The 57,671-nt window shown below is 43.7% G+C and carries 54 protein-coding genes and 2 tRNA genes (2 of these 56 cut by a window edge); 20 read left to right on the top strand and 36 right to left on the bottom strand.

What is annotated here, in order from left to right; translation table 11 throughout:
* On the top strand, positions 1-400 hold the 3' portion of the coding sequence (locus AYW75_RS09720) for an HAD-IIB family hydrolase (RefSeq protein WP_067098787.1). 422 nt of this gene lie to the left of the window's left edge; 400 of the gene's 822 nt are visible here — the last part of the coding sequence; its start codon lies beyond the left edge, outside the window; the stop codon is at positions 398-400.
* 112 nt (positions 401-512) lie between these two features.
* Entirely contained in the window at positions 513-674 is a 162-nt protein-coding gene (locus AYW75_RS18795; RefSeq protein ID WP_156489070.1) for a hypothetical protein, read from the top strand.
* A 47-nt stretch (positions 675-721) separates the two neighbouring features.
* On the opposite strand, the gene AYW75_RS09715 is transcribed toward AYW75_RS18795, so the two are convergent.
* Positions 722-2,212, bottom strand: a complete 1,491-nt coding sequence (locus tag AYW75_RS09715; RefSeq protein WP_067098784.1) for a TyrR/PhhR family helix-turn-helix DNA-binding protein — start codon at positions 2,210-2,212, stop codon at positions 722-724.
* 147 nt (positions 2,213-2,359) lie between these two features.
* Here AYW75_RS09715 and AYW75_RS09710 point away from each other — a divergent pair, with 147 nt between their 5' ends.
* The gene (locus tag AYW75_RS09710; RefSeq protein WP_067098782.1) at positions 2,360-3,313 is read left to right on the top strand and encodes a LysR family transcriptional regulator; all 954 of its coding nucleotides are present in this window, start codon (positions 2,360-2,362) and stop codon (positions 3,311-3,313) included.
* A 67-nt stretch (positions 3,314-3,380) separates the two neighbouring features.
* Here AYW75_RS09710 and can read toward each other — a convergent pair whose 3' ends face one another.
* The 5 genes from can to AYW75_RS09685 form a co-directional block, all read right to left on the bottom strand.
* Positions 3,381-4,016, bottom strand: a complete 636-nt coding sequence (gene can, locus AYW75_RS09705) for a carbonate dehydratase (protein ID WP_067098779.1) — start codon at positions 4,014-4,016, stop codon at positions 3,381-3,383.
* Positions 4,006-4,860, bottom strand: a complete 855-nt coding sequence (locus tag AYW75_RS09700; protein WP_067098776.1) for a putative RNA methyltransferase — start codon at positions 4,858-4,860, stop codon at positions 4,006-4,008. Before AYW75_RS09700 ends, can begins: the two co-directional genes overlap by 11 nt.
* A 112-nt stretch (positions 4,861-4,972) precedes the next feature.
* Positions 4,973-6,988 carry a putative bifunctional diguanylate cyclase/phosphodiesterase gene (locus AYW75_RS09695; RefSeq protein ID WP_067098775.1) on the bottom strand — a complete coding sequence of 672 codons (2,016 nt, stop codon included), beginning with the start codon at positions 6,986-6,988 and terminating at the stop codon, positions 4,973-4,975.
* A 63-nt stretch (positions 6,989-7,051) separates the two neighbouring features.
* Entirely contained in the window at positions 7,052-7,843 is a 792-nt protein-coding gene (locus tag AYW75_RS09690; protein WP_197478932.1) for a DUF1853 family protein, read from the bottom strand.
* Between the two features lie 65 nt (positions 7,844-7,908).
* Positions 7,909-8,256 (bottom strand): YqcC family protein, encoded by a 348-nt coding sequence (locus AYW75_RS09685; protein ID WP_067098772.1) that lies wholly within the window; start codon positions 8,254-8,256, stop codon positions 7,909-7,911.
* A 70-nt stretch (positions 8,257-8,326) separates the two neighbouring features.
* On the opposite strand from AYW75_RS09685, the gene AYW75_RS09680 reads away from it, so the two are divergent.
* Complete coding sequence (locus AYW75_RS09680) at positions 8,327-9,391, top strand: DUF3549 family protein (RefSeq protein WP_067098771.1); 1,065 nt, start codon at positions 8,327-8,329, stop codon at positions 9,389-9,391.
* 44 nt (positions 9,392-9,435) lie between these two features.
* Here the strand turns inward: AYW75_RS09680 and AYW75_RS09675 are convergent, their stop codons facing one another.
* The 3 genes from AYW75_RS09675 to rlmKL all read right to left on the bottom strand — a co-directional run bounded on the left by AYW75_RS09675 (position 9,436) and on the right by rlmKL (position 12,933).
* Positions 9,436-9,696, bottom strand: coding sequence for a formyltetrahydrofolate deformylase (locus AYW75_RS09675; protein WP_067038689.1), 261 nt, complete (start codon positions 9,694-9,696; stop codon positions 9,436-9,438).
* Between the two features lie 121 nt (positions 9,697-9,817).
* A complete protein-coding gene (gene purU / locus AYW75_RS09670; protein ID WP_067098768.1) occupies positions 9,818-10,675 on the bottom strand; it encodes a formyltetrahydrofolate deformylase in 858 nt (285 codons plus the stop codon).
* Between the two features lie 89 nt (positions 10,676-10,764).
* Positions 10,765-12,933: a bifunctional 23S rRNA (guanine(2069)-N(7))-methyltransferase RlmK/23S rRNA (guanine(2445)-N(2))-methyltransferase RlmL gene (rlmKL, locus tag AYW75_RS09665; protein WP_067098766.1), complete on the bottom strand. Its 2,169-nt coding sequence runs from the start codon at positions 12,931-12,933 to the stop codon at positions 10,765-10,767.
* Positions 12,934-13,057: 124 nt separating this feature from the next.
* On the opposite strand from rlmKL, the gene rmf reads away from it, so the two are divergent.
* Positions 13,058-13,276, top strand: a complete 219-nt coding sequence (gene rmf, locus AYW75_RS09660) for a ribosome modulation factor (RefSeq protein WP_067098763.1) — start codon at positions 13,058-13,060, stop codon at positions 13,274-13,276.
* 40 nt (positions 13,277-13,316) lie between these two features.
* On the opposite strand, the gene AYW75_RS09655 is transcribed toward rmf, so the two are convergent.
* On the bottom strand, positions 13,317-14,357 hold the full coding sequence (locus AYW75_RS09655; RefSeq protein ID WP_067098761.1) for a quinone-dependent dihydroorotate dehydrogenase: 1,041 nt from the start codon (positions 14,355-14,357) through the stop codon (positions 13,317-13,319).
* Between the two features lie 33 nt (positions 14,358-14,390).
* The gene (locus tag AYW75_RS09650; protein ID WP_067098758.1) at positions 14,391-14,612 is read right to left on the bottom strand and encodes a DUF2835 domain-containing protein; all 222 of its coding nucleotides are present in this window, start codon (positions 14,610-14,612) and stop codon (positions 14,391-14,393) included.
* Positions 14,613-14,750: 138 nt separating this feature from the next.
* On the opposite strand from AYW75_RS09650, the gene AYW75_RS09645 reads away from it, so the two are divergent.
* From AYW75_RS09645 to AYW75_RS09615, 7 genes are read left to right on the top strand one after another with little or no spacing between them, the layout of a single operon-like run.
* A complete protein-coding gene (locus AYW75_RS09645; protein ID WP_067098755.1) occupies positions 14,751-15,716 on the top strand; it encodes an AAA family ATPase in 966 nt (321 codons plus the stop codon).
* Between the two features lie 3 nt (positions 15,717-15,719).
* Positions 15,720-16,619, top strand: a complete 900-nt coding sequence (locus AYW75_RS09640) for a DUF58 domain-containing protein (protein WP_067098752.1) — start codon at positions 15,720-15,722, stop codon at positions 16,617-16,619.
* Complete coding sequence (locus AYW75_RS09635; RefSeq protein WP_067098750.1) at positions 16,619-17,086, top strand: DUF4381 domain-containing protein; 468 nt, start codon at positions 16,619-16,621, stop codon at positions 17,084-17,086. Before AYW75_RS09640 ends, AYW75_RS09635 begins: the two co-directional genes overlap by 1 nt.
* Positions 17,079-18,077, top strand: a complete 999-nt coding sequence (locus AYW75_RS09630; RefSeq protein ID WP_067098748.1) for a vWA domain-containing protein — start codon at positions 17,079-17,081, stop codon at positions 18,075-18,077. Before AYW75_RS09635 ends, AYW75_RS09630 begins: the two co-directional genes overlap by 8 nt.
* Positions 18,074-19,783, top strand: coding sequence for a VWA domain-containing protein (locus AYW75_RS09625; protein ID WP_067098744.1), 1,710 nt, complete (start codon positions 18,074-18,076; stop codon positions 19,781-19,783). Before AYW75_RS09630 ends, AYW75_RS09625 begins: the two co-directional genes overlap by 4 nt.
* 29 nt (positions 19,784-19,812) lie before the next feature.
* On the top strand, positions 19,813-21,612 hold the full coding sequence (locus AYW75_RS09620; RefSeq protein WP_197478931.1) for a BatD family protein: 1,800 nt from the start codon (positions 19,813-19,815) through the stop codon (positions 21,610-21,612).
* Between the two features lie 17 nt (positions 21,613-21,629).
* Positions 21,630-22,553, top strand: coding sequence for a Dyp-type peroxidase (locus AYW75_RS09615; protein WP_067098740.1), 924 nt, complete (start codon positions 21,630-21,632; stop codon positions 22,551-22,553).
* Between the two features lie 79 nt (positions 22,554-22,632).
* On the opposite strand, the gene AYW75_RS09610 is transcribed toward AYW75_RS09615, so the two are convergent.
* From AYW75_RS09610 to AYW75_RS09575, 8 genes are all read right to left on the bottom strand, one after another.
* Positions 22,633-24,465 (bottom strand): SurA N-terminal domain-containing protein, encoded by a 1,833-nt coding sequence (locus AYW75_RS09610; protein WP_067098737.1) that lies wholly within the window; start codon positions 24,463-24,465, stop codon positions 22,633-22,635.
* Positions 24,466-24,542: 77 nt separating this feature from the next.
* A tRNA-Asp gene (locus tag AYW75_RS09605) sits at positions 24,543-24,619 on the bottom strand.
* A 7-nt stretch (positions 24,620-24,626) separates the two neighbouring features.
* Positions 24,627-24,899, bottom strand: coding sequence for an HU family DNA-binding protein (locus AYW75_RS09600; protein ID WP_067038717.1), 273 nt, complete (start codon positions 24,897-24,899; stop codon positions 24,627-24,629).
* A gap of 120 nt (positions 24,900-25,019) precedes the next feature.
* Positions 25,020-27,413: an endopeptidase La gene (lon, locus tag AYW75_RS09595; RefSeq protein WP_067098734.1), complete on the bottom strand. Its 2,394-nt coding sequence runs from the start codon at positions 27,411-27,413 to the stop codon at positions 25,020-25,022.
* Positions 27,414-27,593: 180 nt separating this feature from the next.
* A complete protein-coding gene (gene clpX / locus AYW75_RS09590; RefSeq protein WP_067098731.1) occupies positions 27,594-28,877 on the bottom strand; it encodes an ATP-dependent Clp protease ATP-binding subunit ClpX in 1,284 nt (427 codons plus the stop codon).
* A 15-nt stretch (positions 28,878-28,892) separates the two neighbouring features.
* The gene (gene clpP / locus AYW75_RS09585) at positions 28,893-29,525 is read right to left on the bottom strand and encodes an ATP-dependent Clp endopeptidase proteolytic subunit ClpP (protein ID WP_067098728.1); all 633 of its coding nucleotides are present in this window, start codon (positions 29,523-29,525) and stop codon (positions 28,893-28,895) included.
* 72 nt (positions 29,526-29,597) lie between these two features.
* Positions 29,598-30,932, bottom strand: coding sequence for a trigger factor (gene tig / locus AYW75_RS09580; RefSeq protein ID WP_067098726.1), 1,335 nt, complete (start codon positions 30,930-30,932; stop codon positions 29,598-29,600).
* A gap of 112 nt (positions 30,933-31,044) precedes the next feature.
* Positions 31,045-31,121, bottom strand: a tRNA-Arg gene (locus tag AYW75_RS09575).
* Between the two features lie 344 nt (positions 31,122-31,465).
* Here AYW75_RS09575 and AYW75_RS09570 point away from each other — a divergent pair.
* Together AYW75_RS09570 and AYW75_RS09565 are read left to right on the top strand one after the other, a co-directional pair.
* Positions 31,466-32,317, top strand: a complete 852-nt coding sequence (locus AYW75_RS09570; RefSeq protein ID WP_067098723.1) for a YihY family inner membrane protein — start codon at positions 31,466-31,468, stop codon at positions 32,315-32,317.
* A gap of 36 nt (positions 32,318-32,353) precedes the next feature.
* Positions 32,354-32,902, top strand: coding sequence for a hypoxanthine-guanine phosphoribosyltransferase (locus tag AYW75_RS09565; RefSeq protein WP_067098720.1), 549 nt, complete (start codon positions 32,354-32,356; stop codon positions 32,900-32,902).
* Positions 32,903-32,982: 80 nt separating this feature from the next.
* Here the strand turns inward: AYW75_RS09565 and sthA are convergent, their stop codons facing one another.
* From sthA to AYW75_RS09520, 9 genes are all read right to left on the bottom strand, one after another.
* The gene (gene sthA, locus AYW75_RS09560) at positions 32,983-34,377 is read right to left on the bottom strand and encodes a Si-specific NAD(P)(+) transhydrogenase (RefSeq protein ID WP_067098717.1); all 1,395 of its coding nucleotides are present in this window, start codon (positions 34,375-34,377) and stop codon (positions 32,983-32,985) included.
* Positions 34,378-34,395: 18 nt separating this feature from the next.
* Entirely contained in the window at positions 34,396-34,629 is a 234-nt protein-coding gene (gene nqrM, locus AYW75_RS09555; RefSeq protein WP_067098715.1) for a (Na+)-NQR maturation NqrM, read from the bottom strand.
* A 19-nt stretch (positions 34,630-34,648) separates the two neighbouring features.
* Positions 34,649-35,665, bottom strand: a complete 1,017-nt coding sequence (locus AYW75_RS09550; RefSeq protein ID WP_067098909.1) for an FAD:protein FMN transferase — start codon at positions 35,663-35,665, stop codon at positions 34,649-34,651.
* Positions 35,666-35,736: 71 nt separating this feature from the next.
* Positions 35,737-36,960, bottom strand: a complete 1,224-nt coding sequence (gene nqrF / locus AYW75_RS09545) for an NADH:ubiquinone reductase (Na(+)-transporting) subunit F (RefSeq protein ID WP_067098713.1) — start codon at positions 36,958-36,960, stop codon at positions 35,737-35,739.
* Positions 36,961-37,002: 42 nt separating this feature from the next.
* Positions 37,003-37,611, bottom strand: a complete 609-nt coding sequence (gene nqrE, locus AYW75_RS09540; RefSeq protein WP_067038739.1) for an NADH:ubiquinone reductase (Na(+)-transporting) subunit E — start codon at positions 37,609-37,611, stop codon at positions 37,003-37,005.
* A complete protein-coding gene (locus AYW75_RS09535) occupies positions 37,612-38,274 on the bottom strand; it encodes an NADH:ubiquinone reductase (Na(+)-transporting) subunit D (protein ID WP_067038741.1) in 663 nt (220 codons plus the stop codon).
* Between the two features lie 2 nt (positions 38,275-38,276).
* Positions 38,277-39,074, bottom strand: coding sequence for a Na(+)-translocating NADH-quinone reductase subunit C (locus AYW75_RS09530; protein ID WP_067098710.1), 798 nt, complete (start codon positions 39,072-39,074; stop codon positions 38,277-38,279).
* The gene (locus AYW75_RS09525) at positions 39,067-40,263 is read right to left on the bottom strand and encodes an NADH:ubiquinone reductase (Na(+)-transporting) subunit B (protein WP_067098708.1); all 1,197 of its coding nucleotides are present in this window, start codon (positions 40,261-40,263) and stop codon (positions 39,067-39,069) included. Before AYW75_RS09525 ends, AYW75_RS09530 begins: the two co-directional genes overlap by 8 nt.
* A 3-nt stretch (positions 40,264-40,266) precedes the next feature.
* Positions 40,267-41,604 carry a Na(+)-translocating NADH-quinone reductase subunit A gene (locus AYW75_RS09520; protein ID WP_067098906.1) on the bottom strand — a complete coding sequence of 446 codons (1,338 nt, stop codon included), beginning with the start codon at positions 41,602-41,604 and terminating at the stop codon, positions 40,267-40,269.
* Positions 41,605-42,211: 607 nt separating this feature from the next.
* Between AYW75_RS09520 and mfd the strand changes: the two genes are divergently transcribed.
* Both mfd and AYW75_RS09510 read left to right on the top strand, forming a co-directional pair.
* Positions 42,212-45,616 (top strand): transcription-repair coupling factor, encoded by a 3,405-nt coding sequence (gene mfd, locus AYW75_RS09515; RefSeq protein WP_067098706.1) that lies wholly within the window; start codon positions 42,212-42,214, stop codon positions 45,614-45,616.
* Positions 45,613-46,308 (top strand): hypothetical protein, encoded by a 696-nt coding sequence (locus AYW75_RS09510; protein WP_067098703.1) that lies wholly within the window; start codon positions 45,613-45,615, stop codon positions 46,306-46,308. The genes mfd and AYW75_RS09510 overlap by 4 nt, the downstream gene beginning before the upstream one ends.
* 85 nt (positions 46,309-46,393) lie before the next feature.
* Here the strand turns inward: AYW75_RS09510 and sohB are convergent, their stop codons facing one another.
* On the bottom strand, positions 46,394-47,422 hold the full coding sequence (gene sohB / locus AYW75_RS09505; protein WP_067098700.1) for a protease SohB: 1,029 nt from the start codon (positions 47,420-47,422) through the stop codon (positions 46,394-46,396).
* Positions 47,423-47,604: 182 nt separating this feature from the next.
* Here sohB and nhaB point away from each other — a divergent pair, with 182 nt between their 5' ends.
* Positions 47,605-49,110 carry a sodium/proton antiporter NhaB gene (gene nhaB, locus AYW75_RS09500; protein WP_067098697.1) on the top strand — a complete coding sequence of 502 codons (1,506 nt, stop codon included), beginning with the start codon at positions 47,605-47,607 and terminating at the stop codon, positions 49,108-49,110.
* Between the two features lie 68 nt (positions 49,111-49,178).
* Here the strand turns inward: nhaB and dnaQ are convergent, their stop codons facing one another.
* From dnaQ to AYW75_RS09485, 3 genes are read right to left on the bottom strand one after another with little or no spacing between them, the layout of a single operon-like run.
* Positions 49,179-49,910, bottom strand: a complete 732-nt coding sequence (dnaQ, locus tag AYW75_RS09495; RefSeq protein ID WP_067098695.1) for a DNA polymerase III subunit epsilon — start codon at positions 49,908-49,910, stop codon at positions 49,179-49,181.
* A complete protein-coding gene (gene rnhA / locus AYW75_RS09490) occupies positions 49,907-50,350 on the bottom strand; it encodes a ribonuclease HI (RefSeq protein WP_067098692.1) in 444 nt (147 codons plus the stop codon). The genes dnaQ and rnhA overlap by 4 nt, the downstream gene beginning before the upstream one ends.
* Positions 50,351-50,354: 4 nt before the next feature.
* Positions 50,355-51,092, bottom strand: a complete 738-nt coding sequence (locus tag AYW75_RS09485; protein WP_067098689.1) for a class I SAM-dependent methyltransferase — start codon at positions 51,090-51,092, stop codon at positions 50,355-50,357.
* 84 nt (positions 51,093-51,176) lie between these two features.
* Between AYW75_RS09485 and gloB the strand changes: the two genes are divergently transcribed.
* Positions 51,177-51,956: a hydroxyacylglutathione hydrolase gene (gene gloB / locus AYW75_RS09480; protein ID WP_067098686.1), complete on the top strand. Its 780-nt coding sequence runs from the start codon at positions 51,177-51,179 to the stop codon at positions 51,954-51,956.
* A gap of 58 nt (positions 51,957-52,014) precedes the next feature.
* The gene (locus tag AYW75_RS09475) at positions 52,015-53,664 is read left to right on the top strand and encodes a lytic transglycosylase (protein WP_067098683.1); all 1,650 of its coding nucleotides are present in this window, start codon (positions 52,015-52,017) and stop codon (positions 53,662-53,664) included.
* 73 nt (positions 53,665-53,737) lie between these two features.
* Here AYW75_RS09475 and ppnP read toward each other — a convergent pair whose 3' ends face one another.
* The 4 genes from ppnP to AYW75_RS09455 form a co-directional block, all read right to left on the bottom strand.
* Positions 53,738-54,022 (bottom strand): pyrimidine/purine nucleoside phosphorylase, encoded by a 285-nt coding sequence (ppnP, locus tag AYW75_RS09470; RefSeq protein WP_067098903.1) that lies wholly within the window; start codon positions 54,020-54,022, stop codon positions 53,738-53,740.
* 62 nt (positions 54,023-54,084) lie between these two features.
* Positions 54,085-54,981: a transcriptional regulator GcvA gene (gene gcvA, locus AYW75_RS09465; protein WP_331709520.1), complete on the bottom strand. Its 897-nt coding sequence runs from the start codon at positions 54,979-54,981 to the stop codon at positions 54,085-54,087.
* Positions 54,982-55,040: 59 nt separating this feature from the next.
* The gene (locus AYW75_RS09460) at positions 55,041-56,375 is read right to left on the bottom strand and encodes a DEAD/DEAH box helicase (protein WP_331709519.1); all 1,335 of its coding nucleotides are present in this window, start codon (positions 56,373-56,375) and stop codon (positions 55,041-55,043) included.
* Positions 56,376-56,443: 68 nt separating this feature from the next.
* Positions 56,444-56,992, bottom strand: coding sequence for a DUF1285 domain-containing protein (locus tag AYW75_RS09455; RefSeq protein WP_067098678.1), 549 nt, complete (start codon positions 56,990-56,992; stop codon positions 56,444-56,446).
* Positions 56,993-57,148: 156 nt separating this feature from the next.
* Here AYW75_RS09455 and AYW75_RS09450 point away from each other — a divergent pair, with 156 nt between their 5' ends.
* A protein-coding gene (locus AYW75_RS09450; RefSeq protein ID WP_067098675.1) for a methylenetetrahydrofolate reductase crosses the window boundary here: on the top strand, positions 57,149-57,671 show its 5' portion. Its footprint extends 437 nt past the window's final position; the window shows 523 of its 960 coding nt (coding positions 1-523); it begins with the start codon at positions 57,149-57,151; its stop codon lies beyond the right edge, outside the window.

The raw sequence follows: 57,671 nt of genomic DNA, 5'->3' as shown, positions 1-57,671 counted from the left end.
CAGTATTGATAACATGCCTAACAACGCTCGTATCATCAATATCAGTGCGTTAGGCCACCCTGATATGCTGAGTTCGATTGTGGAAAACTGTCAGGGACAAGAGCATTTAGTCGCCTACAGTGGCGGTGGCATCTATCATTCAGAAACGCATTGGATCGACATTCACCATAGCAGCACATGTAAAGGTTCCGCTATTGAACAACTAAAGCAGGAACTTAATGCGACAAATTTGATCGTATTTGGTGATGGAGACAATGACTTAACCATGTTCAAGATCGCAGATGAAGCCTATGCAACTGACAATGCGCCAAATTACATTAAGGCTCAAGCATCAGGCACGGTTGGACATCATGATGAAGATGGCGTAGCGTTGTTCTTAAATAAACGCTTTGGTTTATAATTGCCGATAGTGATAAAGTGTCTCTCTGTTACGAAATTGCAACAAAAGACGCTTTACGGATTATCACTATTGGCTCATAGTAGAATCATAATTAAACAAGTGGAGAGAGATTATGTTTGAATTTGCCTTATTTTTCGCGGCCATTGCTGGAGCGTTTTGGATGGCACATTCCTTGGTCAAGCAAGTTTCCCGTCCAACAATGAAAGCTCAGCCGATCAAAATTGAGACTGAGAAGAAAGCGCATCCACGTCGCCAAAATCGCTTTCCAGATTAATCTATGTATTTCATTTATAAAAGGCCATGATTTGTGGCCTTTTTCATTTACACAATGTCATATTCTTTTAGTTTATTAGCAATTGAGCTGTGACTGACATTTAGGAATTTCGCTAATTTTCGCGTACTTGGATATTGCGGATACAGTTTACGTAAAACCTGCGCCTCATACGCTTTAACCGTTTTATCCAATGATCCTTCTATCAACTCAATTGGCATTGTTTGGTTCAGTTCTAAAGGCAAATCCTTTGACTCTATAATATTGCTTTTAGCCACTTGTCTCGCTTGATACAAACACGATTCCAATTCTTTTAAATTACCTGGCCAATTGTGCATTTTTAACGTCGCAAGCGCATTCTTACTAATCCCCATAAAGGGTTCATTGTAGCGTTCACAGGCCTCCTCCAATATATCCATTGCGAGACCCAATAAATCTTCTTTTCGATCTCTCAGCGGTGGTACTGATATTTGAAACTCACTCAACCTGAAATACAGCTCATCCCTAAGATGATCCTGTTGGCGCAAAGCTTCATTGGACAGTTGAGAAAGGCCAATCACACGACTAGGCGCTTCATCTTGATATAAACGGCTTGGCTGCTCTTGTAACCACTGAATTAATTGAACTTGGCATGCGTCGGTAAGAAGCTCTATATCGCTAAATGCAATCCATCCTCCTCGATAAAGCACTTCATCAAGGATAGCTGGAGTAACTTTCGCCGACGTAATAAAGGATAGCCTAGCCTCATGCTCTAAGTATTGCTCTTGCCAATATTGGAAAACTGCTTCGAGCAAGCGCTTTTTGCCAACAGCAAACTCTCCCGTTAGCAGCATAGAGCTGTCCGTTGCGATATACGCCTTAGTGAATCCTAAACAGCGCTTCATCGCTGAGCTTTTAGTCAATTCAGGCTTCAGAAAACCTTGCAATGCATGCTGCACATTCGGAGCTTTGCGCAGGCTTGAAGCTTGTCGCCCCAAACGCTGAGCCGAATGAATATGGATGACGCCACCCGCACACACTCGCTGCGCATTCTCATTAGTCACATAAAAAGGCTGCATTTCTAATAGCGTAAGCTGTCCATTTAAACGGAGTCGCTTAGTTACCCCGCCTTGAAGATGCACCCAGTCCAAACGCTCAAAGGCAACACTGCCAATATAATGACTAAGGGGTTGTTGCAACAGCTCATTTAGGGGAACGCCTAAATCCTGTGCGGCTTGGCTTGTTGCCATGGTCACGTGACCTTTTATGTCAACCGCAACAACACCATCAGGAAGCGCTTCTAAGAGAGTATGAATAGCATTTTGCTCTTGCTCTGAAGGCGTATAATGAACAGTCTTAACATCTGACACACCGCGGAGTCGACGAATACCAGCAAGTAGTTGCGTTAAGAACTGAAATTCAATGTCATCAAAACCAACATATAAACATCCAGAACGACTGTCTATTTCAATGCGACGCATATCAATATGATAGGGCACCAATAAGTCTAAAATTTCTCGCACCATACCGATTCGGTCTTCACACCGCACTTCTAAACGCATTGTTGCCTCACTCGCATTCTATATTGTGGTAAAGATAACATACCACAGCGATATACGACCTTAGTCATATGAAACCACTCCACAAGTTCTATTCATACCGAAAATACAGTATCATGCGTGGCCATTATTAGTCGAAATGGTCTCCTTATGCAGCTCGATAAAATCGACCTCAATCTCCTGAGATATCTTGATTCTCTCTTACGTGAGCAAAACGTCACTCACGCAGCCAATCAGCTTGGCATCACACAGCCCGCCATGAGTAATGGACTCCGCCGTCTAAGAGACTTGTTTCACGATCCTCTTCTTGTCCGTACTAGTGACGGCATGATGCCAACCGCGCTGGCGATCCAACTTCAGCCGCGCGTACGCAGCATTTTACAATCGGTTGATGAAGTGTTGCATTTAGGCCATAACTTTGATGCCGAGTCGAGCACTCGTGTATTCCGCATCATGGCAAGTGACTATGCCGAAGCAACCTTGATACCGCCATTGATGCAAAAGCTTCAAAAAGAAGCCCCACACGTCATCATGGATGTCATGAATCCAAGTGATGTGAGCTTCCATGACGTTGAAAAAGGAAAAGTAGATTTAGTCATCAACCGTTTCGATACATTGCCTCAATCATTTCACCAAAAATCCGTCTGGGTTGACCGATTTTCGTGTTTGGTTCCTAACGATGGTCGCTACGGTGACGAACTGAGCCTCGAAGACTATCTGGACGCGCAACATGTTTGGGTAAGCAAAACTGGTTTCGGTGTGGGTGTCGGCATCCAGCCTGAAGAAGTTCAAAAGCTAGGCTGGGTTGATTCTACACTCGCAGAATTAGGCCATAAACGTAACATCCGCTTGTTTACGCGTAGCTATAATGTAGCCATGCGTTCTACTAAACAGCTTGGGCTTGTCGCCACCCTACCCTCATTGGCCACAAGACTGTTGCATGACAGTCCGACTGTAAAAGTCGTACCGCCGCCTTTTGACATCCCACCTGTGGAACTCAAAATGCTGTGGAGCCCTCTACTGCAACATGATCCTGGCCATATCTGGCTACGCTCAACGATTGCAGGTTGCGCCCGTACCATTGCTGAAAATGCGGATCTTTAAAAAATCCAAAAAAATAGCCGCTTACAATAAGCGGCTATTCATATACTCTAAGATTCTGAAAAACAGTTTAAGGCACAGTGTTTAAAGCCTCTACCGCTTCCGCCTCACTTGCTACCGTTACATGCAAGTCAGTAATGTGTCCGTTATTAATACTGTAGCACCAGCCATGAACCGTCAGGTCTTGGCCTCGTTTCCAAGCGTTTAAAACAATGCTGGTCTGACAAACATTCGCAACTTGCTCGATAACATTCAACTCACACATACGGTCAAACTTCACTTTATCATCAATGATCGCATCCACTTCCGCTTTATTTAGTCGGTAGACATCTTTGATATGACGGAGCCAGTTATCAATTAAACCGTACTCTTTCGTTTCCATTGCCGCTTTAATACCACCACAACCGTAATGACCGACCACCATGATGTGTTTTACTTGTAAAACATCCACAGCGTACTGGATAACAGACAAACAATTTAAGTCTGTATGCACTACCACATTCGCAATATTGCGATGAACAAACACTTCGCCTGGCAATAAGTCGACAATCTGATTCGCCGGCACGCGGCTATCAGCACAACCAATCCATAGATAATCAGGTTTTTGCTGCTCTGATAATTTATTAAAAAACGTCGGATCTTCAGCCGTTACTTTTGTGGCCCATTCACGATTTTTATCAAAAAGAACACCCAATTTACTCGACATTATTTTTTCCTTGCTTTTGATACCAGCGCAACTTGATGTCCGCTGTTAGATCAATCATTTGAAGCGCTAATGCGGCTTGACGCCCTTCATATGGCGCTTTGTGTATATGAGGGGTCATACTTAATAATTGCCCTATTTGTTCTGCATCCGTCAGCGTAAAAGAGAACCGATGGTTTAACTCGTGCTTTAACTCGAAGCCATCCAAACCTTCAGCAAATGTTGCGTGGTAAGGCTTAATTTCTGGGTAAAGTATTTTTCTAAGCTCAATCAAGTGATCCGAACCCGACTCCACCAACAGCAGCCACCCTTGCTGTTTAAGAACTCTTGCAAACTCTGAAACAACAGGAAAACCAAATGCACACATCACCCAATCAAAACGACCTTCAGCAACAGGAATATGGGCATTGCTGCCAACTATCCAATCGATCTGTTTATCTCTTTTACTGGCATCTGTAATAGCCCATTTCGAAATATCCAAACCGGTTGCATCTAATTGAGTTTGCTCGCGCAAGTGTTTAGATAAAAGGCGCAAGTAATGACCTTCACCACAGCCTGCATCAAAGACCGATAACTCCGACACTTGTTTAGGGTGCAGGGGCAAGCTATCCAGAATCGCATGGATAACAGGATCATAATGACCGTTAGCCAAGAATTCGCGGCGTGACGCGACCATCTCTTTACTGTCACCTGGGTCTTTAGAATGCTTTTTTTGCACAGGAAGAAGGTTCACGTAGCCTGTTTTGGCAATGTCATAAGCATGTCCTTTTGGACAAACCAAAGTGCGTTCATTACGCTCTAAAGGCAGCTGATCTAAAGGGCAGCATAAATGTTCGAGGTGGGACACTCGGACTCCAAATTTCGATGGGGATCAACAGATTAAGAATGGATTGAATACTAACAAAAAGCGAATAAAATTGATGTGCTAGATTGCCAAAATATGACTTTTTCACGTTACCTTATAGGGTTTCAGGATCAATAAAAGCCTCTAAATCGGGGCCGCGATTATTTAAGTACTCGACAAAGTCTGTACTCGACATTGGTTTAGCAAACAAAAAACCCTGCACTTCTTGGCATTGATAATTCGTTAGCAAATTCATCTGCGATCGACTCTCAACACCTTCTGCAACTACTTTCAGATTCAGGCTTTGCGCCATAGCAATGGTTGCTTTTACAATCGCATCATCATCACTGTCTACACCTAAATCCTGAATAAAAGAGCGGTCAATTTTGAGAGATTGGATAGGGAATTTCTTTAGGTAGGCAAGAGACGAATACCCGGTTCCGAAATCGTCAATCGACAGCATAATGCCCATTTCTCGGAATGCATGAAGCTTTTTGATGGTTTCATGGGCATCTGACATCAACATACTTTCGGTTAGCTCTAACTCAAGGTATTTAGGGTCAATCTTTGTCTCAGTTAAAATGTCTTGTACAATATCGACTAAATCATGTTGCAAAAACTGACGACCCGATAAATTAACCGAAACATTTATAGGTGGAAGCCCTAAAGATTGCCACTCTTGTATATGCTGGCAGGCACGTCTTATGACCCACTCTCCAAGAGGCAATATTAGACCACTTTCTTCCGCAACTGGAATAAATTGATCCGGCGGTATCATACCCCACTCTGGATGATGCCAACGTAGCAACGCCTCAGCCCCTACTGTGCATTCATCCGTAGAGCGTACTTTAGGTTGATAATATAACTCAAACTGACCTTCTTCGATTGCTTTACGTAAGCCGCCGCCCAAGGTGAGATAAGCGCTGTAACACTCAGTCATGCTTTCATCAAATATACGATAACCATTGTGCGTATTCGATTTTGAACGATACATAGCTGCATCAGCATTTTTTAACAAAGAGTCAATGTCTTCCCCATGCTCGGGGTAACAAGCAATTCCGATACTTGCTGTAATCACCATTTCCATTTCTGAAACAGGATAGGTTTGCTCTCCAGTAGCATGAATATCAACAGCAATATCCAACAACTCCTGAGTATCGCGAATGTGCTCTAGCACAACCACAAACTCATCACCACCTAAGCGGTAAAGACAAGATCTTGACGGTATCGTGTTCTTAATTCGATTAGCGACTTGCTGAAGCAGTTGATCGCCAACCCGATGTCCAAACGTATCGTTAACAACTTTGAAACCATCTAAGTCTAAAAACATTAAACCAAATCGGCGATTCCGTTTAATAGCGTTGATTTTAGCTTTCTCTAACTGCTGATAAAGCAAATGCCGATTAGGTAAATGGGTTAACTCGTCGTAGTTTTGCCACTTAAATAGCTCAACCTCAAGATCTCGAACTTCTTGGATATCCTGTGCAAACAGATCCACATTGCCACTATCTGGATTCACATGTGCTTCAAGTTTAAACCAACGTACACCATCTGACGTCGAAAGCCTTAACTCTTGTTGTACAACTTGGTCAAACTTAACACGTTGAATGAAATAACTCGCAGCACCACTGACTGCAAACAGGTCTTTAATATGTTGAACGGTGTGGAACAAGCTCTCTGCTCGGCGACTAAGAAATAGTCTCTCACCATCACAGGAAAAGGTCATAAGGATAAGAGAGTTAAGACTTTCAGGTAAGTTTTTACGGCCGTAGTAGCGCGGCAAATGGTTCGACACTTCAGCGGGGCATATACATGCCTCCACAGAAAAGCCGTGGTGATTCACCCCTAGTGAAATAACACTAGCGGTACAGCGATAAAGCATATTACTCACATCACGAATTAACCAGTGAAAGCATAGCAAAGTGCTTTTATCAGATTGACTCAAAAATTGGGTTAGATCATCCTTTAGTTCGCGATCAATATACGTTAAACCATCGCGACTTACACCAAGGGCTTCCCCAAACCGTTTTTTTGCAGTGGGGTTGCTCCATGACACAGTTCCTTGTTCTAAATCTATCACCCAAGCGGCCTTTTTGGGGCTTGGCACCAAGAACTCTACAGCGTCTGTCATGTCTCAATTTTATGTACGAATTAAGCTACAATTTATGCCTCATTAAGATTGATTTTTCAAGTATTACCACTCATCTGGGCAAACAAATAGCCAGAAAACACTAGTTTTACTCGTATCCGATTTTCTAATACACGAAAACAAGACTGGCCTTGGGTCATCCTCAAATCGAATGGCCAACTCTTTTTTCAGCGTTTTATTCATCTGTTTTTTATCAGATTTTATTGAGTTAGGCGTAATCCAATAAGGTTTCTGCGCCTCCCTCAGATCATAAAGAAAGTGCTCTAATACTAGAATTCGATTGAGCCTTACCCAACCGCCATTGTATTTTTGGTATTCAAAAAATGCCTTAGCATCAATATTTAAGTCGTAAAAATGGCGACCAAAAATCATCAAATTTGGTGTTACAGCAGTGTCATTTGAGAAGGATTTCAACCAAGACTGTCCTTCTTCAACATTCAACACCTTAAGCTGATGATCACGAGCATGTGTTTGTTTTCTTACTAAACTGTCATGTTTATTTGGGCCAATCCAACAATGAGGGTTTAAATCATTTCTTTCCAGATAAAACTTCAAGGCTATTTCAAATTGAAATATCATTTCTGCTCTATTCTTAATCAGCAGATCAACTTCCCCATAGGTTTTACCCGCTATATGAATTTGCTCATGTTCAGCCAATACTTGAACATCTGCAAAATGCTGAACTGCAAATGAGAACAACTGCTCAAAGTAAGTACCCAAAAAATGTGACTTGGCTTGCGCCATCCACTGCACCAATGGCTCAGGCTGATCAGACAAAAGCTTCAAATTGCTTCGCCAGCCTTTAATAAGAAAACCTGCAAGCGGATAATCCAACACAAAACTTTCCCGCTCCTCTAGCAACCACTCTAGATCCGCGAGCAATTGATCAGCAGCATGCAACGTCATTCTTGGGCACTTCGGCTTAAAAATCGATCTATCGCGTCACTCACCAACATTAAGTGCTTAACATGGCTTACCTCTAGCCCTCTAAAAGCTTCTTCGACCATTGGCGAAATATGGCAACGGCCTGGTAAAGGCTGTTGAAATTCAATCATTTCTTTAAATCGCTCGATTAATACATAACGCAGCCACTGTTCGAAGCTCATCGTATCAATGCAAAAAGGCTGCACTGAGGCTAATGCTTCTGTACTAGGCGGTTTGGTTTGCCAAACGTGAGCCTGCTGCATGGCCATTTGCAATTCTAATACCAAATCGGCTAATTCTGTGTAACGTTGAATCGATTGGGACAACTGATTTTTCTCCTAAAAAACGGTATGATTCGAGCTTTGAGTCACTTAAGTTTGGGCACACATCACAGCTATGCAAAATATTGAATCTCTAAGCGATCTTTTCAGTGCCGTTGGGTGCAAGGCGACATTTTACGATGTTGGTCGACATATTACTAAAATCACGCCGCAACAGGTTATTCAGTTCGATACAAAGCAGCAAGTTTATCCGTACGCATTCCGTAAACAAGCTTGGCTTGCTTGCGTGTTAACGGAAAAACAAAAACCGCTAAAAGACGGGGAAGTTGTCTGGTTTCTAAAATTACCTCTCGACGAATCGGGCTGCTTGAACTTGGGAACACGTGATCTATTTATCAAAACCATCGTTGATAAAATCATGCATAAAGGGACTGAACAAGGTGTTCAAGAAGCCCTTGAAGACAACCCTTACGCATTTCAACCAGATCAAGATCGACTCGCTAGCTTCCACGCCATGCTCGCACGAGACTTAAAGCAGCCTACATCCCACTATTTAGATGACGTGCTTTCCTATTTAAAAAGCGAGCAATTAGACGACCCTGAAACGTGGAGCCATTTAGGGTTACAAGGGTTAGCTGATTTGGCGGCAAGAGCAGAAGAGCTAAATCTGAAAGCTCTGCAGATCAAAGCAATTCAAAGTGCCCCCAATGAAGTACGCTTCCCACTTTGCCATGCAATGGAACATTATGTTCAAGGTGCTGACACAGTGAAAGCAGTGTGTGAAGAAATGATGGAACACTCGATCACTGCAAGCGATGCTGCTCATTTAATTCGCGCCATTTCACGCAATGATTTTGCTACGGACCTATTTATCCCGTTATTTACTTTACTAGGCGATATCAGCCATTGTGATGATAATCAGCTAGAGCTAATTGCATCGCTGGTTGCAAAGTGTCCACACTGGATTGCAGGACAAGGCCAATTGCTGCGAATCATCCTAGAAAAATTAGCGCATCGTGATGATGCGCAATTAGGTTTCAAACACATTGTCGCTGAATTGACCCAACAACCAGAAACACGCACAGCAACTTGGCATGTATTGCGTTCAGATCATGCCAGCGAAGCGCTGCAAAATGCAGTTTGTAATTTGTTCACTCCTGCAAGCTCAACACTGCAGTAAGCACTAAATAATCAACATCCGTCACTGAATACACAACTTCGTACTCAGTGGCGGACGTGTTTTGATTCCACCATAGAGCGCATTTCTTTGCGATGCTGCTTGAACTCGTCACTCAGCTCGTATTTACCTTCTCGTGTATGCAACAACGCACCTCGACTGACCAAAGCGTCTAACGTTTTAGGAAGAACTTTTTGGCGACGTTCGCCTTTAACAAAGAAGTATTGATCATCTACTTGGATCAATTCGAAACCTGTCTCGAGAAACCCGACACACAGGTTTTGGGTTGGTGTTAGTTTCAATTTCATCTCGTCACCCTTAACCAACAAATGGATTTACTCAGGTAACTATAGTCAAAATTTTAAATAACGAAGTGATATTAAAAGAAAGGGCAAGTCTGATATTAACAGCTCACCCTCTAATAGTGACCTACTGTGAAAAGACAACCGTCTTATTACCGTGAACTAATACACGATCTTCAATGTGGAAACGAAGTCCCCGAGAAAGCACAAGTTTCTCAATGTCTTTACCTAAACGCACCATATCGGTCGCCGAATGACTGTGACGAACTCGAATCACATCTTGCTCAATGATTGGACCCGCATCTAGGTCTGCTGTTACGTAATGACACGTTGCACCAATCAACTTCACCCCTCGAACGGCTGCTTGATGATAAGGCTTAGCGCCAATAAATGAAGGCAGGAAGCTGTGATGAATATTAATCACACGGAAACGGTATTTCTCACATAAATACTCAGGGAAAATCTGCATGTAGCGGGCAAGTACTACCGTATCTGCACCGGATTCATCAATGGCTTTTTCAATAGCCTTGAAAGCTGGCATTTTATCTTCTTTAGGCACATTGATGCAGTGATACGGAATGTTATACCACTCAACCATGGAACGGAGATCATCATGGTTCGCGATCACTCCTACGATGTCGCAACTTAGTTCGCCCGTGTGCCAACGATGCAACAAATCATTCAAACAATGAGACTCTTTAGTCGCCATCAACATGACTTTTGGCTTGTCATCGCTGTCATTGATAAACCAGTCCATGTCATAGTCTTCTGCAATTTTAGAAAACTCACTACGGAACGTGTCTAAATCGACGCTCATACTGTCAGCATCAATTACATGGCGCATAAAGAACCATTTCTGTTCAGCATCAGTATGATGATTCGCTTCAACAATCGAGCCATTACGTTCGTTTAAATATTGGCTAACAGCCGCCACAATCCCTACTCGGTCGGGGCAGCTAATCACTAATCGGTATGTTTTACTCATAGTTCCAGTTACTTTTAAAGACTCAGGGTCCTCGCACAAGCAATTAGCATGATAGAGGACTCTGAATTAATGGGGAAAAGTTCTATTTACTACTTATGCTTTAGAATCCAACATTGGTGAATCTTTTGATTTCTATCAAAGTCAGGATCTAACGATTGGCGAGTAATGTTTTCAATCTCATAACGTTCATTTAGCTCTGGGTCCAGCTCGAAACGACGGTAATTATTAGAGAAAATCAATTCACCCTCTTGATGCAAACGGGCCATTGCCAGATCAATCAGATCAACATGATCACGCTGAATATCCAATACACCGGCCATTTTTTTTGAATTCGAAAAAGTCGGCGGGTCCATAAATATTAAGTCAAATTCCTCTTCAGCATTACGCAGCCATTCAAAGCAATCAGCTCTAACCACTTTATGGTCACGATCTGAAAATTCATTTAATTCAATATTACGTCGCGCCCACTCGGTGTAGGTATTAGACATATCAACACTTAATGTTGTTTTAGCACCACCCTGTCCAGCATGGACCGAACCAGAAGCGGTGTAACAGAACAAATTTAAGAAGCGCTTACCATTGGCTTTTTCTTGAATGATCTTGCGTACTGGGCGGTGGTCTAAGAACAACCCCGTATCCAAGTAATCTTTCAAGTTTACAATGAAATCACAGCCGTATTCTTCGACGAACATTTCGTGGTTTAACTGATCCACTTTCTCATATTGCTGTTTACCTGATTGACGTATACGTTGCTTCACAACCACATTCGTTTCAGGAATATTCAACGCGGTCGGGATGGCCGAAACGACTTCAAATAGGCGCTGTTGCGCTTTTTGTTCGTCGACACTTTTAGGTGCTTGGTACTCTTGCACGTGTGCCCAATCATTGTAAATATCTACAGCAACAGAGTATTCAGGCATGTCTGCATCGTAAACACGGTAACAGGTGATTTTTTCACGGTCGAGCCACTTATTCAGCTTCTTCTGATTTTTCTGCAAACGGTTGACCACCATTTGAGCACCCGATGACAAACCTACTTGCTCTCGGCTGCCAGCTTTAATGCGATCTTCAGCAATTGGAAAACGGTAGGCGCGACATTCTAGGCCACCATTGATAACACGAGTGGATTTCTCAGGGCGAATCGGAATCTGACGAGCCAAGTTCTCACTGCTCGTTAGCAACATCATCTCGCCTTCCATTGCATTTTCAATAGCCCAATCACCCAACTGACGATACAGGGCTACCAGCGCCATCTCATCGCCTAAGCGCTCACCGTAAGGCGGGTTAACAATAATTAGCGTCGGTTGCTTAGACCAGTCAAAGTCGTGTTGCTGAAAAGCAGACATGCTGACATCAATCACCCCAGTCAGACCTGCACGCTTAATGTTTTCACGGGACGCTGCAATTGCTTTTTGTTCTCGGTCTGTGCCTTGGAAAGACACCGTTAACTCACTTGGCGCAACGCGCTCGTTCTTAGCGATGTCGTTAAGCTGTTGCCATAGACGATGGTCATGCTTCTTCCAACCTTTAAAGCCCCAGTATTGACGACGCGAACCTGGCGCGATGTTCATGGAGATTAAAGCCGCTTCAACCAAAAAGGTTGCCGAGCCACACATTGGATCAACGATCTGTTGATACTTAGAGTCTTTGCTCCAACCTGCACGTAACAATAAACCAGCTGCTAGGTTTTCTTTTAACGGCGCCATAGCACCATGTTGACGATAACCACGACGGTGCATACTTTCGCCTGACAAATCCAAGCTAACAATTGCTTGATCACGTCTAATCTTCACCGCAATACGAATGTCAGGGTTTTGTTTTTCAACGCTCGGTCGGCGACCATTTAATTTAGTAAAATAATCGGCTATGGCATCTTTTGTACGTACCGCACCAAATTGCGTATTACGTATAGAGTGATTGGTACCATGGCAATCAATCGCAATGGTATTGTCAGCATGAAGATGTTCTGACCAGTCAATGTCTGATACGCCTTGGTACAGATCATCAGCTGAGTCCACTTTAAATGTAGCCAGTGGCATCATGACGCGCGTTGCAACACGTGACCATAGACACGCTAAATACATGCCACGCAAATCAGTAGACAGCTTAACTTGAGCTTCGCCTAGGCGTGTATTAAACAACCCTAGATCATGGAGCTCTTTTTCCAGAATATTTTCCAAGCCGATCGGGCAAGTCAATTCCAGTGATATCGATTGTTCGCTAACGTCACTAGGAGGTAGTTCAGAGTTATATGTCATTTTTATTACTTTTTGGTGAATTTTTGAATTTCGTTAGAGCAAAGTGTTTTTAGACAAACGCACCGCCCTCTACTATTAATTAAAGTTCACTTACACTGAAAAGAGAACTGAGAGGAACGTATTTATGAAGAAACAAAAACGAGATCTTCATCAAAGAGCGTATGTGCGTGGCTATCGTGCCGGTATGGCCGGACGTTCAAAAGGCCTATCGCAGCAGTGTCATTCTTCCGCTCGACCCGATTGGTTAGCCGGTTGGCGTGAAGGTCGCGTAGACATGTGGGATGGTCTCACCCCAGTTGACGGCACTTATAAAGCGGCCGGCTTTTCTCAGTCAATTACCTAATTTCTGAAGGAGGGCCAGTCTAACCGACTGGCCTTTTCGCCTACTTACCTAAGTGGTTTTCACGAATATAACCATCAGTGGCGGTAATCGATTCATGAACTAACTCCGGGCCTCGATAAATAAAGCCCGAGTAAATTTGCACAAGTTTAGCACCCGCTTGCATTTTTTCGACCGCATCCGCACCCGATAAAATACCGCCCACACCAATTACTGGCAGTTCATTCTGTAAATGATCACACAGTACGCGCACTACATGCGTCGAAGCATCACGCACTGGTGCACCACTTAAACCACCGGCCTCATTTGCGTGTTCATGACCGATAACAGCTGTACGTGATAATGTCGTATTGGTCGCAATGATTGCATCGATTTTCTGATCGACAAGCGTATCCGCTACCATTTTAATTTCGTCATCACTCATGTCTGGCGCAATTTTAACAGCTAATGGTACACGACGCCCGTGTTCATCGGCATAACGCTGCTTCGCTTCCACCAATGGCGCAATTAATTCTGCCAAACTATCGCCAAACTGGAGCGACCGAAGCCCTGGTGTATTGGGTGAACTAATGTTTGCAGTGATGTAATCCGCATATGGAATCACCTGTTCAAGACACGCTAGGTAATCCGCCGCTGCCCCTTCTACCGAAGTAGCCAGGTTTTTACCGATATTCACCCCTAGCACACCTTTGTAGTTATGCTTGCGAATACGGGCAACCATGTGGTCCACACCCTTGTTATTAAACCCCATACGATTAATGATCGCCTCATGCTCAGGCAAGCGGAACAGACGAGGTTTTGGGTTGCCAGATTGACCCTTAGGTGTAACAGTCCCAACTTCCACAAAACCAAAACCCAATGCTCCTAACGCTTCAAACGCATCGGCATTTTTATCAAGGCCAGCAGCCAGTCCAACAGCATTAGGGAAATCAATACCCATCACATTCACAGGCGTAGCCGCTTCATCGTGAGCATATAAAGAAGTCAAGCCTAGACGCGATGATGCACCAAGTACATCTAGCGACAATTCATGGGATACTTCAGGATCAAATTTAAACAGCAACGAGCGCGCTAAGTTGTACATATGGGTCAGCCTAATGATCATTAAATGAGAGAGTTAAAATGTTTTATCAATCTTGACGAGTTTCTTATTGTCATCAAACTCGATTTCAAAAGCGCCATAAACACCTTTGTGCGTTACAAAGCTCTGAAAAATCGACAGTGGGAGTTGAATCATGCGTCCATCTCGACTTTTTGCCACTAAATACTTTACCGAGCCTTGATACATTTCCTTGTATTTATAAGCAGGGAGACTTACATCAACAGTTACTTTTGCCATGATTTACCTTAGGTATAGCGCCTCTTCAATCATTCTTGGGGTAAACTTGCTCAAGAAGAGGTTTTAACTTGAATACGATGCTGGTTATTATATTGTCTTGACGGGTATTTTGACAGCAGTATAAGGGCTTACAGAAGTATGGAAGCAGTCATTGAACGACTAAAAGAGCACTTAAATCATGCCATTGTTGGGCAGGAATCATTAATTAATGACCTCCTTGTTGGACTCGTAGCCAAAGGTCATGTGTTACTAGAAGGCCCCCCAGGCATTGCTAAAACAACCGCCGCTAAGGCATTAGCAAAAACCATTGATGCAAGCTTTCAACGCATCCAATTCACGCCTGACTTGCTTCCTGGTGACGTTACGGGTTCAGATATATATCAGCAACATACTGGACAGTTTCAATTCACCCCAGGGCCAATCATGCACGACATTGTCCTAGCAGATGAAATTAACCGTGCACCTGCAAAAGTACAATCAGCATTACTCGAAGCAATGGGCGAGCGCCAAATTACCGTCGGCAACGCCACTTACCCACTGTCAGCACAATTTTTTGTCATTGCGACGCAAAACCCCATCGAACAAGAAGGCACGTATCCCCTTCCTGAGGCGCAACTTGATCGCTTTCTGATGAAAATTCAAGTTGACTACCCTGACATGGAAACCGAACTTAAAGTATTGCGGTTGATACGCGAGCAGGACAAGTTTTCTAATGCAGAAGAGCCAGCAGCGGTATTAAGTTTGGAAGACATTTCATCACTGCAAAAAGCAGCACTGAACATTTATATGGCAGACTCGGTTGAGCAGTATATCGTGCATCTTGTTATGGCAACCCGTCATCCGGAAAAATACTTTGAAGACGATGGCCAGATGGCCAGCTTGATTGATTTTGGCGTAAGCCCACGCGCAACACTTGCGCTAGACCGCTGCGCACGTGCTCATGCACTGCTTGCTGGGCGAGATTTTGTTACGCCAGATGATGTGCGCGGCGTTGTTCATAACGTTTTTCGTCACAGAATCGTGCCGTCATTTCAGACTGTTGCACAAAACATTAGTAACGATCAGTTAATCAATAGGATTTTAACTCAAGTGCCTGTGCTTTAACTTATGGATACTTTGCTTAGTCCAAATACACCAGAACTAAATCAAGATGACATTATAGAGCTCGCAGCCATAGCAAAAGCATTGGGCAAAGCTCGCTCAATACGTCGTGCTCGTATGATGTCAGGCAGCATTGTTAGCAAAAAGCGAGGCCACGGCTTAGAGCTGCACGAAATACGGCCGTATGATGTCAGCGACGAAGCTCGTCATATGGACTGGCGTGTCACAGCGAGAACCGGTATTGCTCATACTCGAGTGTACACAGAGGATGTGGAGCATCGTACATTGGTTTTATTGAGCCTATCGCCAGATGCCTATTTTGGTACTCAAACCACATTCATCAGCACACGCCTAGCTCAACTGGCTGCCATCATTGCTTGGCGTAGTTATGCTCAGCGTGAAAACGTCGGTTTTGTCAGTCAAACCGACAATGAGTTCTCCATCACCCCAAACATTAGAGACTGGCGTTTTTTCAGCGAACAGCTTGCGCAAACAACTTTAATTAAACAGCGTACACTTCAACCAACATCTTATGAGATGCCAAACTTAAGCCGATTTAAAGGCTACTCGGTCATTGTTCTTAGCGATCACATTGCTATGGATGAAATAAACAAAGCGCATTTACAACAGCTAGCTCAGCATAATCGAGTTCACTGGGTATCCGTTGAAGATGCCAGTGCGTTCTCTCTTCCAAACGGGCACTATCAGTTCGCCAATCAAGAGACTAAAAACACGCTGCATATAAGCAATGCGCAGCGCTCTGCTGCAAAGCAGCATTTTGCGCAGCTGGCTCAGCAACATGATAGTTTAATGACACAACTCGGAGTGGGTTATTATGTCTTTGATGTCAATCATTCACCAATTGCAGTTGCTTCCGAACTATTAGCATATGGAATCTTACACTGATGTCCAACGCCATCGATCTGCCAAATACGGCCTATTTGTTACCAGAAGCCATTCCTAACTGGCCCCCTGTCTGGTGGTCTTGGTTAGTACTGGCTGCTTTTCTTTTGTTGACCGTCATCATCATTACCATAGCAGCACTTCGGCATAAACGCAGAATCTATCGCTATGAAGCATTGCAGGCGCTCAAGGAAGTCGAACAAGCCTCTGATAAAGTATTAATTGAAAGCTGCATCAGCGTGATAAAGCGATGCCTTATAACAGAAGGTCATGAGACACTGGCAAGCTGTACGACCAAGGCGTTACTTCCGATCTTAGATCAACAGCTCAAACGAGCAAAATGGACATTCACAGAGTTTGAACCGATCTTTACCGAAGGACTGTATCGTCCAGACAGTCAACTTACAGCACAGCAGAGATCAGACTTAGTCCAGTTAACAAGCTATTGGATAAGGAAGCATCATGCTTGATTTACAATGGCCTTGGGCGCTACTACTACTCCCTTTGCCGTTCTTTTTGTTATGGCGACGCCGTGGTAAAAACGCCAGTGCTACGCACATCCATTGGCGCCATAGTCAATTTTTAACTAAGGCACCACAACATCATGACCGCAATCACCGTAAGCTACCATGGATTCTTCTTACATGTGCTTGGCTAACCATGGTGCTGGCCCTTTCGCGACCCGCTTGGCTTGGAGAGGCAACACAAATCCCGCCCACTGGTAGAGATCTATTAATAGCATTAGATTTATCTGGTAGCATGCAAATCTCAGATATGACCTTAAATGATCGTACAGCTGACCGGTTGAGCGCTGCCAAAGAAGTGCTTTCGCAATTTATTAGAGAACGCCGCGGTGACCGTATTGGTATTATTGTATTTGGGAGCAAAGCATACCTTCAAGCGCCGTTAAGCTATGACTTAAAAACCATCAATCAATTAATTCAAGAAAGCCAAATTGGTTTTGCTGGAGAACAAACTGCAATTGGTGATGCAATTGGGTTAGGAATTAAACGCTTACAAGACAAACCTGCTGATCAAAAAGTACTTATTCTAATGACCGACGGCGCAAATACAGCGGGAAGAGTCAGTCCTTTGCAAGCAGCTAACTATGCGGCCAAACAAGGCGTAACCGTTCATACCATCGGAATTGGTGCAGAACAAATGACTGTGCAAGGTTTTTTCGGCCCAAAGATCGTCAACCCATCTAGTGACTTGGATGAGCCACTACTCACTAACATTGCTGAATTAACAGGTGGACAGTTTTTCAGAGCACGAAGCACTCAAGAATTACGTCAAGTTTATGCGCTTCTAGACCAATTAGAACCCACCCCATCCAGCGATATCTTACAGCGCCCTAAAACCACACTTTTCCATTGGCTAGGCTTGCTTGCCTTGCTGTTTGTTGCCGCCACTTTGCTGGCAACACGCCGCCTAGCATTTTCTTTAGGGGAACGAACATGACTTTGTTCGACTGGATACATTTCACCCGTCCAGATTGGCTGCTATTAATTCCCATTTTTTGGTTTTTTAGCCGTTTAATTCACTTCAAGCCCGAAAACAGCGCCATAAAATCGACAGTTGCCGCACACTTGTTGCCGTACCTTACCAATGTGAAGAGTTCACAAGTATCGCAAAAATGGCTTGGGTTAACCTGCATCAGTCTGCTTGTAATAGGACTTTCGGGCATCAGTTTTAGTAAATCTGAAACGCATCTTTATACGGCCAACCAAAAAACAGTGTTTATCGTCGACCAATCCTTGTCACTGTATGCTACAGACATACGCCCTAACCGTTTAACACGCGTTAAACAGATTATGCGAGACATCATCAATAGCTCACTTGAAGGAGATTTTGCTTTAGTTGCCTATGCAGGTGATGCGTATATTGTTAGCCCCTACACTCAAGACCGAGAAACACTTACCCACTTTCTTGTTGCACTAGATCCTTTAATCATGCCAATTTATGGAAGTAATCTAGCGGATGGACTCAGACAAGCCTTAACGCTAGTAGACCTTCAGGATGCCCCGTACACCACATTTGTGGTACTTACTGATGATTTAAAAAATAAGGATGTGTCACTCCTTAGCAAGGTCACTCAACAACATGTCGCTTTAGAGGTTATTAGTATTGGCACACGAGAAGGGGCTCCTATTAAACTGCCTGATGGGCAAACGCTTCGCCCTCAAGGCATTACAGCGATTCCAAAAACACCCTTAGATCAAATCAAACAAGTGACCCTCGAAGTAGGTGGCCACTATTACTCTCACAACTCAGACATCAACGAGCTTGAGGCGATTGGTCAGCATGCACTCCAAACTTCTGATGCACGTAGCTCTGATATCACGGGCATTACTTGGCAAGAACAAGGACATTGGTTCGCGCTGCCTTTTTTAGTTTGGCTACTATGGCAGTTCCGTAGCGGTGGTTTGATTGCACTGGTTATTATAGTACTCAATCCATCCACACCGAGTTACGCATCACCAATCGATTGGATCAAAACTAACGATCAAAAAGCGCAACAAGCCGTCAATCAGGGCGATTGGGAGAGCGCATCTAAACTGTTCGATGATCCGCGCTGGAAAGCTGCCAGCCAATACGCTCAAGGCTCTTATGCCGATACCGCCAAAACTATTGCGCCGCTCGCCAATTCTGCTTCCGACTTTTATAATTTAGGCAATGCTCTGGCCATGAGCGAGGATTTACCTGCTGCCCTAGAGGCTTACAAGCAGGCTTTAAAACTAAAACCTGATTTCAAAGAAGCTAAAGAAAATCTTGGCTACGTGCAAAAACAACTCGAAAAACAGCCGCCTGAAGAAAACTCTGACAACACCCCGAAAGATGATACCGACGCTAACTCGCAGACTCCGCAAAGTGACTCAGACGATCAAAAGTCTGACAACAGCAATAAAGACTCCGTCAATAGCGAGCAAAAACAAGACAACAATTCCGAAAAGCAGGATAATCAAAACCCTGACCAAGGGTCTGCCCAAGTCGAATCAAAAACTGACAACAACAGTAACATGGAAGAACAACAAGCACTTGAACAATGGCTACGCCAAATTCAAGATGATCCTGGCACATTATTACAACGAAAACTTTGGTACTTGCATCAGGAAAGACGCAACGAAAATCGCTTTAAACAAGAGGAAGGCCAACAACCATGGTAGCCCACTTACCATCACCATCAAGAGCTTTAATGCAGATCATCGCATTGGTGACTGCTCTATTTTTCGCTCACTTGGCGCACGCAGATCAAGTGACTGCCGCCCTCGATAAGAACGTTGTCAGTGAGAATGAAGTTGTACAGCTTACAATCAGGACAGATTTCACCAATACTGGTAATGGTCCCGACTTATCTGCTTTAAAACGCGATTTTGAAATTTTAAGCCGCAGTCAAAATAGTCAATTTAGCTTTAACCTAGGTACTAATCAGGCCCTAAATTTTTGGGTCGTTACCTTAATGCCAAAGGCTGTAGGCAACTTCCAAATCCCACCAATACAAGTCGGTGAAAAAGCTTCTGAGCCTCTATATCTTGAAGTAAAACCTGCGCAACAAATGACAGATCGCAATGGTAACCCTTTAGTCATGCTTAAGTTTCATGCCAGTACACTGGAGCCCTATGTTCAGCAACAAGTATTACTGACATTAGAGCTGTATACGGCAGTACCACTGCAAAATGCCAGCATGTCAAATCCGAATCACCCCAACCTTCTTACTGAACGTTTAATTGATGATCAAATGCGCTACGAAGACATTGATGGTACGTCTTATCAAGTTATGACTCGTGAATACGTTGCATTTCCTCAACGAAGCGGCACCATTGAGCTCAATAACCAAAGTATTGAAGCCATCGTGAATACTCGAAATGGCACACGAAAAGTCAATATTAAGAGCCTTCCTATTACGCTCAACGCATTACCCATCCCGGCATCTTATGGCAATTCTAATTGGCTACCCACCGATGCAGTAGCCATTCGCTCAATGGTATCGAATACGGTTAGTAATCCACGCATTGGAGATACCTTAATATGGGAAATAGACATTACCGCTCAAGGCGTCTTAGGTGAGCAGCTGCCAACTTTAAACTTTTCCAGCACACGCGCTTACAAACTCTACCCAACCTCTCCTACTTATGAGACTAATAAATCCATCAATGGAGTGTCTGGTCATGAAACTATGCGTATTGAGGTCGTTCCGACTCAAGCAGGTCCGCTTGAGTTGCCCGTTGTAGAAGTGACTTACTGGGACCCTGTTTCGCGATCCATGAAAACGGTCCGTGCTAATGCGCAAGTCATGAATGTTGCACCGCTACCCAATGCCGCAGACGATGCAAACAATACGCAGCAACAAGCGACAGAAGCGACTAACACCCCCAACAACTTTTCGAATGAGATTCCACCTCAATCAACGTCTGTTGCGCCAATATCTTTGGCAAAGCCCAAAGCTAAATCAGAAGAGATCCAAGGAGACATAGAAGAACCTGAAGAGCTAAATGTCGTTCTCACACCAAGCAATGAGGCCGGAGGTTCTTGGAAAGTGATGTTAGCTGCACTCATGATCGGCATGGGTGCTGCTGGTATTGGCGCTTGGCTATGGTTGCGTCGAAAGACAAATACAAACACCGATCCAAAAGGAGATGTGCCGACACTGGAAGAGTTCGCCCCACTCACTTCTGGCAATGAAGACGCGGCCTATCAACAACTCTTGCAAAGCTGTCGTAGTAATGACTTGAGCACACTTCGATTACGTTTATTAGAGTGGGCAAGACACCGCTGGGGAGACAACGCTATTCGCGGAGTGGATGACATCAAACGATTGTCCGACTCACCGCACTTAACCCAGCTTTTAATGGAAGCCGAATTAGTCATGTATTCATCGTCAGCATCTTCTCAATGGCATGGAGATGCGCTAGCGGACGCACTTGAAGAATACGTTACAGGGCAACCCAAGCCTTCACAAGCTAGCCAACTAAAGACGCTGTACCCGAATTTTTAGTTTTCAGGAGTCATAATATGAGTTTGAACCATCAAACTGGCATTACTGCCGAAGCATCCAGTGATGCTTCTTTTATTTTATTAGATGCTGTCGAAGGCAAAGAAGCTGTGCTTCGAAAAGCACTCGCGTCATGTTCACAGTTAATCAGTGACATACAGAATCAGTTTCCTGATGCACAATTGCATGCAGCTATTGGTGTTTCGACCCACAGTTTTTATCGAATTACGCAATGTGAGCCGCCAAAAGAACTGGCTCCATTCCCAAGTTTCTCGGGCCAATTTCTAAGCGTTAAAGATGAAGCCTACGACCTTATAATGCATATTCGATCTAATCGACACGATGCCACCCACATTCTTGCACTGGCACTGTTAAAAGCTATGTCTGACAGTGTCAAACTACGAACACAAACACATTGCTTTAAATACTTAGATAATCGGGACTTTACTGGCTTTGTGGATGGCACAGAAAACCCTGAGGGTGAAGACCGCGCCTCTGTTGCCTTAGTCGGTGATGAAGATTCAGCCTATAAAGGCGGCTCGTACCTGAATTACATGAAGTTCGTTCACGACCTGGAAAAATGGGAACACCAAGAGCTAAAAGTACAGGAGAATACGTTTGGACGAACTAAGTATGACAATGAGGAATATGCTTCTGCAGAGAAATCGCCCCATGCTCATACAAAGCGAACTTCTCTAAAAGATGATCAAGGTCAATCCCTAGAACTTCTACGTCAAAGCATGCCGTTTGGTGACTTGCAAGAGCAAGGCTTGATCTTTGTTAGCTATTCAAAAACACCCATCATTTTTGATCTGATGCTACAAAGCATGATCGAAGGCGACGAAAAAGGCAATGCAGATCATTTGATGCAATACACCCACGCTTCAAGTGGTAGTGCTTTTTATGTTCCAACACCAAAATTCCTTAACCAACTTAGTGAATAGCCACCCTTAGCACTTGTTTTTAAGACGCACAAAAACAAAAAACCACGCAATAGCGTGGTTTTTTATAACAACTAACACATTAGTTACGTACTATCTCAGCTGCATTCTGCAGAGATTCTTGTTGCGCACGCATCGTCATATTGGTCAGCGTTTGTGATAAGTAGTTCTCATAAATCTCTTTTTGAGATGCTTCCACACTGCCGTTACCCTGATTAATCTCGGTGAGACGAATCGCTACTAAATCGCCATTACCTGTAGACTCAACACCTGTCGAGATTTCACCTTCATCAGCAGGATGCGGTAAACCAAATGCTAACGCGGCTACTTCATCTTGACCACGTTCAGCATTACTCACCGTTGTCCAATCACCTTTACCAGACGCTAACGCCGCATTCGCGGTAGATTGCAATGACTCGACTGCTTTTTGCTGAACCACAATTGAGGCAATCATATCTTTTGCTTCATCGAACGTTTGTTGAGCAGCGGCTTTATGATCATTTACATGAACAACGATAACCTCTTCATCACTCAACTCGATCAAGTCACTATTGTGGCCATCCTCTAATACGGTTGGGCTGTAAGCTGCAGAAATAACGGATGGAGACGATGTGATTTCATTATTACCACCATCACGACCAAAGTAATCCGTTGTCAAAATAGCCACGCCGTATTCACTTGAAATAGCAGAAAGATCATCACTTGCATAGGCTAAATCAGTGATCGTTTCGTGCTCTTCCAGCAGTTTATCTTTGGCTTTTTGAGCAACCAAATCTGACATTAGCTCATCATGCATGTCATTAAGCGATGGCGCTGCTGTTTCACTGATTTCATTTAATTGAATAAGATGATAGCCGAATTCTGTTTCTACAGAATCTATTTCACCTGCTTCCATGGCAAACAATTTATCTTCAAACGGCCCCACCATAATGCCACGACTCACATAACCCAAGTCACCGCCACTATCTTTTGAACCTAAATCATCAGAATATTCTGTTGCTAGTTCAGCAAATGACTCACCATTAGCAAGCTTCTCTTGAACCTCAGCGAGACGAGCTTGCGCCTCTTCATCTGAACGAGCAGATGTATCGATTAAGATATGTGACGCTTCACGTTCTTCACCTTGGAAGCTTGCAACACGAGCATCATAAGCTTCTTTCAATTCAGCGTCCGTCACCTCAACTTGATTCTGCAAGTCAGCAACGGAAACAACAACATAATCTAACTTAACCTGCTCAGGTGACACAAAACTGGCACTGTTTTCATCATAGTATGCTTGCAACTCTTCATCTGTAACATTGACCTGTTCAGTCATCTGAGCCAGAGAATAACGAATGAACTCATAACTACGCTTTTGATTTTGCAATTCAACAATCGATTCAACTTGGCTAGGCAAAATAAACTCCGAACCAGCCAACGCGTTACGAGTTTGTTGTATTAGAACATCTTGCTTAATACGCTCTTTAAACGCTAACGGTGTAAAGCCCAAAGAGCGAATAAAGTTCAAGTATTTACTCTGATCAAATACACCATCAGTTTGGAACTGCTCAGCTTGAACGAGGTAAGCATCCACTTGTGCATCTGAAACACCCAGATTTAAGCCTTCAGCTTGATTCATTAAAACTGCACGCTGGATCAATTCATCCAATGCGCGGCGCTGTAATGCATTTTCCTCTAACATCGCAGGGTCAATTTGACCACCCATCATAGAAATTAGCTGACGTCGCTGAGTCTCAGAAGCCTGTAATAGCTCCATTCTCGTAATTTCTTTGCCATCTACTTCAGCAACTGTGTCGGTTGATGTAAAGCTTTGTACCAATGCTTCAACACCAAATAGAGCAAACGTCACAATAACCACACCAATGATGACTTTAACGATAACACCTTGTGACTTGTCTCTTATATCTTGGAGCATGTTGCCTCCACCTCAAAAACGTTAATCTGTAAAATAAAAAAGGTGTATTCCGCTGGGAACACACCTCTTTGCTCTAATGGCGGAACGGACGGGACTCGAACCCGCGACCCCCTGCGTGACAGGCAGGTATTCTAACCAACTGAACTACCGCTCCATGTTCATTAGTTCACTGCGTCTTTAAGGCCTTTACCGGCTTTGAAACTAGGAACCTTAGCAGCACTGATTTGGATTTCCTCACCAGTTTGAGGATTGCGACCTGTACGTGCCGCGCGCTCTTTTACTGAGAAAGTGCCAAAACCAACTAAAGTAACTTGGTCGCCTTTTGCTAGTGCTTCTTCAATTGCAGTCAAAGTTGCATCTAGTGCATTACTTGCAGCCGCTTTAGATAAGTCTGCGGACGTGGCAATAGCATCAATCAATTCTGATTTGTTCACGTTCTACCCCTTCAGTATTCTCGTGGTTCCTTGGTATTTTTAATTCGACTAAACGTAACAGTCGATTCAGATGAGTCTTTATACAAGCCTATCTTAGGCCCTGTCAACACAGGGTTTGAACTAATGATGACTCACAGATTCTTGTTCATCAACAGTTTTTTCCTTCGCTGACACAGTTTCTTCATTTTTTGGTGAAGGAACGTACTCTAATGCCACATCTAAGACTTCATCAATCCATTTTACTGGCACAATTTCAAGATCAGCTTTGATATTGTCAGGAATTTCTTTTAGGTCGCGAGTATTTTCTTGTGGTATCAGCACTGTTTTGATACCGCCACGATGAGCTGCAAGTAGCTTTTCTTTGAGACCACCAATTGGTAGCACTTCACCACGCAACGTAATCTCACCTGTCATCGCTACAGAAGCTTTCACAGGCACTTTCGCCAGCACCGACACTATCGCAGTACACATAGCAATACCCGCACTAGGACCATCCTTAGGCGTCGCTCCTTCCGGTACATGCAAATGTAAATCTACTTTTTCATGGAAGTCATCTGCAATACCCAATCCTGATGCACGACTACGAACAACCGTTAAAGCCGCCTGAATGGATTCTTGCATAACATCACCAAGAGAACCGGTCTTAACATGACGACCTTTACCTGGCACACCCGCTGCTTCGATAGTTAACAACTCGCCACCCACCGAAGTCCAAGCCAAACCTGTAACTTGGCCGATCTGGTTATTTTCCTCGGCCTTGCCATAGCTAAATTTATGTACACCACAATATTCTTCAAGAGTTTCTGAAGTCACACTAACGGCATCACTATTTTTCTTCAACGTCTGTTCTTTGACAACACGTCGACACACCTTGCTTAACTCACGTTCAAGTCCACGTACACCAGCCTCTTTAGTGTAATAGCGAATCACATCCATCAGAGCTTCATCAGAAACCTCGATTTCAGTGTCTTTTAAACCGCTTAATTTAATTTGTTTAGGTAACAAATAGCGTTTAGCGATATTCAGTTTTTCATCTTCCGTATAACCAGGAATACGGATGATTTCCATACGATCCATCAATGGGCCAGGAATATTCATACTGTTCGACGTACAAATAAACATTACATCTGATAAATCGTAATCAACTTCTAGATAATGATCACTAAATGTGTGGTTTTGCTCCGGATCAAGCACCTCAAGTAATGCGGAAGCAGGATCACCACGTTGGTCCATGCCCATCTTGTCAATTTCATCCAGCAAGAAAAGTGGGTTTTTCACTTTCACTTTAGCCAGCTTCTGAATTAGCTTACCTGGCATTGAGCCTATATAAGTTCGACGGTGACCACGAATCTCAGATTCATCTCGCACACCACCTAAAGCCATACGTACATACTTACGGTTCACAGCACGGGCAATCGACTGACCAAGAGAGGTTTTACCAACACCAGGAGGCCCGACTAGACACAATACAGGACCTTTTACTTTCTTAACTCGTTGCTGAACAGCTAAGAATTCTAAGATACGGTCTTTAACATCTTGCAAACCAAAATGATCTTCGTTCAATACTTTTTCAGCATAAGCTAGATCATTACGAACTTTTGAGCGCTTTGACCATGGCAATGAAACTAACCAGTCAATATATCCGCGTACTACGGTTGCTTCCGCAGACATAGGCGACATCATTTTCAGCTTCTTAAGCTCTGCTTCAGCCTTTTCAGTTGCCTCAGCCGACATTTTTGCTTCGGTAATTTTTTCTTGGAGAAGGTCAAGCTCGTTACTGCCTTCGTCCATGTCACCTAACTCTTTCTGAATAGCCTTCATTTGCTCGTTCAGATAGTACTCGCGTTGGCTTTTTTCCATCTGCTTTTTGACGCGACTGCGGATGTTTTTTTCTAAGTGAGCTATATCTAACTCACCATCCATCAATCCCATTAAATGCTCTCCACGCTCAACTAATGAACTTAACTGAAGTGCATGCTGCTTATCCTCAAGTTTTAAGCTCATGTGGCCAGCAATAGAATCAATCAGTTTGGATAGATCATCGATTGATTTAAGAGAAGTAACAACCTCACTTGGGATACGCTTACTACCAGCAACATACTCATCAAGTTGCTTAATCAATGCATTTCGGATGGCAGGATACTCAGATTCATCATCTTCCGCTTCAGGAAGCTGCTCAATCGTTGCCGATACCCATTCATCGCCATTTTCAAGCGCTTGAAGCTCAGCGCGATACTGGCCCTCAACCAGAACCTTAACGGTTCCATCTGGCAGGCGAAGCAACTGAATAACTTTCGCTACCGTACCAATGGTATACAGATCTTCTTTATTAGGATCATCTTTGGAGGCATCTTGCTGTGCAACAAGAAACACCATCTTGTCGCCATCCATTGCGGACTCTAGAGCAGCAATGGATTTTTTTCGACCGACGAATAACGGCAAAACCATATGCGGATACACGACTACATCGCGTAGCGGCAACATTGGTAAATTTTTAGAATCAGACTCAGACATAATTACTTCCAACTGAACATCAGCATACGCAACGCTGATGAGTGACTTGACTTCGATAATTTAGAGATAAGGTCAACTAGGTCAAAATGCAAGCGTTCAGAGAGGAAATAGAAGAAAAAGGAGGGAATAAAGCGAGATTTCGCTTACGACCAACGATCGCAAGCGAAATTTGTTTAGAAATTAACCATTTGAGGCGTCTTTCATCTCACTTTCAAGCACCATTAATGGCGCTGAATCACCACGGATAGATGAACCATCCATAACAACTTTAGCAATGTCTGTACGGTTAGGAAGCTCGTACATACACTCGAGCAAAGAAGACTCAAGAATACTTCGCAAACCACGAGCACCTGTTTTACGCTCAAGCGCTAAATGGGCTGCTTCACGTAGTGACTCATCTGTAAATTCAAGCTCAACACCCTCTAATTCGAATAGATGCTGATATTGTTTCGTCAAAGCATTCTTAGGCTGACTCAAGATCGTCATTAATGCTTCCTCATCCAGTTCAGAAAGCGTTGCCACGACGGGCAAACGACCTACAAACTCTGGAATCAGACCAAATTTTACCAAATCTTCAGTTTCAACTTGGTGCACTGCTTCAGAGAAAGAACGATCTTTCTCTTTGCTCTTCACTGTCGCTTTAAAGCCAATACTACTCTTTTCAGTACGATCACTAATCACACGCTCAAGACCCGCAAACGCACCACCACAAATAAAGAGAATATTAGAGGTATCAACCTGAACAAACTCTTGTTGTGGATGCTTACGACCACCCTGAGGCGGAACCGAAGCAACAGTACCTTCAATTAACTTCAACAATGCCTGCTGAACACCCTCACCTGACACATCACGTGTGATAGAAGGGTTATCAGACTTACGAGAAATTTTATCAATTTCATCGATGTAGACGATACCGCGCTGCGCCTTGTCGACATCGTAATCACAATTTTGCAAAAGCTTCTGGATGATATTCTCTACATCCTCACCTACGTAACCAGCTTCAGTTAATGTGGTTGCATCAGCAATAGTGAAAGGCACATCCAAAACACGAGCAAGTGTCTGAGCGAGGAGCGTTTTACCACTACCCGTTGGACCAATAAGCAAGATATTACTCTTACCTAACTCTATATCTTTATTGGCTAAGCCTTGATGACGCAGACGTTTGTAGTGATTATATACGGCCACCGCTAACACTTTTTTAGCGCGCTCCTGACCGATTACATAATCATCTAAAGATGCTGCCAGTTTCGCAGGCGTCGGCAATTCGTCTTTTTCTTCAGACTCACCATCACCTTGCAACAATTCTTGAGTAATGATGTTATTGCATAAATCAACACACTCATTACAGATATACACCGAAGGGCCGGCAATTAGTTTCTTAACCTCATCCTGACTCTTGCCACAGAAAGAGCAGTACAACAACCGATCAGAATGGTCGCCGCGGCTATATTTATCATCAGACATTAAAGTCCACCCTTATTATGCTTCGCGTTTTTCTAGGATATCGTCAATTAAACCGTAATCTTTAGCCGCTTGCGGACTCATGAAGTTATCACGGTCGGTATCTTGCGCCACAGTTTCAATAGGTTTACCTGTGTGGTGAGCAATGATTTCATTTAAACGATGCTTAATACCTAAGATTTCGCGAGTGTGAATTTCGATATCAGAAGCCTGACCTTGGTATCCGCCAAGTGGCTGGTGAATCATGACGCGAGAGTTCGGCAAGCAATAACGCTTACCTTCTGCACCTGCAGTTAGCAACAGTGCCCCCATACTAGCAGCTTGACCAATACACATGGTGCTTACATCAGGCTTTATAAACTGCATAGTATCATAGATCGACATGCCTGCTGTTACAGAACCACCTGGTGAGTTAATGTAAAGATGAATATCTTTATCAGGGTTTTCTGATTCTAAGAATAACAGCTGGGCAACCACTAAGTTTGCCATATGATCTTCGACTTGACCCACCAAAAAGATGACACGCTCTTTTAGTAGACGAGAATATATATCAAAAGATCGTTCACCTCGAGCAGTCTGCTCAATAACCATTGGGACTAGGCCATTACTTGTAATCGCGACAGGGCCAGTTGTAGGGGTCATTAAATTCATATCCTATTCCTTAAAACGAAAAAGCCGGCATAGCTTTCGCTATACCGGCCCTATGAGAATTATAAGCTAAGCTTATGCTTCTTCAGACTCTTCTGCTTCTGCAGATTGAGCTTCTGGCTTGATAGCGTCTTCGTAACTTAGAGTTACTTCAGTAATTTTCGCGCTTTCTAGCAGTTTATCAACAACTTGCTCCTCAAGTACAGCAGATTGCACTTGTGCTAGTTGCTCTTTGTTGTTTAAGTAGTATTCAACAACTTGCTGTGGCTCTTGGTAAGCTTGTGCCATATCTTCCAAGAAAGCACGTACACGATCATCTTCTACTGTAAGCTCGTTCTTTTGGATCACTTCAGAGATTAAAAGACCCAATTTAGCGCGCTTAGTTGCTTCTTCAGAAAACAGCTCTGCAGGAAGTTGTGATGGATCAAACCCTTCCATATTACCAAACTGACGAGCAGCTTGTTGGCGAAGACCATCAACTTCTTGATCAACCAACGAAGAAGGAACTTCGATTGGATTTAACTCAACAAGTTGGTCAAACAAAGAATTCTTAAGCTTGCCCTTCACTGCTTGGCTAAGCTCACGCTCCATGTTTTTCTGCACTTCAGCTCGCAAACCCGCTAGGTCAGAGTTTTCAAGACCGAATTTAGTAGCAAACTCATCATCTAACTCAGGAAGAACTTGTTCAGCTACTTCGTGCGCAGTGATTTTGAATGTCGCTTCTTTGCCTGCTAAGTGTTCAGCTTGGTATTCTTCAGGGAACGTAACAGAGATCGTACGCTCTTCTCCCGCTTTCATACCAACAATGCCTTCTTCGAAACCAGGAATCATTGAATTCGAACCAAGAACAATCTGGTGACCTTCTGCTGCACCACCTTCGAATGCTTCTTCACCTAGGAAACCAACAAAGTCGATTTTCACTTGGTCACCGTCTTTCGCTTCGCGATCAACAGCCGTCCATTCAGCATTTTGCTTACGCAACGTTTCAAGCATAGTATCAACATCAGCTTCTGTAATATCAGAAACAATACGAGTTACTTCGATACTAGATACATCTGCAAGTTCAACTGTTGGATAAACTTCAACTTTTGCTACAAATTCTAGATCAGAGCCAGCTTCAATTTTCTTAGGCTCAATTGATGGCATACCAGCAGGATTAATAGACTCAGCTTGGATTGCCTCAACGTATGCATCGCGCATAACTTGCTCAAGAGTTTCCATACGGATACTTTGACCGTAACGTTTTTTTACAACGCTCACTGGTACTTTACCTTTACGGAAACCATCGATGCGTACTGTTTTAGCTGTTTTAGCTACCTCAGCATTAACTTTATCATCGATACGTGCAGCAGGAACGCTAATAGTAAGAACGCGTTCGATTGGAGACGTTGTCTCTACAGAAACTTGCATAAAACTTCCTCTTGGGAACGTGCTTTATTTGTTGACGCCGCCGCGAAGAAATCACGACTTACTCTAAAGCTCAAGTCAACAAGACCAAAAATTGTGAATTACAGTGATGTAGTGGTACGCCTGGAGGGATTCGAACCCCCGACCATCCCCTTAGAAGGGGGATGCTCTATCCAGCTGAGCTACAGGCGCATTTGCTACAACACTAAATATTGACGCGCTATTATAGGGAAGGAATATAAATCGTCAACTGAAAGACATAAAAAAGCCCAGCAATGCTGGGCTAAAATAATATATGACGTCTCGCAACCAAGAAACATAGAAAACAATCGCCTTCTTAACTTGATTGCTGAACAGTACAAATATCACAAAAGGAACGATATGAATTTTAGTCTGCACCCTATTTATTTGCAACCAAAATAGAGCACAAAAAATCATCTTGCACTATACGTGTGCACTTACCACAATAGTTACACAATGGCGACTTATCGTATTTGCCGTTAAGATATAAAAAATTAGAGACAAGGGATATCGGCATGCAAGTTAAAGCTGTAAAAAACATTGCCACGCAATCATTTCAACTACTTCGTTTAGTTTGGATTAGAGCATTACGCCACCAAGTCTCCCTTAGGGCAGCCCACTTAACAGTAGCATCTCTTTTAGCTGCCGTGCCTATTATTACCATTGTATTTGGTATCTTACGCTTAACACCAGCAATGGTAGCGATGCAAGACTCTTTGGTTCTTTATATAGAATCACACCTTGCGCCAGGAAGTAGCAGCATTGTCATACCTTACCTCCTTACATTTTCAGAACAAACTAAGAATCTTCCAGCAGCAGGCATTGCAACACTAATTCTAACGGCGCTTTTACTGCTAAACAGTTTCGAGCATTCTGTACAAGCCATCTGGCAAATCAAAAAAAATCGCAACATTCGCGAGCGACTGCTTACTTACTGGGCCATTCTTACTTTAGGCCCTATCATGTTAACCGTAGTAATGAGTTTATATGGCACCCTACTTTCTTATCAGATTACTGGCACTTACATGCCTGTACTTTTAGAAGGGATTTTTGAATTAAGCAGCTATCTTGTGTACTTTTTGTTGCTTTTTACCATTAATTTTTTAACTCCAAACTCTGAAGTAAGAATCAAACCAACTGCGATTGCTGCACTAACAGGAAGCATTTCAATTGGTATTCTAAATTCTATCTTTGCTAATTTCGCACAGTTTTTTGCCAGCTACCAAGTCGTCTATGGTGCTTTTGCAGCACTTCCTACTTTCCTTATTTGGCTACAAGCAAGCTGGTTAATTATTTTATTTACTGTCAGCTTAAATGCCACACTGCATAAATTGGATCGCGTTAATGAGCGCAATAAGCTAGAATGATCGGTCAAATTTGTTTACAACGACCCAAACAAACCTATGCATACTATTGACGAATTAAATTCCATTCTTGATGAGGCAGATTGCCTCATCAACGAAACACAACTTAGCGAAGCACTCGATGAAATGGCTCAACAAATTTCGGACGATTTATCCGATAAAATGCCTATTGTTATCTGCGTCATGAATGGCGGCCTACTTCCAACCGCCGCATTGTTGCAACGCTTACAATTTCCACTTGAACTTGATTATATACACGCTAGCCGCTATGGACTTGAGACGACAGGAAGTGATTTAAATTGGACTCGATACCCTCAAGCAGAGTTCAAAGGACGTGACATTTTAATCGTGGACGACATTTTTGACCAAGGCCACACCGTAGAAGCAATTATCCAATGGTTCGAAGCTAACGGCGCCAAAACTGTTTACTCAGCAACAGTGATTAACAAACTGCATGACCGTAAAGTTGAAATGCGTCCAGATTACATCGGCTTAGATGTTGAAGACCGCTTCCTATTCGGCTATGGAATGGATTACCAAGGCTACTTCCGTAACCTTCAAGGCATTTATGCCGTTAAAGGCAAGTAGATTTTACATTTGTCGCTCAGCTTGGGTAAGAAGCAATAAAAAAGGCGCCGTGGGCGCCTTTTTTGATCAAAATAAAATACTTAAAAAACTCGGTTTATACCATTCAAAGCCGCAACACGGTACGCTTCAGCCATCGTTGGATAGTTAAAAGTCGTATTTAAGAAATATTTCAACGTGTTTAATTCACCTGGCTGTTTCATTATCGCTTGACCGATATGCACGATCTCTGACGCTTGGTCGCCAAAGCAATGTATGCCCAGAATTTCCAATGTTTCACGATGAAATAAGATCTTCAGCATCCCAACGGCTTCGCCCGTAATCTGCGCTCGAGCAGTATTTTTAAAGAATGCACGACCCACTTCATAAGGCACCTTCTCAGCCGTCAATTCTGCCTCTGTTTTACCGACGGATGAAATTTCAGGAATTGTATAAATCCCTGTTGGAACCTCAGAAATATAGTGTCCCCCCTCTAAGCCCAACATATTGGCTGCGACAGAGCGACCTTGGTCATAGGCGGCACTAGCGAGACTTGGCCAACCAATTACATCGCCCGCTGCGTAGACGTTCTCTACCGTTGTTTGATAGGTGTCACTGACAGCCAGCTGACCACGAGAGTTTGTCTCAATACCTACATTTTCCAACCCTAAGCTCTCAGTATTACCAGAGCGCCCGTTACAGAACAATAAGGCATCAGCGCGCAGCTTTTTACCTGAAGCCATATTGACGACCACTTCACGCTCTGAAGCGTCAATCGACTCATAGGTTTCATTATGACGAATTAAGATGCCGCCATCACGTAGGTGATAACTTAGCGCATCCGTGATTTCGTCATCTAGGAAGCTAAGCAATTTTTTACCGGGGTTGATTAACTCAACTCGAACACCCAAACCACAGAAAATAGACGCATATTCACAACCGATTACCCCTGCACCATAAATAATTAGTGATCGTGGTGTATGACTTAGCGTTAAAATGCTGTCTGAGCAATAAATACGAGGGTTAGTAAAATCTATATTGGCTGGGCGATATGGGCGAGACCCTGTTGCAATAACGACTTTCTCCGCCACCAATTCTTCAGGGCCTTTTTCATACGTATTCACTTCAATCGTATTGGCATCTTTAAACCGACCTCGACCAAAATACACATCAATTCGGTTACGAGCATAGTACTCAGTACGTCCGAGCACTTGCTTATCAATCACGCGATTAGCGCGGTCCAATACTTTAGGAAAAGAGAACCAACGTGGCTCACCAATATCACGGAACATTGGGTTTGTATTGAATGCAATAATTTCTTTTACTGCATGGCGGAGTGCTTTAGAAGGTATTGTTCCTAAGTGCGTACAGCTACCACCCACTCGCGGACTAGCTTCGATGACTGCAACTCGTTTGCCTGCTTTAGCTGCATTCATCGCAGCTCCCTCTCCAGCAGGACCGGTACCTAGTACCACGACATCATAATGTCTAGTCGTCATAAGAATTCATCACCTCATCTATTTCGTTGCGTCATAAAACTGTTCATCAGAGACTTCAGCAGCACGTGCTTTTTTTGTTTCCTTCTCGCACTTTCCTTTGTCACCACCGCAAATATCACAAGCCACTTCCATGTTCAAGGCACTCATACCGCCACATGAACCAGAAATAGGCTTACGCCCCATCAGAACACCTACTGCCATGGCAACCACCAAAGCAATCATTAATACAAATGCCAATACAATTGTTGTCATATCTACCTCTTAATTAGGGCTAGTTAGTTAAGTAAGGTTTAAATGCATCAGAGTATTGCTCAGCAAACCCTGTATCTTCTTTAACCAACATATAGGCCGCTATGTTATATTCTTGTGCAAATTTCAGGCCCTGAATCGGACCTAACACTGTAATCGCTGTCGCCAAACCATCTGCTCGGGTAGACGTTGAATCGATTACTGTTACAGAAACCAATCGGTGAGTAATCGGCTTACCGGTTGTTGGGTCAATGGTATGAGAATAGCGCACACCATTTTTTTCAAAATAATTTCGATAATCTCCGGAGGTCGCAATAGCAATATCACTGGCTGCAATCACTCGTTGCGCCACATTATGACCACCTGCAGGGCTCTCAACACCAACATGCCATAATTCACCATCTAATTTTCGACCTGATGCAAGGATTTCACCACCTACTTCTACAAGATAGTTGCGAATCCCTGATTCTTTCAAGGTACGAGCGACTTCATCCACGCCATACCCTTTTGCAATCGATGATAAATCTACGTACACATCATTGGCTTTTGTAATCGAATTATTATCGATACTTAAGTACTGGTAACCTACTTTTTGTTGCGCTGCCTCAATTAAATTATCTGAAGGCACTTCATCATTATGTTTACCTGGGCCAAAGCCCCAGATATTTACTAGCGGACCTACAGTAACATCATATTTTCCGCCCGTTTGCTCACTGATTTTGAGCGCTTCACCTAGGACATACGTTAAACCATTAGATGCTTTAATGGTGGTACCAGCAGGCTTCTTATTGAATTCTGACAACTCAGACGTTGGGTCATAAGTCGACATCAACTTGTTAACATGAACCAAAACATTGTCAACATTGGATTTTAACTCTTCACGACTTGGACTGTCGGCGCTTGTTATATATTTAACCGTATAAGTTGTGCCCATTGTCGGGCCAGAGAAACTAATTTGCTCAGGGGAAAATGAAACAGCTTTAAATAGAATTGTAGCTAGAATGATTGCCATTAAAGCTAACAAAAATTTGTTCTTCATAGGTACCAACACATTTACATGAAAAGAAAAGCAAAGACCCACCATATGGTGGGTCTGTGTTTTATTCAGTGCTAGCCACCAAAGTCATCAAGAAGGATGTTATCTTTCTCAACACCTAAGTCTTCTAGCATTTTAATAACTGACGCATTCATCATTGGAGGTCCACACATGTAGAACTCACAATCTTCAGGCGCTGGGTGATCTTTTAGATAGTTTTCATACAACACATTATGAATGAAACCAGTCTTGCCATCCCAGTTGTCTTCTGGCTGAGGATCAGATAACGCTAGATGCCACTCAAAGTTTTCATTCTCAGCTTGAAGCTGATCATACTCTTCCGTGTAGAACGCTTCGCGCAAGCTACGCGCACCGTACCAGAAAGAAATCTTGCGAGTAGAGTTCAAACGCTTAAGCTGATCGAATATATGCGAGCGCATTGGCGCCATACCAGCACCACCACCAACAAAGACCATTTCCGCATCAGTGTCTTTAGCAAAAAATTCACCAAATGGACCGTATACTTTGATCTTATCACCTTCTTTCAAGCTAAACACGTAAGAAGACATTTGACCTGGCGGTAAATCATCTTTACCAGGAGGCGGTGAAGCGATACGAATGTTGAATTTAACAACACCCTTCTCTTCTGGATAGTTCGCCATTGAGTAAGCACGGATGATCGTCTCATCAACCTTAGAAACAAATTTCCATAGATTAAAGTGATCCCAGTCGCCACGGTACTCTTCTTGAATATCGAAATCTTTGTAATTAACCGTGTGCGCAGGTGCTTCAAGCTGAACATAACCACCTGCACGGAAGTCTACGTTTTCACCCTCAGGCAGACGAAGCGTCAATTCTTTGATAAAAGTGGCAACATTCGGATTTGATTCAACCGTACATTCCCAAGCTTTAACACCGAAGACCTCTTCAGGTACTTCAACATCCATATCCTGCTTAACAGAAACCTGACAAGAAAGACGGTAACCTTCTTTCTCTTCACGACGAGTAAAGTGCGACTGTTCAGTAGACAGCATCGAGCCACCACCCGACGTTACTTTACATTTACACTGAGCACAGGTACCGCCACCACCACAGGCTGACGAAAGAAAAATACCACTGTTTGCTAGGGTTTGAAGCAACTTGCCACCAGCTGGTGCTGTCACTTCCTTTTCCCCGTTGATTCGGATTGTCACATCACCACTACTTACTAAGCGTGCACGAGCGAACAAAATGATCGCTACCAACGCTAGAACAATAGCGGTAAACATCACAACACCTAGAATGATTTCTAAGTTCATGCTAGTTAAACCTTATTCTTGGTTGTCCCAACTGTGCAGCAATTAAAGCTGCACACCAGAAAATGACATGAAGCCCAAGCTCATCAAACCCACTGTGATGAACGTGATACCCAAACCGCGTAGACCCGCAGGCACATCAGAGTACTTAAGCTTCTCACGAATACCCGCCAGCGCTGCAATGGCAAGCGCCCAGCCGATACCAGCACCCACACCGTAAACCAAACTTTCACTGAAATTATAGTCACGCTCTACCATGAACAGTGACGCACCCAGAATGGCACAGTTTACCGTGATCAAAGGCAAGAATACGCCCAATGCGTTGTACAACGCAGGCATATACTTATCCAAGGTCATTTCCAAAATCTGTACAATCGCTGCAATAACACCGATGTAACTCAACAAACCTAAGAAGCTCAGGTCAACATTTGGCAGACCAGCCCAATCCAGCGCCCCTTCTTTCAAAAGGTCTTGGTATAACAAATTGTTCACTGGAACAGTAACCGCCAAAACGATAACCACCGCAATACCAAGACCAATGGCAGTTTCTACTTTCTTAGATAGCGCCAAAAATGTACACATACCTAGGAAGAAAGCTAACGCCATGTTTTCAACGAAAACTGCTTTAATAAAAAGACTAATTAAGTGTTCCATTTATAATGCCTCCTGAGAACGAGAGTTCTTAGCAATGGTAAACTCTGGCTCTTCAACCTGCTCTGTCTTGTACGCACGTAACGCCCAAATAACCAGGCCGATAACAAAGAAAGCGCTCGGTGGTAGAAGCATCAAGCCGTTAGGTTGATACCAACCGCCATTTTGAACCGTTTCAAATATTGGCACACCAAGTAACTTACCCGCACCTAAAAGCTCACGGAAGAAAGCGACAATAATTAGCATTGCACTGTAACCAAGACCATTACCGATACCATCAAGGAAACTCATGGCAGGGCCATTCTTCATAGCGTAGGCTTCGGCACGCCCCATAACGATACAGTTAGTAATAATCAAACCAACGAATACAGACAATTGCTTACTGATTTCATAGGCGAACGCTTTAAGCACTTGGTCTACCACAATTACCAACGACGCAATAATGATCATCTGTACGATGATACGAATACTGTTTGGAATGTGGCTACGGATGACCGCAATGAACAAATTTGAGAAAGCGGTCACTACCGTTAACGCGACACACATTACCAAACTTACGCTCATACTACTTGTTACCGCAAGAGCAGAACAGATACCAAGAATCTGAAGAGCAATTGGGTTGTTAGATAGAATGGGGCCAAATAAGACTTTTTTCACTTCAGACATGCTTACACTCCTTCACTACGAAGTTCGGCAAGGAAAGGACCAAAACCCTCGCTACCCAACCAGTATTGAACTAGGTTAGTCACACCGCGACTGGTTAAAGTCGCACCAGAAAGACCATCTACTTTATGAGATGCATTAGGATCATTAGAATCTACAGAGCCTTTAGCCAAGCGAATAACAGCTTCACCTTCCTCGTTGTAGACCTCTTTACCTTCCCAAAGTGCTTTCCAGTTAGGGTTATCGACCTCACCACCCAGTCCCGGTGTTTCAGCTTGCTGGTAAAAACCAAAACCTACGACTGTAGAAAGATCCGACTCAAGTGCCATAAAGCCATACATTGTTGACCACAGGCCGTAGCCATGAACTGGTAAGATGATACGTGCTTTCGCATTTTCATCCTTTACAACATATACCGCTGCAAATTTAGCGCGACGTTTAATGCTTGCAGGGTCACTCTCTCCCTTCAACGAGGTAGACAACTCTGGATCTTTAGCCGCGGCCTGCTGATTGTAGGAGTCAACATTAACACCTGCATCTTGAAGTTCAGCATCCGTTGCAAAACGGCCAGCTTCCATGTTCACAAGTCGTTTTTCAACGGTTGCGAACACTTCCTCAACGCTTTCGCTAGGCTGAAGCATTTGCGCAGCCGCTAAAATGTTACGTTTACGGTCGAGGTCACGGTTCTCTTGCTGAATTGGCTTAAGACCAACGGCAGCACCCGCAACAAAGATCGAACACACCAAACACAGCGCCACAGCAACAATGATGGTTTTTGAAATGCTATCGTTACTGCTAGCCATTACGAGCAATCCTCCGTTTGATATTTGCTTGCACTACGAAGTGGTCAATAAACGGAGCAAACAGGTTAGCAAATAGAATCGCCAACATCATACCTTCAGGGTATGCAGGGTTTACTACACGAATCATGATAACCATTACACCGATTAGCGCACCGTAGAACCATTTACCACGGTTAGTCATAGACGCTGAAACAGGATCAGTAGCCATGTACATCATACCGAAAGCAAAGCCACCCATTACAAGGTGCCAGTACCAAGGTGTCGCAAACATCGCATTGGTATCAGAGCCAATGGCATTAAATAGCAAGGAAGTTGCCACCATACCAAGCATCACACCTGCAACAATTCGCCATGCAGCAATCTTCATAACCAACAGCGCACCACCCCCTATCAAAATTGCTAGAGTAGAGGTTTCACCCATAGAACCTTGAATGAAGCCGAAGAACGCATCAGACCAAGACACAGACAATGCTTCAACGCCACTTGCTGCCACTTGACTAAGAGCCGTCGCACCAGAGTAACCATCCACCGCTGTCCATACCGCATCACCAGACATAGACGCAGGGTAAGCAAAGAATAAGAAAGCACGACCTGCTAAGGCAGGGTTTAGGAAGTTTTTACCCGTTCCACCAAATACTTCTTTACCCAGTACCACACCAAAAGTAATACCTAAAGCAACCTGCCATAGCGGGATAGTTGCAGGAAGTGTCAAAGCAAACAGAATAGACGTAACAAAGAAGCCTTCATTCACTTCATGTTTACGAACCGAAGCGAACAATACTTCCCAGAAACCACCCACCACAAACGTAGTTAGATAAACGGGCAAGAAATACATCGCACCATAAATCATGTTATCCCATACACTGTTTACGTTATACGCTGTCAGTGCACCGATAACCCCTTGACGCCAAGTGTCAGCCGGCGCTGCACCCATAACATCTAACGCAGAGTTTGCTTGGAATCCGATATTGTACATACCGAAAAACATTGCAGGGAATGTACACATCCAAACAAGAATCATGACACGTTTCATATCTACCGCGTCACGAACGTGAGAACCGCCTTTTGCAACACTGCTAGGACGATAGAAAATAGTATCAACCGCTTCGTAAAGTGCATACCATTTCTCATATTTGCCGCCTGAGTGAAACTCAGGCTCCATTTTATCTAGAATAGTTCTAAGACCCATGGATTAACCCTCTTTCTCAATCGTTGTGAGACAGTCACGTAGAATTGGGCCGTATTCAAACTTACCTGAACAAGCATACGTCATTAACGCCAAGTCTTCTTCATCAAGTTCTAATGCACCCAGTTTCTGTGCCTGCTCAGTGTCGCCAACAACCAAAGCGCGCAATAATTGAGTTGGAAGAATATCCAACGGCATCAAACGCTCAAAATGACCTAGTGGCAGCATGGTACGATCACTACCGTTAGTCGATGTTGTCATGTCAAATGTCGACTTACCTGTTAGTTTTGAAATAAATACATTCAATACAGAATGTTTTTCAAATCCAGCACGTAAATAATGAACCATTTGACGTTCACGACCTTCAGCTAGAACAACCACTTGTGCATGATAACGACCAAGGTACGCATAAGGGCCAATCGCTTTACGACCAGACAACACTGAACCTGAGATGATACGGTTCTCGCCATCAGGCAGTTCACCTGAAAGCAACTGATTTAGATCAGCACCTACCACTGTTCGAACCAAGCGCGGCTTAGAGATCTGTGGTCCAGCCACAGAAATAACACGAGAAACATCCAGCTGCCCATTAATAAACAGTTCGCCAATAGCAACCACATCTTGGTAATTAATAGACCAAACTGTTTTCTTGTCACTTACTGGATCAAGGAAATGGATGTGCGTACCGGCAAGGCCTGCTGGGTGCTTACCAGAAAACTCTTCAACCACAACATCTGAAGTGGTTGGAATATTGCTATCTGGAGCCTTACAAAGAAACACTTTACCCTCAGTCAAGCGCGTCAACACTGTTAAACCATCAGCAAATGCTTCTGCTTTGTCAGCCAACACAGCAGCAGGATCTGCCGCAAGAGGATTCGTATCGATTGCCGTAACGAAGATTGAGCTAGGAACTGAATCTACTTCAGGAACTTTAGAGAAAGGACGAGTGCGCAGTGCAGTCCAAAGACCTGACTCAACCAAATTCTCTACTACTGTACTGCGCTCTAGAGATTTAAGCTCTGAACCGGAGTACTTCGTAAATTCAACGGCATCATTACCTTCAACTGTAATAACAACCGATTGCAACACGCGGCGTTCACCGCGATTAATCGCTGCGATAGTGCCTGAGGCTGGGGCGGTGAACTTTACTCCTTCCGTTTTTTTATCTGTAAAGATAACCTGCCCTTTTTTGACCTTATCACCCTCTTTGACCAGCATGGTAGGTTTCATACCAACATAATCAGGTCCGATGATCGCAACCGATTTTGCGGCAGGAGCATCCTCAATCGACTGATTGGGGGCACCGCTGATCGGTAGATCTAGGCCTTTAGTAATTTTATACATATGTTCTGCCCAACAAAAATTGAACACCAAAGCGTACCTACGCTACTGAGTCAAATCCCCTCCGGGAAAGCATTTTGACTCTCACCACCAAATTAAGGTCGTTTTATAACGTAATATCACTTCACCGAAAAAACCTGCGTATTATAGAGATCATTGCCAGCGTTGACTACTAGCGTACGCTTCCTTTACCCACAATGAGTGCGCAAAAATAGAGAAATACCAATTATAAGTACTGTTTATTTTACTCCACTACAAATCTGAGTTTTGTATTTTTCTTTCATTTAATGAAAGCTTAGTGCTTTACTTACTTTTCCCCAGTTGTTTGAACTTACATGGTTGCGGCTTACGATTTAACACGACAAAATAGATTCAAAGTGAAACACACTCTGAAGGAAAACATGCCATGTCACTTGCTGCAGTACTGATTCACATTAGGCTTATACGTCTTTGTACGTACATTGGTTTAAATGGGAATAGAAGAATAAGCTGCAAGGCACGGAATTAACGCACTCAATGAATACTCGCCAAGAGCTCCTAAGCTTCACGCATTACGCTTTGCTGATTCTGTTTCGCTTAGCTAAACATAAAATTTAAATTAGCCAACAAAATGACCATAAAACACACATTACAATTTACTGCCGGCTTTAAAAATTTTCTTGAAACTCATAATATTAGCCACAAGGCAAAGCGTATCATTGAGATCGCCCATCAGTACCAAAAGCCGTTACTGTATATTGCGGCCAGTGCAACTGAGTTAAATGAGATTGAGGACAACATCCGTTTTTTTGCCGAGCAAAGCTTACCTGTCTTACGCTTTTCAGATTGGGAGACTCTGCCATACGACAGTTTCTCGCCCCATCAGGACATTATTTCTGACCGTTTAAATACTTTAGCCCAAATTCGAGATTTGTCTGCAGGCATCATCTTAACCACTACTTCGTCGGCCCTGACACGAATTTGCCCAGAAGAACACATCGATGCGCAGCGCTTTGAATTAAAGCTCGATCAAAAAATAGCCCAAAAACAATTAATTGATCGTTTAAGTAATGGCGGCTATTTAAATGTTGAAACGGTTACGACCCACGGAGAATTTGCCGTTCGTGGCGCCATAATGGACGTTTACCCGATGGGTGTCGCCAATCCTGTCCGTATTGAATGGTTTGACGACGAAGTTGAGTCGATTAGATGGTTTGATGTAGAGACGCAGCGTACTATCGAGAAAGTGTCGGAGATCAAAATTCTTCCAGCCCGTGAAATTGCCACAACCCAAAATGGTATAACTGGGTTTCGTAAACGCTTTCGTGAACGCTTCGACATCGACCCGCTCAGCAGTCCTATCTATCAAGATGTCACTGAAGGCATTATTCCAGGCGGTATCGAATACTACTTACCACTGTTCTTTGAAAAAACCGGATCACTATTCGACTACCTTCACGAACACACTCTGGTAGTTCGTAATGAGCAACTCAATGAATATGTCGGCGCTACCCTACTAGACTATAAAACGCGACACGAATCACTTGCTTACGATGTTCAAAAACCCATATTGAAACCAAGTGAACTTTGTCTTTTAGAAGATGAATTCTTTGCACAACTCAGCCATTTTGCCGGTCTCGTATTTCGCACAAACCAAGCACCTGAAGCGGCTCTACCAGATCTATCCGCAGACAACCAAGGCCAAGCAACATTTGCAAGACTGACAGCATTCTTGGCCAAGCAAAACCGACCCACGTTAATCGTTGCTGAATCTGCTGGTCGCCGTGAAGCCCTATTGGACTTGTTGCAAGACGCTAAAATTAAGCCCTCTGTGTGTGAAACTTGGCAAAGCTTCTGCGAGAAAACAAGTGGACTATTTATTACCGAAGGATTGCTGTCACAAGGTTTTGTTTTAGAGGACCACTCCGCTCTTATAGCGGAAAGTAATTTGTTAGGCGAACGCGTCACGCAGTCACGACGACGCAAAGCGTCTAACATCGACGAAGATGCTATTATTCGCAACTTAACAGAATTGCGAATGGGCGCGCCAGTTGTTCACATTGATCACGGTGTTGGCCGCTATTTAGGGCTCACTAATTTATCCATTGATGGACAAGAAACCGAACTGCTAACGCTTGGCTACGCCAACGACGCAAAACTGTATGTGCCAGTATCATCTTTGCAATTGATTTCACGCTACACAGGGGCCGACGAAGAACACGCGCCGCTGCACAAATTGGGCACTGACAAATGGAGTGTTGCCAAACAAAAAGCGGCAGAAAGAGCGCGTGACACCGCTGCTGAACTGTTAGAGATTTACGCTAAACGTGAATCCAAAAAAGGTCACGCGTTTGCCAAACCTGATGATGCTTATAAACAGTTTTCATCTGGTTTTCCGTTTGAAGAAACACCAGACCAACAATCAGCCATCGATGCGGTCATTCAGGACATGTCGGCTGCTAAAGCCATGGACCGCCTCGTATGTGGTGACGTAGGTTTTGGTAAAACCGAAGTAGCGATGCGAGCAGCTTTCCTTGCTGTTCAAGACGGCAAACAAGTTGCTGTGCTGGTACCAACTACCCTATTAGCACAACAACACTACGATAACTTCTGCGACCGCTTTGCAGATTGGCCCGTTCAGGTAGAACTGCTGTCTCGCTTCCGTTCCGGCAAACAGACTACCGCCGCTATCGATCGTATCCAACAAGGTACCGCTGACATTATTGTAGGTACCCATAAACTGATTCAAAGCGACATCAACTTCGCCAACCTTGGATTGGTCATCATTGATGAAGAGCACCGCTTTGGTGTGAAGCAAAAAGATCAGTTTAAAGCCTTACGTGCAGAAGTGGATATTCTGACACTGACGGCCACGCCGATACCGCGAACTCTGAACATGTCACTAAATGGTATTCGCGATTTATCAATTATCGCAACACCTCCAGCTAAACGTCTCTCAATAAAGACCTTCGTCAAGCAAAAAGATAGTCACCAAATTAGAGAAGCCGTATTACGTGAGCTGTATCGCGGTGGACAGATTTACTATTTACACAACGAAGTCCAATCCATTGAGAAAGCCGCCGAAGATTTAAAAGAACTTGTTCCAGAAGCGCGCGTCATCGTTGGTCACGGCCAGATGCGAGAACGTGAACTGGAGCAGGTTATGTCGGACTTCTATCATAAGCGCGCCAATGTACTAGTCTGTTCTACGATCATCGAAACAGGGATCGATGTACCGAACGCTAACACCATCATCATTGAGCGTGCCGATAAGTTTGGCCTCGCCCAGTTGCACCAATTACGTGGCCGTGTCGGTCGTTCACATCATCAGGCCTACGCTTATTTGCTTACCCCAAATGACCGAAAAGTCACCGGCGATGCAGAAAAACGCCTAGAAGCCATCACGATGGCCGACACGTTAGGCGCAGGCTTCACACTAGCCACTCATGATTTAGAAATTCGCGGAACCGGTGAACTATTAGGTGACGGACAAAGCGGTCATATTGAACACGTCGGTTTTTCATTATTTATGGAAATGCTCGATCGCGCGGTTACTTCGCTTAAGAACGGTGAATCACCTGACGTTGATATCTCAACGCCTGCACAGACCGACATTAATCTACGTATTGCCGCGTTGATTCCTGAAGACTATTTAGGTGACGTTCATACCCGCTTAATGCTGTACAAGCGTATTGCCAGTGCAAAAAATGATGATCAACTCAAAGAACTGCAAGTCGAAATGATTGACCGCTTCGGACTATTACCGGATCCTACCAAGAACTTATTCCGACAAACTGCTCTAAAATTCAAAGCGGAACAGCTTGGTATACAAAAAATCGAAGCCAACCAGCACGAAGGCAAGATCCACTTTAAGAGCAACACACCTGTGGACCCTATGAAATTAATTTCGTTAATTCAAACAAAGCCCGACCGATTCAAACTATCCGGCTCGGATACGTTACGATTTATTGCTAACATGCCGAACGCAGACGAGCGTTTCACTCATACCCTTAAAACATTGGAGCTGTTACATTGAAAGCACTCTCTTTCTTAGTCTTTGGTGTTTTATCAAGCGCCATCAGCCAAGCCAATGCTGTCGACCTAAACAGCATTGACTTGGAAAAAGCACGCGCCTACCAAGCTTATGTTATGACGTTTGCTTGGCCTGACAGCATGAGTTCAGAGACCGTCGAGTATCAAGATGTTTATTCACCAGATGGCTTAATGAAAAACCCTAGACGAAGTGCGTCAAGTATTGCACCGCGATCGTTGCCCTCGCCATTTGAAAATTTTCAAAGCACGATTTCAGCGCGCACTGAATTGTTAACCTCCAATAGCTGGACATTAATATTTGCCGATAGCGGTGCATCCATTTCAAAGCAGTTTTTCAGTGATGCGCAGCAAAATGGATACCCTGAATTCACAGGGAAGGTCACCTTCACTTTAGGTCGCTACCTTGAAAGTAATTTACATTATCAGTCTTATCTATTTGGCAACCCTGTCGCGGCAATACCAGAAGAAGTACACGCAAACGCTCATGCTTCTGGCACCCAACTACAACCGAGCCAAAGCTTTTGGGACGGCCCATCGCAAGTCTTGCCTCTTCACTTCAAAAACAAAACGGCCAGTAAAAAGCTCAACTATATCGATCACCCCATCGTTGGCACCCTCATTTACTTCGAGCCGCTCGATCTGGAACAAGCAATTGATTTAGTCTCGGAGCGCTAGATATAAAAAGACCCCCAGTAATTGGAATATCCAACTATTGGGGGTCAGTTCATTGAGCGGGATTTTTTATATCTCTTTAAAAGACTTAAAAGCCTCGATGGTTTAAGGCTTTAGACAACCATCCTGTGGCTTTTTGTTCTACCGCAGACAAAACACCCAACCCTAGTCTCTCTGTAAACGCTTTAGGTTCACGATATGTCACTTGCACCACATCGTGATCTGAATAGTATTGCTCTAAATAGGCATCACTGGTCATCACAGCATCAGCAAGTTTATTGTCAATGGCTTCAGAGCCATACCATGTTTCACCCGTTGCAATGGCATCGATATCCAATACAGGGCGATTTTTAGACACGAAATGCTTAAATAAATCATGTGTATCTTCTAAGTCTTGCTTAAACTTCTCGCGACCTTCATCGGTATTCTCACCCAACATTGTTAACGTACGCTTGTACTTACCCGCTGTGTGCAGCTCTACATCAATTGTATTACGCTCAAGCAAGCGATGAATATTTGGCACTTGCGCCACGACACCAATCGAGCCCAAAATCGCAAACGGCGCGGCAACAATCTTATCGGCCACACAAGCCATCATGTAACCGCCACTGGCCGCCACTTTATCAACGCTGACAGTTAACGGAATCCTCTTATCACGAATTCTCTGCAACTGTGAAGCGGCTAATCCATAGCCATGCACCACACCACCTGGGCTTTCAAGACGAACAACCACTTCATCTTTCTCGGTTGCCACACTTAAAATGGCGGTAATCTCTTCGCGCAGAGACTGCACCGCACTGGCCTTTATGTCTCCGTCAAAATCTAAAACGTAAATACGTTTCTGCTCTTCACTTTGTTTCACAGCAGACTTAGCTTCTGCTTTCTTTTGCTTTTTAAGGGCTTTTTGCTGCTGCTTTAATATCTTTTTATCAAACAGTTTTTTACTCAGCTCATCTTTCATGGTTTGGTAACCATCATTGAGCTTAGTAACTGTTAGGTTGCCATTCTTACGCTGTTTGTTTTTGCCGCTCGCAACAACCGACAAAATCAGCAGAATGATCAACGCTATACTTAATAGGCGAATTAGAAAGCCTGCGTAATCTGCTAAAAACTCCAAATTAAAACTCCTAAACTACTGTGTATTAATAACTTTCCGGCCAATGATAATAGAGCCCGCTACGCATTTCACAATACTTAATTTTGAGTTCGTTGACTTTATATGTCGCGCTTTAAACAGTATTTGCTTAGTATTTGCACTCAAAACTACGGCTTTGGCCATAATTAAGGAGCGCACAGTTAATGAAAGCATCACTATCTCAAGCTTTCGGCAATAACTTTTTAGGGTCATCTCCCCTCTGGTATAAGCAAACCATCATCGCTTTTCTTATCTTAAACCCTATTGTTTTGGTTTCTATGGGGCCATTTGTCGCGGGCTGGTTATTAATTGTTGAATTCATTTTCACTTTAGCGATGGCGCTAAAATGCTACCCTCTTCAACCAGGAGGGTTACTGGCCATTGAAGCTGTTTTACTTGGTTTAACCACTAGTGAAGGTGTTTATCATGAGGTGGAAGGCAACATTGAAGTCATTCTGCTGCTTATGTTTATGGTTGCCGGCATTTATTTCATGAAAGATATGTTGCTGTTTATTTTTAATAAGCTGCTAATAAAAATCCGTTCCAAAGTAGTGATCTCTCTTGTTTTCAGCTTTGCAGCAGCCTTGCTGTCAGCTTTTTTGGATGCCTTGACCGTGACCGCTGTTTTAATCAGTGTCAGTGTCGGCTTTTACTCGGTTTACCACAAGGTTGCATCAGACCAATCGAACAATAAATCCCATGACCTAAGTGGTGATGAGTTGGTGCTACCAGTCAACCAGGAAGACTTAGCAAAATTTAGAGCCTTTTTACGTAGCTTGCTAATGCATGGTGCGGTGGGTACGGCATTAGGCGGCGTCTGTACGCTAGTAGGTGAACCCCAAAACCTTCTGATTGCTCACGTTGCTGGCTGGGATTTCATTGAATTCTTTATTCGCATAGCACCTGTTTCCATGCCTGTACTTGTGGCTGGACTACTCACTGTCGTTATTTTGGAAAAAACTAAGTGGTTCGACTATGGCGCCAAACTTCCTGAAAACGTGCGCAATATCCTGAAAAACTTCGCTGACGAAGAAGCGGATAAGAGTACAGCAAAACATAAAGCCCAGCTGGTTGTTCAAGGTCTTGTAGCCATCATTCTGGTTTTCTCTCTAGCTTTTCATGTTGCCGAAGTTGGTTTAGTTGGACTGATGGTGATTGTGCTACTAACGTCCATGAATGGCATCACCGAAGAACATCGCATTGGCCATGCGTTTGAAGAGGCGCTTCCGTTCACGGCATTATTAGTCGTATTTTTCAGTGTTGTATCGGTGATCCATAGCCAACATTTATTTCAGCCATTTATCGACTTTGTGCTGAGTTTCCCGACCGATAAACAGCCAATAATGTTCTTCATTGCAAACGGCCTTTTATCTGCTATTAGTGATAACGTTTTTGTCGCCACCGTCTACATTAGCGAAATTAAAAGCGCTCTGGATGAAGGGCTCATTACACGAGCTCATTTCGACCTATTAGCCATCGCCGTAAACACAGGCACCAACCTGCCAAGTGTAGCGACACCTAACGGTCAGGCAGCTTTCTTATTCTTGTTGACGTCTGCCATTGCCCCACTATTACGTCTTTCTTATGGCAAAATGGTTTGGATGGCACTTCCATACACCGTTGTTTTGTCAGTAGTCGGTGGCATTTGTGTGAGTTACCTCGCCATATAAATTCATAGCAAATAAAAAGGCCCAGTAGAATGTCTCTACTGGGCCTTTTTATTAGTGATAAATCACTGTTATTCACTTTGCTCCAAAGCAGGGTTTTCAAGCTTGCGCCATAACGACAAACCAGATTTCTTATCAATCAAGTCAAGCCTTTCGTTATGCGATTCAAGCTCCGATTCACTGGCTTTAATCACCTTCAGCTTCGGGCGATCAGAAGATAAGCGACGAACAGCCAGTCGAGCCTCTTCACCTTCATCACCATCCCCCCCAAAACCGCCAATGGTGATTTGACCACCGGTCATTAGCAAATAGACGTCGGCTAAAATTTCCGAATCGAGCAAGGCACCGTGCAGCTCTCGATGAGAGTTGTCGATACCATAACGCTTACATAAAGCGTCTAGATTGTTTTTTTGTCCAGGATGCTTGCGTCGTGCATAAACCAGACTGTCGAAGACCTTGCAGACATCAGCAATTTTAGGGAAGCCACCCAGCTTTGAGAACTCATTATCTATGTGCCCAACATCAAATGGCGCGTTATGGATAATTAACTCAGAGCCCTTGATAAAGTCAAAAAACTCTTGTGCTACCGCTGCAAATTTAGGCTTATCCAGCAAGAATTCATTACTGATTCCGTGAACATTAAAGGCCTCTTCTTCTACTTCACGCTCGGGATTGATATAGACATGAAAGTGGCGCTTAGTCAGCTTGCGCCCTACCATTTCAACGCAACCAATCTCGATAATTCGATGACCTTGCTTAGGGTCGATACCTGTTGTCTCGGTATCTAGTACCACTTGTCTCACGATTTAGCCCTCAATTCATCAATGCCCTGGTTGGCCAATTCATCTGCAATTTCATTACCTTCAATGCCAGCATGCCCTTTTACCCAGTGCCATTTTACTTGATGCTTTTGGCACATCTCGTCCAGCTGTTTCCATAGATCTTGGTTTTTCACTGGCTGCTTTGATGCTGTTTTCCAGCCTTTACGCTTCCAGCCAGCCAACCATTCTGTGATACCTTTCTGAACATAAGAGGAATCTGTGTATAAATCTACCTGACATGGTTCTCTTAATGCTTTTAAACCTTCAATTGCGCCCAGTAGCTCCATACGATTATTGGTAGTATCGTGTTCTCCACCACACAATCGCTTTTCATGGGCACCGAATGTTAACCATGCACCCCATCCACCAATGCCGGGATTGCCTTTACATGCACCGTCGGTGTAGAGCGTTACTTCTTTCATTAAATTACTTAATCTCTTTGATGGTCGGTTTAGTCAATGGCGGAACACGAACTTTGGTCGTTTTCCAACGCGGTTTAAGGGGAATGTAGCGACGAGTTTGCTTAGTGGCGGTCATAATGTAGACACTTCCCATTGGCAATTTCAGCGCTTTCAACGAATTTCCTAACCATCCCATACGTTGACGCCACTGACTGGATTTAAGCGGCATATCGTAATCAATAAACTCAACTTTTTCGAGGGTTAATCCAGCTACCTTCAACCAATCGTCTAAACGACGATGGGAGATAAAACTGGCGGCCCATGGCGCACGCACACGCTTAGAGAATGCTCGACGAATCCCCCAGAAGCTAATTGGATTGAACCCTATGATAATCAATTTACCGCTTGGCAATAATGTACGCGCTACTTCGTGCAAATCACGGTGAGGGTTTTTGGATAAATCCAACGTATGGTGCAACACAATGGCATCGATGCCGTCAGACTCCAACGGCAATTCGCTCATATTTGCCACCACAGTGGACTGACTTGCGCCAAGTTCAAGCACTGGTGACAAACAAATATTTTCCCGAATACGATGGTTGTTAAACGTGAGCTGCTTTAATGGAGATTGCTGCACCAGATAGTAACCCACCATGTTATCTAGCTCACGTTCAACGAAATCATGCTCTTCGTTAAGAAGCCGCTGTCCTAACTCAGTGTCATACCAATCTTGGAATAATTGTCTTGATTGGTTATCCAACATACAATGCTCTCTTTCATTATGGGGCTGCAAAACCAAAATGAACCGTAGCCCATTCATTAATATTTAAACATACACGTTGGCCATATGACATTTTTTCCGTTACCCGCATTTAATGACAACTATATCTGGATCACTAAAGACGCTACGCAAAAGACCATATGGGCCGTTGATCCCGGCGATGCTCAAGTTGTGCTCGACTACTGCAAAGCAGAACAACTAACGCTGGCAGGAATCCTGATCACCCACCACCACAAAGATCATACCGGTGGTGTGGAAGCACTTAAGAAAGCATTCAACTGCCCTACTTATGGCCCTGAATCGTTATCGCCTACTCTTGTTACACATCCATTAAGACAAGGTGAAAGTGTCACCGTTCATCACCAAGAGTTTCTTGTATTAGAAACCCCAGGCCATACACTAGATCATATTTGCTATTTTGCTGAACCAGAGCAACAAGCGCCACAGTTGCTATGTGGTGATACGCTATTCAGAGGTGGCTGTGGTCGCTTATTTGAAGGCAGTCCTGCGCAAATGCTGAACGCAATGACTCGTTTACGCGAACTGCCACATACCACTCAAGTTTACGGTACACATGAATACACTCTTGCTAACTACCGTTTTGCACTGGCCATTGATCCAAACAACACAGCATTACTTAATGCGAACCATGAGGCAAAAACCTTACGGGCAGAACAAACCCCGACACTGCCCTCCACCATTGCCATGGAAGCGCAAACAAACCCATTTATGCGCTTCGATTGGCAAGAAGTGGTCACAGGAGCAGCGCATCTACTTAACGAAGAGCCTGCACAAGATTTAATCAATGGTTTTGCACAGATACGACGCGCCAAAGACGGCTTTTAGTTGATCTATAAAAGCCAATCATTAGAATGCAGACAAATTTATATAAAATGTGAGCAGAATGACTAAAAACATACTCATCGCCATTATGGCGGGCAGTATCCTAACGGGCTGTCAATCATTGACCCATACACCTGCGGACATTGCCGAAGTTGACGCTGAGAATATGGCTATTGGGGCTCCAGAAGCCGAAGCTAACGAGATCGAATTTATCGATACGGTTAAACCTGTTCGCTCAGATGATGCAAAAATTGCCAAAGTCATCGACAAACAAGTAGATATCGATACCAATCTTCCGCCAGAAGACCTTTGGGATCGCATCCGTTCCGGCTACCAACTTGACTTAGATGTGGATCAGCCTCGCTTAAAATCACAACTACGCTGGTTCAGTACCCACAAATCCTACTTAGATAGAGTATCTAAGCGCGGCGAACGCTACATGTTTTACATCGTTGAGCAGCTTGAAGAAGCGGGTATCCCGCTTGAGATTGCATTATTGCCTATTGTAGAAAGCGGTTTCGATCCGTTCGGTTACAGCCATGGCCGTGCTTCTGGACCGTGGCAATTCATCCCTTCTACCGGCCATATCTACGGTCTTGAACAAACTTGGTGGTTAGATGGCCGACGTGACATCCAACTGTCTACTCAAGCGGCGGTAGCGTACCTAACTCGCCTACACAAAATGTTTGATGGCGATTGGTTACACGCGCTAGCATCATATAATTCTGGTGAGGGCACCGTTATGCGTGCCATTCGACGGAATAAGAAAGCAGGAAAACCAACAGACTTTTGGAACCTAGACTTACCGGCAGAGACACGTGCTTATGTACCAAAGTTGATGGCATTAGCTAAGATTATGAAAGATCCTGAGGCCTACGACTATAAGACATACTTCATTGCCAATGAGCCTTACTTTGATGAAGTTAACATTGGCGGCCAAATCGATCTTGCTCAAGCAGCCGACATGGCTGACGTCAGTATCGACGAGATTTATTTGTTGAACCCAGCTTTTAACCAGTGGGCTACATCACCTGATGGTCCGCATAAACTGTTGGTACCTATTGATTCCGCAGATGTCTTTCGAACGAAACTGGCAAAATTACCACCAAAAGAGCGTGTTACTTGGATTCGATACACCGTTCAAGCGGGGGACAATTTAGGTGGCGTGGCGCGTAATCACAATACGACTGTGGACGTTCTAAAGGACATTAATAAAATCGACACCTCTTTGATACGTGTTGGACAGCAGCTTATGATTCCTGTGGCAGGTAAAAGTGCCGCTAGCTACACATTAAGCTCACATCAGCGCTTACTTTCCAAACAGTCTCGAGCGCCAAGCTCAAACCGCATCAAGGTTAATTATACCGTTGAAAGTGGTGATAGCCTTTGGAGTATCGCGAAAAAATACAATACCACTTCAAAAACGCTGGCACGTTGGAACAGCATGGGGCTAGGCGATGCGCTTATTCCAGGCAAAAAACTTGCTGTTTGGATGAAACCTGAAGCAGGTAAAACTAGTCAGCGTAGCACTCGCTCGGTCGTAAAACGTGTGACATATACCATTCGCTCAGGCGACTCACTTGCCGTTGTTGCGAATAAATTCAAAGTGAGCGTCAGTAATATTCGTAAATGGAACCCTAAAGTAGGCAGTCAAAAATACGTACAGCCTGGCGATAAAGTAACTTTGCTGGTAAATGTAGTCGGCGGCTAAAATTTTTACCATGGACACAAAAAGAGGCCCATCATAATGGGCCTCTTTTTTAATACCTACAATTACCTAAAGATCACTCGTAACGACACAAGTAAGCCGTAATTTCGGTTACTTTAACGCCGAATTTTTGGTTAGCCTCAACAATGAAAGTTTCACCTTTAGCAAACGTCTTCCATTCTGCAGCACCTGGTAGAAGAACTGTTAATGAACCAGAAACAACGCTCATATACTCACGCTGAGATGTACCAAACTCGTACTCACCAATGCTCATTACACCAACGGTGGACGTACCTTCTGCGTTTTCTAACGCAATCGATTTCACCGCATCATCAAAATAGCTATTTACTTGTAGAGACATAAAACACTCACTGTGATCAAACATGGCTAGCGTACTAACCCATTTTAAAATGGCTGACTACATCAGCCTGAATTCATTTCTTCAATAATCCATTCTTTGAAAGCTACCATTGCAGGACTTAATGCACGGTTTTTTTCAAATACTAAATAGAAGGAGCGTGTTGTCTCCAACTGCTTATCAAAAAGCACCTGTAATTGCCCAGATTCTAGCTCAGGCATAACCAAGCTGATGTCGGCTAAAGCGATACCCAGTCCTTGGGCGGCCGCACCTGCCGTCAATGAGCCACTTGAAAACATCAAACCGCGACGAAATACTTTTGGGTCTAAACCATTTTGCTGCAACCAATCATTCCACTCATCGCCACGTTTACTCACGTGCAATAATGGGTAGAAACGCATGTCTTCAGGGACTTTGATTGGCTGACTTGGCTTAATCAACTTAGGCGAACAGACCGGTGCCAATCGTATCGGCCTTAAATAATGGGCTTCTATGCCATCCCATTCGCCATTACCAAAATAAACTGCCATATCAATTTCACCTAGTGAGAAATCAATAAACCCCATGGAAGAACGAATTTCAATTTCAATGTCTGGGTAACGATTTTGAAATCGCTCCATACGCGGCATTAACCAACGGGTGAGAAAAGCAGGTGCAACAGCAAGCTTCAGTGAGCCTGCGTGTTGGGCACTTTTTAGATCCGAGGTTGCTTGATCAAGCTGCTGAAAGATTTTCTTAATTGGCTTAATGTAGCTTTCGCCTGCTTCGGTCAATACCACTTTACGCTTGGTACGACGAAACAACTCAATGCCTAGAAAGCTCTCTAGACCTTTGATTTGATGACTGATCGCTGAAGGCGTGACATTAAGTTCTTTCGCCGCCTTATTGAAACTTCCATGACGAGCTGCAGACTCAAAACATTTTAGCGAATTTAAAGGCGGTAATCTGTTAATAGCTGACACTCCGAATTTTATAAGGCCCACATAAATATGACAGGACTAAAACAAGCGCTTACATACCATCAAACATCTTGATCCGTTTGTTTTTTAGGTAAACGGAACGGCTCAAAACCTTGCTGATCGTTCTCATGAAACACTGCTTTCTTACGAGACGCCGGCTTCTTCTGAGTTTTCGGTGCTTTTTTCTTAGTAAAAGCTTTAGGTTTCGCATCTTTCTGGGGTGCACGTTTTTGCGTGATCCCAGTGAACGTCGGCTCCAACCCATCTATCGTCGATGTCGGCAGCGTTCGTTTCAAGTATTCTTCTACTTCTTTAAAATTAAACCAGTCTTTTGGCCCCACTAGAGAAATCGCGTCTCCCTTAAAACCTGCGCGCCCTGTACGTCCTGTACGATGAACAAACTCTTCAGCAGGCTTTGGTATGTCAAAGTTAAACACATGAGAAACACTAGCAATATCCAAGCCACGGGACGCTAGATCAGTACTGACTAAGACATTAAATTTTCCTCGGGAGAAATCGTCCATCACTTTAGAGCGACCACTTTGACTCATATCACCGTTTAAACTGCCCGTTGTCAAACCCCACGTGCTCAAAAGCTCTGCTAAACGTACGGTATCTTGCTTGGTTGCAGTAAACACAATGGCTTGCTTTACAGTCAGCGTATCAAAAAAGTGATGCAATAATGCCTGTTTATGGTCCAGATGATCACACAAGTAAACATGTTGCTTAATGTCTAAATGCTCATCTTGTCCATGACCTACCGCCACACGCACAGGCTCGCGCAGTAGCTCTTGAGCCATTTCATTTACTTCAGTGTCTTCCAGAGTAGCTGAGAAAAACAAAGTCTGACGACGGCGATGATTAGCAGCGTTATTAATGGCGCGAAGATCTGACGCGAAACCAAGGTCTAGCATGCGATCAGCCTCATCTAAAATAAGCATTTCCAAACCCTCTAGAAACACATTGCGCTGCTTTAAATGATCGGCCATACGACCCGGCGTAGCGACCACAAAATGAGGATCTTTTTGAAAGTTTTTGTGCTGGTCGTTAAAGTTTTCACCACCTAACACCAAGATTGAACTATAACGAGTTCCTGCAATTAAAGTACGCAAGGTAGCAAACACCTGTTTTGCTAATTCACGCGTTGGTACAAGAATCAAAACTCGCGGATCACGATTGACCAATGCTCGACGTGTATATAATCTCTGAATTGCGGGTAACAAATAAGCCAAAGTTTTACCTGAGCCAGTCTTCGATGATGCCAACAAGTCTTTACCCGTCATCGCCTCTGGAATTGCACGCGCTTGGATTTCAGTTGCGTGCTCATAGCCAAAGTGACTAAAAGAGTTTATTAATCGGCTATCTAAATCGAACTCAGAAAATAACAATCGCTTCACCTTATATAAGTAATTTTTTGGATGCGCATTATAGCGTAGGCGGTCTCTTCTCGGACACCAAAAATACACTACATTTCGTGAAAAATTCCAATCGTATAAGCCTTTCCAGCACTTGTTAATTGCACTAACTGAGTATCGCCATCATTTACGACCGATGCTTGCTCAACTAACTGATAAAACACATTACGATGAAAGCTTGCCCACATGCCATGTCGAACAGACACATAAGGCAAGAGCGCATCATCGTATTCAAACAATGCCACTTCAGCATCCACACCAAGAGTTAATGCATCATTTGTCTTAGTATAAAAACACCACACTGGATGACCTTGTTCATCAATACTTTCCTCATAACGAACGACCTGAAATGGTGCATCCTCTACTTCTATTTGAACTTTTTCAGACGGGGTAACAAGAAAGTAATCCTCACCTTCTCGCCATAAAATCCGACTAAACAAAGTCATCATTTTATCACGCTTGATCACTTGGCCTTCATGCACCCACTCGCCATTGGCTTTAATAACCATGTCCATTTTACCGCAGAACTCTGGGTGCCATTTTTCGACTGGAGGGTATCCATCATCCAAGGCGATCGGGTCTAAATTAATCGGTGGCACGAAACTTTCCTAATTATCAGATTAACGAAATTCAACTCAACAATAATATAATTCAACTTACAAAAGAGATCTTGAATTAGATTCACTGCTACACTATTGGCCATAGAGAAATAACTTACAGCATAGCTGATATAACTATTTTAAAAAGAGCCCCCAATGACGACTGAATTAGCACGAAAATTTCAAGACCCAAACCGTGGGGTTTACTTTATCGGAACAACACCACCGAAGAGTTCGATCGAAGATGATGATCAGCTTAACCAAATCGGTCAAAAACTGCTCGACCGCTTGGGACAGATTGAAGTAGATGGCCTCATCGTATACGACATCCAAGATGAGAGCAGCCGCATTTCAAAACCGCGCCCATTTCCTTACATGGAAACTCATAACCCCTTGGACTGGTCGAAACGCTTGCAAACTCTTGCGATTAAGCCTGTTATTACCTATAAAAGCGTATCATCACGCAGTGCTGATGAGTTCAATCAGTGGCTAGATACAGCTTGGAATGATTACGGTATTCGTGACATCGTTTTGGTCGGTGCACCATCTTCAGATGGTCAAATCGTTTTGCCCCTTTCCAAAGCTTACGAAACTCTTGCCAATAGCCAACATGATTTTAATTTAGGTGGCGTAACCATTGCTGAACGTCATGCTGCTAAAGGCAATGAGCATACTCGAT

Source organism: Marinomonas atlantica, assembly GCF_001639725.1.
Taxonomy (GTDB): Bacteria; Pseudomonadota; Gammaproteobacteria; order Pseudomonadales; family Marinomonadaceae; genus Marinomonas; species Marinomonas atlantica.
This window is presented reverse-complemented; position numbering and strand designations above follow the sequence as displayed.

What these genes read in the sequence shown, in the direction of transcription:
- AYW75_RS18795 (WP_156489070.1), top strand. Translation starts at nt 513, where the DNA reads ATGTTTGAATTTGCCTTATTTTTCGCGGCCATTGCTGGAGCGTTTTGG.
- AYW75_RS09715 (WP_067098784.1), bottom strand. Translation starts at nt 2,212, where the DNA reads ATGCGTTTAGAAGTGCGGTGTGAAGACCGAATCGGTATGGTGCGAGAA.
- AYW75_RS09710 (WP_067098782.1), top strand. Translation starts at nt 2,360, where the DNA reads ATGCAGCTCGATAAAATCGACCTCAATCTCCTGAGATATCTTGATTCT.
- can (WP_067098779.1), bottom strand. Translation starts at nt 4,016, where the DNA reads ATGTCGAGTAAATTGGGTGTTCTTTTTGATAAAAATCGTGAATGGGCC.
- AYW75_RS09695 (WP_067098775.1), bottom strand. Translation starts at nt 6,988, where the DNA reads ATGACAGACGCTGTAGAGTTCTTGGTGCCAAGCCCCAAAAAGGCCGCT.
- AYW75_RS09680 (WP_067098771.1), top strand. Translation starts at nt 8,327, where the DNA reads ATGCAAAATATTGAATCTCTAAGCGATCTTTTCAGTGCCGTTGGGTGC.
- AYW75_RS09675 (WP_067038689.1), bottom strand. Translation starts at nt 9,696, where the DNA reads ATGAAATTGAAACTAACACCAACCCAAAACCTGTGTGTCGGGTTTCTC.
- purU (WP_067098768.1), bottom strand. Translation starts at nt 10,675, where the DNA reads ATGAGTAAAACATACCGATTAGTGATTAGCTGCCCCGACCGAGTAGGG.
- rlmKL (WP_067098766.1), bottom strand. Translation starts at nt 12,933, where the DNA reads ATGACATATAACTCTGAACTACCTCCTAGTGACGTTAGCGAACAATCG.
- rmf (WP_067098763.1), top strand. Translation starts at nt 13,058, where the DNA reads ATGAAGAAACAAAAACGAGATCTTCATCAAAGAGCGTATGTGCGTGGC.
- AYW75_RS09655 (WP_067098761.1), bottom strand. Translation starts at nt 14,357, where the DNA reads ATGTACAACTTAGCGCGCTCGTTGCTGTTTAAATTTGATCCTGAAGTA.
- AYW75_RS09650 (WP_067098758.1), bottom strand. Translation starts at nt 14,612, where the DNA reads ATGGCAAAAGTAACTGTTGATGTAAGTCTCCCTGCTTATAAATACAAG.
- AYW75_RS09645 (WP_067098755.1), top strand. Translation starts at nt 14,751, where the DNA reads ATGGAAGCAGTCATTGAACGACTAAAAGAGCACTTAAATCATGCCATT.
- AYW75_RS09640 (WP_067098752.1), top strand. Translation starts at nt 15,720, where the DNA reads ATGGATACTTTGCTTAGTCCAAATACACCAGAACTAAATCAAGATGAC.
- AYW75_RS09635 (WP_067098750.1), top strand. Translation starts at nt 16,619, where the DNA reads ATGTCCAACGCCATCGATCTGCCAAATACGGCCTATTTGTTACCAGAA.
- AYW75_RS09630 (WP_067098748.1), top strand. Translation starts at nt 17,079, where the DNA reads ATGCTTGATTTACAATGGCCTTGGGCGCTACTACTACTCCCTTTGCCG.
- AYW75_RS09625 (WP_067098744.1), top strand. Translation starts at nt 18,074, where the DNA reads ATGACTTTGTTCGACTGGATACATTTCACCCGTCCAGATTGGCTGCTA.
- AYW75_RS09620 (WP_197478931.1), top strand. Translation starts at nt 19,813, where the DNA reads ATGCAGATCATCGCATTGGTGACTGCTCTATTTTTCGCTCACTTGGCG.
- AYW75_RS09615 (WP_067098740.1), top strand. Translation starts at nt 21,630, where the DNA reads ATGAGTTTGAACCATCAAACTGGCATTACTGCCGAAGCATCCAGTGAT.
- AYW75_RS09610 (WP_067098737.1), bottom strand. Translation starts at nt 24,465, where the DNA reads ATGCTCCAAGATATAAGAGACAAGTCACAAGGTGTTATCGTTAAAGTC.
- lon (WP_067098734.1), bottom strand. Translation starts at nt 27,413, where the DNA reads ATGTCTGAGTCTGATTCTAAAAATTTACCAATGTTGCCGCTACGCGAT.
- clpX (WP_067098731.1), bottom strand. Translation starts at nt 28,877, where the DNA reads ATGTCTGATGATAAATATAGCCGCGGCGACCATTCTGATCGGTTGTTG.
- clpP (WP_067098728.1), bottom strand. Translation starts at nt 29,525, where the DNA reads ATGAATTTAATGACCCCTACAACTGGCCCTGTCGCGATTACAAGTAAT.
- tig (WP_067098726.1), bottom strand. Translation starts at nt 30,932, where the DNA reads ATGCAAGTTTCTGTAGAGACAACGTCTCCAATCGAACGCGTTCTTACT.
- AYW75_RS09570 (WP_067098723.1), top strand. Translation starts at nt 31,466, where the DNA reads ATGCAAGTTAAAGCTGTAAAAAACATTGCCACGCAATCATTTCAACTA.
- AYW75_RS09565 (WP_067098720.1), top strand. Translation starts at nt 32,354, where the DNA reads ATGCATACTATTGACGAATTAAATTCCATTCTTGATGAGGCAGATTGC.
- sthA (WP_067098717.1), bottom strand. Translation starts at nt 34,377, where the DNA reads ATGACGACTAGACATTATGATGTCGTGGTACTAGGTACCGGTCCTGCT.
- nqrM (WP_067098715.1), bottom strand. Translation starts at nt 34,629, where the DNA reads ATGACAACAATTGTATTGGCATTTGTATTAATGATTGCTTTGGTGGTT.
- AYW75_RS09550 (WP_067098909.1), bottom strand. Translation starts at nt 35,665, where the DNA reads ATGAAGAACAAATTTTTGTTAGCTTTAATGGCAATCATTCTAGCTACA.
- nqrF (WP_067098713.1), bottom strand. Translation starts at nt 36,960, where the DNA reads ATGAACTTAGAAATCATTCTAGGTGTTGTGATGTTTACCGCTATTGTT.
- nqrE (WP_067038739.1), bottom strand. Translation starts at nt 37,611, where the DNA reads ATGGAACACTTAATTAGTCTTTTTATTAAAGCAGTTTTCGTTGAAAAC.
- AYW75_RS09535 (WP_067038741.1), bottom strand. Translation starts at nt 38,274, where the DNA reads ATGTCTGAAGTGAAAAAAGTCTTATTTGGCCCCATTCTATCTAACAAC.
- AYW75_RS09530 (WP_067098710.1), bottom strand. Translation starts at nt 39,074, where the DNA reads ATGGCTAGCAGTAACGATAGCATTTCAAAAACCATCATTGTTGCTGTG.
- AYW75_RS09525 (WP_067098708.1), bottom strand. Translation starts at nt 40,263, where the DNA reads ATGGGTCTTAGAACTATTCTAGATAAAATGGAGCCTGAGTTTCACTCA.
- AYW75_RS09520 (WP_067098906.1), bottom strand. Translation starts at nt 41,604, where the DNA reads ATGTATAAAATTACTAAAGGCCTAGATCTACCGATCAGCGGTGCCCCC.
- mfd (WP_067098706.1), top strand. Translation starts at nt 42,212, where the DNA reads ATGACCATAAAACACACATTACAATTTACTGCCGGCTTTAAAAATTTT.
- nhaB (WP_067098697.1), top strand. Translation starts at nt 47,605, where the DNA reads ATGAAAGCATCACTATCTCAAGCTTTCGGCAATAACTTTTTAGGGTCA.
- rnhA (WP_067098692.1), bottom strand. Translation starts at nt 50,350, where the DNA reads ATGAAAGAAGTAACGCTCTACACCGACGGTGCATGTAAAGGCAATCCC.
- AYW75_RS09485 (WP_067098689.1), bottom strand. Translation starts at nt 51,092, where the DNA reads ATGTTGGATAACCAATCAAGACAATTATTCCAAGATTGGTATGACACT.
- gloB (WP_067098686.1), top strand. Translation starts at nt 51,177, where the DNA reads ATGACATTTTTTCCGTTACCCGCATTTAATGACAACTATATCTGGATC.
- AYW75_RS09475 (WP_067098683.1), top strand. Translation starts at nt 52,015, where the DNA reads ATGACTAAAAACATACTCATCGCCATTATGGCGGGCAGTATCCTAACG.
- ppnP (WP_067098903.1), bottom strand. Translation starts at nt 54,022, where the DNA reads ATGTCTCTACAAGTAAATAGCTATTTTGATGATGCGGTGAAATCGATT.